Source organism: Vibrio proteolyticus NBRC 13287, from assembly GCF_000467125.1.
GTDB lineage: Bacteria > Pseudomonadota > Gammaproteobacteria > Enterobacterales > Vibrionaceae > Vibrio > Vibrio proteolyticus.
Map to the genome: position 1 here is coordinate 173,015 of NZ_BATJ01000003.1, position 56,849 is coordinate 229,863.

General features: G+C 51.3%; 60 protein-coding genes and 1 riboswitch (2 of these 61 running past the window's edge). Of the genes, 21 read left to right on the forward strand and 39 right to left on the reverse strand.

The window, feature by feature from the left end:
* The 6 genes in view from flgG to flgB are tightly spaced (at most 27 nt apart) and all read right to left on the reverse strand, a layout consistent with a single transcriptional unit that may run on beyond the window.
* Positions 1–682, reverse strand: the 5' portion of a protein-coding gene (flgG, locus tag VPR01S_RS05075) for a flagellar basal-body rod protein FlgG (RefSeq protein ID WP_021704238.1). Its footprint begins 104 nt before the window's first position; the window shows 682 of its 786 coding nt (coding positions 1–682); the start codon lies at positions 680–682; the stop codon falls past the left edge of the window.
* Between the two features lie 27 nt (positions 683–709).
* Positions 710–1,441: a flagellar basal body rod protein FlgF gene (locus tag VPR01S_RS05080; RefSeq protein WP_021704239.1), complete on the reverse strand. Its 732-nt coding sequence runs from the start codon at positions 1,439–1,441 to the stop codon at positions 710–712.
* 11 nt (positions 1,442–1,452) lie between these two features.
* On the reverse strand, positions 1,453–2,649 hold the full coding sequence (gene flgE, locus VPR01S_RS05085; protein ID WP_021704240.1) for a flagellar hook protein FlgE: 1,197 nt from the start codon (positions 2,647–2,649) through the stop codon (positions 1,453–1,455).
* Between the two features lie 27 nt (positions 2,650–2,676).
* Positions 2,677–3,357: a flagellar hook assembly protein FlgD gene (gene flgD / locus VPR01S_RS05090; protein ID WP_021704241.1), complete on the reverse strand. Its 681-nt coding sequence runs from the start codon at positions 3,355–3,357 to the stop codon at positions 2,677–2,679.
* On the reverse strand, positions 3,357–3,791 hold the full coding sequence (flgC, locus tag VPR01S_RS05095; RefSeq protein WP_021704242.1) for a flagellar basal body rod protein FlgC: 435 nt from the start codon (positions 3,789–3,791) through the stop codon (positions 3,357–3,359). Before flgC ends, flgD begins: the two co-directional genes overlap by 1 nt.
* 2 nt (positions 3,792–3,793) lie before the next feature.
* Entirely contained in the window at positions 3,794–4,156 is a 363-nt protein-coding gene (flgB, locus tag VPR01S_RS05100; RefSeq protein ID WP_021704243.1) for a flagellar basal body rod protein FlgB, read from the reverse strand.
* 78 nt (positions 4,157–4,234) lie between these two features.
* On the opposite strand from flgB, the gene flgA reads away from it, so the two are divergent.
* The 4 genes from flgA to VPR01S_RS05120 all read left to right on the forward strand — a co-directional run bounded on the left by flgA (position 4,235) and on the right by VPR01S_RS05120 (position 6,689).
* A complete protein-coding gene (gene flgA / locus VPR01S_RS05105) occupies positions 4,235–5,026 on the forward strand; it encodes a flagellar basal body P-ring formation chaperone FlgA (protein WP_081693122.1) in 792 nt (263 codons plus the stop codon).
* 171 nt (positions 5,027–5,197) lie between these two features.
* A complete protein-coding gene (flgM, locus tag VPR01S_RS05110) occupies positions 5,198–5,479 on the forward strand; it encodes a flagellar biosynthesis anti-sigma factor FlgM (protein WP_021704245.1) in 282 nt (93 codons plus the stop codon).
* A gap of 35 nt (positions 5,480–5,514) precedes the next feature.
* A complete protein-coding gene (flgN, locus tag VPR01S_RS05115; protein WP_021704246.1) occupies positions 5,515–5,961 on the forward strand; it encodes a flagellar protein FlgN in 447 nt (148 codons plus the stop codon).
* A gap of 77 nt (positions 5,962–6,038) precedes the next feature.
* A complete protein-coding gene (locus VPR01S_RS05120) occupies positions 6,039–6,689 on the forward strand; it encodes a lytic transglycosylase domain-containing protein (RefSeq protein ID WP_021704247.1) in 651 nt (216 codons plus the stop codon).
* Between the two features lie 40 nt (positions 6,690–6,729).
* Here VPR01S_RS05120 and VPR01S_RS05125 read toward each other — a convergent pair whose 3' ends face one another.
* The gene (locus VPR01S_RS05125; protein ID WP_021704248.1) at positions 6,730–7,050 is read right to left on the reverse strand and encodes a DUF1244 domain-containing protein; all 321 of its coding nucleotides are present in this window, start codon (positions 7,048–7,050) and stop codon (positions 6,730–6,732) included.
* A gap of 116 nt (positions 7,051–7,166) precedes the next feature.
* Entirely contained in the window at positions 7,167–8,039 is an 873-nt protein-coding gene (locus VPR01S_RS05130; protein ID WP_021704249.1) for a Tim44 domain-containing protein, read from the reverse strand.
* Between the two features lie 176 nt (positions 8,040–8,215).
* Between VPR01S_RS05130 and VPR01S_RS05135 the strand changes: the two genes are divergently transcribed.
* The 3 genes from VPR01S_RS05135 to VPR01S_RS05145 all read left to right on the forward strand — a co-directional run bounded on the left by VPR01S_RS05135 (position 8,216) and on the right by VPR01S_RS05145 (position 11,731).
* Positions 8,216–8,806 (forward strand): TetR/AcrR family transcriptional regulator, encoded by a 591-nt coding sequence (locus VPR01S_RS05135; protein WP_021704250.1) that lies wholly within the window; start codon positions 8,216–8,218, stop codon positions 8,804–8,806.
* Between the two features lie 15 nt (positions 8,807–8,821).
* Positions 8,822–10,696, forward strand: coding sequence for an MFS transporter (locus VPR01S_RS05140; RefSeq protein WP_021704251.1), 1,875 nt, complete (start codon positions 8,822–8,824; stop codon positions 10,694–10,696).
* A gap of 111 nt (positions 10,697–10,807) precedes the next feature.
* Positions 10,808–11,731 (forward strand): YeiH family protein, encoded by a 924-nt coding sequence (locus VPR01S_RS05145; protein WP_021704252.1) that lies wholly within the window; start codon positions 10,808–10,810, stop codon positions 11,729–11,731.
* Here VPR01S_RS05145 and VPR01S_RS22595 read toward each other — a convergent pair.
* From VPR01S_RS22595 to VPR01S_RS05175, 7 genes are all read right to left on the reverse strand, one after another.
* Entirely contained in the window at positions 11,728–11,886 is a 159-nt protein-coding gene (locus VPR01S_RS22595; protein WP_021704253.1) for a hypothetical protein, read from the reverse strand. The two genes, VPR01S_RS05145 and VPR01S_RS22595, sit on opposite strands and share 4 nt — an antisense overlap.
* Before the next feature lie 78 nt (positions 11,887–11,964).
* The gene (menE, locus tag VPR01S_RS05150) at positions 11,965–13,377 is read right to left on the reverse strand and encodes an o-succinylbenzoate--CoA ligase (RefSeq protein ID WP_021704254.1); all 1,413 of its coding nucleotides are present in this window, start codon (positions 13,375–13,377) and stop codon (positions 11,965–11,967) included.
* Complete coding sequence (menC, locus tag VPR01S_RS05155) at positions 13,374–14,360, reverse strand: o-succinylbenzoate synthase (protein WP_021704255.1); 987 nt, start codon at positions 14,358–14,360, stop codon at positions 13,374–13,376. Before menC ends, menE begins: the two co-directional genes overlap by 4 nt.
* A 103-nt stretch (positions 14,361–14,463) precedes the next feature.
* Complete coding sequence (menB, locus tag VPR01S_RS05160; protein ID WP_021704256.1) at positions 14,464–15,330, reverse strand: 1,4-dihydroxy-2-naphthoyl-CoA synthase; 867 nt, start codon at positions 15,328–15,330, stop codon at positions 14,464–14,466.
* A gap of 31 nt (positions 15,331–15,361) precedes the next feature.
* Complete coding sequence (gene menH / locus VPR01S_RS05165; protein ID WP_021704257.1) at positions 15,362–16,147, reverse strand: 2-succinyl-6-hydroxy-2,4-cyclohexadiene-1-carboxylate synthase; 786 nt, start codon at positions 16,145–16,147, stop codon at positions 15,362–15,364.
* The gene (menD, locus tag VPR01S_RS05170) at positions 16,137–17,849 is read right to left on the reverse strand and encodes a 2-succinyl-5-enolpyruvyl-6-hydroxy-3-cyclohexene-1-carboxylic-acid synthase (RefSeq protein ID WP_021704258.1); all 1,713 of its coding nucleotides are present in this window, start codon (positions 17,847–17,849) and stop codon (positions 16,137–16,139) included. Before menD ends, menH begins: the two co-directional genes overlap by 11 nt.
* Positions 17,846–19,153, reverse strand: a complete 1,308-nt coding sequence (locus VPR01S_RS05175; protein WP_021704259.1) for an isochorismate synthase — start codon at positions 19,151–19,153, stop codon at positions 17,846–17,848. The genes menD and VPR01S_RS05175 overlap by 4 nt, the downstream gene beginning before the upstream one ends.
* A 217-nt stretch (positions 19,154–19,370) precedes the next feature.
* Here VPR01S_RS05175 and VPR01S_RS05180 point away from each other — a divergent pair, with 217 nt between their 5' ends.
* From VPR01S_RS05180 to VPR01S_RS05195, 4 genes are all read left to right on the forward strand, one after another.
* Positions 19,371–20,585 carry a pyridoxal phosphate-dependent aminotransferase gene (locus tag VPR01S_RS05180; protein ID WP_021704260.1) on the forward strand — a complete coding sequence of 405 codons (1,215 nt, stop codon included), beginning with the start codon at positions 19,371–19,373 and terminating at the stop codon, positions 20,583–20,585.
* Positions 20,586–20,693: 108 nt separating this feature from the next.
* Entirely contained in the window at positions 20,694–21,293 is a 600-nt protein-coding gene (gene yfbR, locus VPR01S_RS05185; protein WP_021704261.1) for a 5'-deoxynucleotidase, read from the forward strand.
* A 67-nt stretch (positions 21,294–21,360) separates the two neighbouring features.
* Complete coding sequence (locus VPR01S_RS05190; protein WP_040902275.1) at positions 21,361–22,662, forward strand: anti-phage deoxyguanosine triphosphatase; 1,302 nt, start codon at positions 21,361–21,363, stop codon at positions 22,660–22,662.
* Between the two features lie 315 nt (positions 22,663–22,977).
* Positions 22,978–23,541, forward strand: a complete 564-nt coding sequence (locus VPR01S_RS05195) for a C40 family peptidase (protein WP_021704263.1) — start codon at positions 22,978–22,980, stop codon at positions 23,539–23,541.
* An 11-nt stretch (positions 23,542–23,552) separates the two neighbouring features.
* Here VPR01S_RS05195 and VPR01S_RS05200 read toward each other — a convergent pair whose 3' ends face one another.
* Positions 23,553–24,437, reverse strand: a complete 885-nt coding sequence (locus tag VPR01S_RS05200; protein WP_021704264.1) for an AraC family transcriptional regulator — start codon at positions 24,435–24,437, stop codon at positions 23,553–23,555.
* Positions 24,438–24,582: 145 nt separating this feature from the next.
* Here VPR01S_RS05200 and VPR01S_RS05205 point away from each other — a divergent pair, with 145 nt between their 5' ends.
* Positions 24,583–25,548 carry a phytanoyl-CoA dioxygenase family protein gene (locus VPR01S_RS05205; protein WP_021704265.1) on the forward strand — a complete coding sequence of 322 codons (966 nt, stop codon included), beginning with the start codon at positions 24,583–24,585 and terminating at the stop codon, positions 25,546–25,548.
* Between the two features lie 48 nt (positions 25,549–25,596).
* Here VPR01S_RS05205 and VPR01S_RS05210 read toward each other — a convergent pair whose 3' ends face one another.
* Together VPR01S_RS05210 and VPR01S_RS05215 are read right to left on the reverse strand one after the other, a co-directional pair.
* The gene (locus VPR01S_RS05210) at positions 25,597–26,613 is read right to left on the reverse strand and encodes an adenosine deaminase (RefSeq protein WP_021704266.1); all 1,017 of its coding nucleotides are present in this window, start codon (positions 26,611–26,613) and stop codon (positions 25,597–25,599) included.
* 76 nt (positions 26,614–26,689) lie between these two features.
* Positions 26,690–26,789: riboswitch (purine riboswitch) on the reverse strand.
* Between the two features lie 106 nt (positions 26,790–26,895).
* On the reverse strand, positions 26,896–27,501 hold the full coding sequence (locus tag VPR01S_RS05215) for a tRNA-uridine aminocarboxypropyltransferase (protein WP_040902276.1): 606 nt from the start codon (positions 27,499–27,501) through the stop codon (positions 26,896–26,898).
* 3 nt (positions 27,502–27,504) lie between these two features.
* Between VPR01S_RS05215 and rrtA the strand changes: the two genes are divergently transcribed.
* Positions 27,505–28,062 carry a rhombosortase gene (gene rrtA, locus VPR01S_RS05220; protein WP_021704268.1) on the forward strand — a complete coding sequence of 186 codons (558 nt, stop codon included), beginning with the start codon at positions 27,505–27,507 and terminating at the stop codon, positions 28,060–28,062.
* A gap of 28 nt (positions 28,063–28,090) precedes the next feature.
* Here rrtA and sohB read toward each other — a convergent pair whose 3' ends face one another.
* Positions 28,091–29,152 carry a protease SohB gene (sohB, locus tag VPR01S_RS05225; RefSeq protein ID WP_021704269.1) on the reverse strand — a complete coding sequence of 354 codons (1,062 nt, stop codon included), beginning with the start codon at positions 29,150–29,152 and terminating at the stop codon, positions 28,091–28,093.
* An 88-nt stretch (positions 29,153–29,240) separates the two neighbouring features.
* Here sohB and VPR01S_RS05230 point away from each other — a divergent pair, with 88 nt between their 5' ends.
* The 4 genes from VPR01S_RS05230 (at position 29,241) to VPR01S_RS05245 (ending at position 35,278) form a co-directional block, all read left to right on the forward strand.
* The gene (locus VPR01S_RS05230) at positions 29,241–29,984 is read left to right on the forward strand and encodes a YciK family oxidoreductase (RefSeq protein WP_021704270.1); all 744 of its coding nucleotides are present in this window, start codon (positions 29,241–29,243) and stop codon (positions 29,982–29,984) included.
* 129 nt (positions 29,985–30,113) lie between these two features.
* Complete coding sequence (gene imuA / locus VPR01S_RS05235) at positions 30,114–30,791, forward strand: translesion DNA synthesis-associated protein ImuA (protein WP_021704271.1); 678 nt, start codon at positions 30,114–30,116, stop codon at positions 30,789–30,791.
* Positions 30,792–30,800: 9 nt separating this feature from the next.
* Positions 30,801–32,198, forward strand: a complete 1,398-nt coding sequence (locus tag VPR01S_RS05240; RefSeq protein WP_021704272.1) for a Y-family DNA polymerase — start codon at positions 30,801–30,803, stop codon at positions 32,196–32,198.
* Between the two features lie 8 nt (positions 32,199–32,206).
* The gene (locus VPR01S_RS05245) at positions 32,207–35,278 is read left to right on the forward strand and encodes an error-prone DNA polymerase (protein ID WP_021704273.1); all 3,072 of its coding nucleotides are present in this window, start codon (positions 32,207–32,209) and stop codon (positions 35,276–35,278) included.
* 55 nt (positions 35,279–35,333) lie between these two features.
* On the opposite strand, the gene VPR01S_RS05250 is transcribed toward VPR01S_RS05245, so the two are convergent.
* Positions 35,334–36,275: a chemotaxis protein CheV gene (locus tag VPR01S_RS05250; protein ID WP_021704274.1), complete on the reverse strand. Its 942-nt coding sequence runs from the start codon at positions 36,273–36,275 to the stop codon at positions 35,334–35,336.
* Positions 36,276–36,374: 99 nt separating this feature from the next.
* On the reverse strand, positions 36,375–37,592 hold the full coding sequence (gene mlc, locus VPR01S_RS05255) for a sugar metabolism global transcriptional regulator Mlc (protein ID WP_021704275.1): 1,218 nt from the start codon (positions 37,590–37,592) through the stop codon (positions 36,375–36,377).
* Positions 37,593–37,864: 272 nt separating this feature from the next.
* On the opposite strand from mlc, the gene pyk reads away from it, so the two are divergent.
* Positions 37,865–39,307: a pyruvate kinase gene (gene pyk, locus VPR01S_RS05260; protein WP_021704276.1), complete on the forward strand. Its 1,443-nt coding sequence runs from the start codon at positions 37,865–37,867 to the stop codon at positions 39,305–39,307.
* 23 nt (positions 39,308–39,330) lie between these two features.
* Here pyk and VPR01S_RS05265 read toward each other — a convergent pair whose 3' ends face one another.
* Together VPR01S_RS05265 and cydH are read right to left on the reverse strand one after the other, a co-directional pair.
* A complete protein-coding gene (locus VPR01S_RS05265; RefSeq protein ID WP_021704277.1) occupies positions 39,331–40,479 on the reverse strand; it encodes a patatin-like phospholipase family protein in 1,149 nt (382 codons plus the stop codon).
* Between the two features lie 12 nt (positions 40,480–40,491).
* Entirely contained in the window at positions 40,492–40,581 is a 90-nt protein-coding gene (gene cydH, locus VPR01S_RS23145; RefSeq protein WP_040902277.1) for a cytochrome bd-I oxidase subunit CydH, read from the reverse strand.
* A gap of 175 nt (positions 40,582–40,756) precedes the next feature.
* Here cydH and VPR01S_RS05275 point away from each other — a divergent pair, with 175 nt between their 5' ends.
* From VPR01S_RS05275 to VPR01S_RS22605, 3 genes are all read left to right on the forward strand, one after another.
* On the forward strand, positions 40,757–41,350 hold the full coding sequence (locus VPR01S_RS05275) for an outer membrane protein (RefSeq protein WP_021704279.1): 594 nt from the start codon (positions 40,757–40,759) through the stop codon (positions 41,348–41,350).
* 503 nt (positions 41,351–41,853) lie between these two features.
* Positions 41,854–43,317, forward strand: a complete 1,464-nt coding sequence (locus VPR01S_RS05280) for a sodium-dependent transporter (protein WP_021704280.1) — start codon at positions 41,854–41,856, stop codon at positions 43,315–43,317.
* Positions 43,317–43,412 (forward strand): MetS family NSS transporter small subunit, encoded by a 96-nt coding sequence (locus tag VPR01S_RS22605; RefSeq protein ID WP_156008662.1) that lies wholly within the window; start codon positions 43,317–43,319, stop codon positions 43,410–43,412. Before VPR01S_RS05280 ends, VPR01S_RS22605 begins: the two co-directional genes overlap by 1 nt.
* A 55-nt stretch (positions 43,413–43,467) precedes the next feature.
* Here VPR01S_RS22605 and VPR01S_RS05285 read toward each other — a convergent pair whose 3' ends face one another.
* The 16 genes from VPR01S_RS05285 to yceD all read right to left on the reverse strand — a co-directional run.
* Positions 43,468–43,884: a hypothetical protein gene (locus VPR01S_RS05285; RefSeq protein ID WP_021704281.1), complete on the reverse strand. Its 417-nt coding sequence runs from the start codon at positions 43,882–43,884 to the stop codon at positions 43,468–43,470.
* 178 nt (positions 43,885–44,062) lie between these two features.
* Positions 44,063–44,518: an RDD family protein gene (locus VPR01S_RS05290; RefSeq protein WP_021704282.1), complete on the reverse strand. Its 456-nt coding sequence runs from the start codon at positions 44,516–44,518 to the stop codon at positions 44,063–44,065.
* The gene (locus VPR01S_RS05295) at positions 44,518–46,134 is read right to left on the reverse strand and encodes a PTS transporter subunit EIIC (RefSeq protein WP_021704283.1); all 1,617 of its coding nucleotides are present in this window, start codon (positions 46,132–46,134) and stop codon (positions 44,518–44,520) included. Before VPR01S_RS05295 ends, VPR01S_RS05290 begins: the two co-directional genes overlap by 1 nt.
* A 446-nt stretch (positions 46,135–46,580) precedes the next feature.
* The gene (locus VPR01S_RS05300) at positions 46,581–47,348 is read right to left on the reverse strand and encodes a TatD family hydrolase (protein ID WP_021704284.1); all 768 of its coding nucleotides are present in this window, start codon (positions 47,346–47,348) and stop codon (positions 46,581–46,583) included.
* Complete coding sequence (holB, locus tag VPR01S_RS05305) at positions 47,339–48,307, reverse strand: DNA polymerase III subunit delta' (RefSeq protein ID WP_021704285.1); 969 nt, start codon at positions 48,305–48,307, stop codon at positions 47,339–47,341. The genes VPR01S_RS05300 and holB overlap by 10 nt, the downstream gene beginning before the upstream one ends.
* Positions 48,304–48,939 carry a dTMP kinase gene (gene tmk, locus VPR01S_RS05310; protein WP_021704286.1) on the reverse strand — a complete coding sequence of 212 codons (636 nt, stop codon included), beginning with the start codon at positions 48,937–48,939 and terminating at the stop codon, positions 48,304–48,306. Before tmk ends, holB begins: the two co-directional genes overlap by 4 nt.
* Positions 48,939–49,952 carry an endolytic transglycosylase MltG gene (gene mltG / locus VPR01S_RS05315; RefSeq protein WP_021704287.1) on the reverse strand — a complete coding sequence of 338 codons (1,014 nt, stop codon included), beginning with the start codon at positions 49,950–49,952 and terminating at the stop codon, positions 48,939–48,941. Before mltG ends, tmk begins: the two co-directional genes overlap by 1 nt.
* Complete coding sequence (gene pabC, locus VPR01S_RS05320; RefSeq protein WP_021704288.1) at positions 49,946–50,752, reverse strand: aminodeoxychorismate lyase; 807 nt, start codon at positions 50,750–50,752, stop codon at positions 49,946–49,948. The genes mltG and pabC overlap by 7 nt, the downstream gene beginning before the upstream one ends.
* Before the next feature lie 76 nt (positions 50,753–50,828).
* Positions 50,829–52,070, reverse strand: a complete 1,242-nt coding sequence (fabF, locus tag VPR01S_RS05325) for a beta-ketoacyl-ACP synthase II (RefSeq protein WP_021704289.1) — start codon at positions 52,068–52,070, stop codon at positions 50,829–50,831.
* 91 nt (positions 52,071–52,161) lie between these two features.
* Positions 52,162–52,398 (reverse strand): acyl carrier protein, encoded by a 237-nt coding sequence (gene acpP / locus VPR01S_RS05330; RefSeq protein WP_021704290.1) that lies wholly within the window; start codon positions 52,396–52,398, stop codon positions 52,162–52,164.
* Between the two features lie 223 nt (positions 52,399–52,621).
* Positions 52,622–53,356, reverse strand: a complete 735-nt coding sequence (fabG, locus tag VPR01S_RS05335) for a 3-oxoacyl-ACP reductase FabG (RefSeq protein ID WP_040902298.1) — start codon at positions 53,354–53,356, stop codon at positions 52,622–52,624.
* Positions 53,357–53,384: 28 nt separating this feature from the next.
* The gene (gene fabD / locus VPR01S_RS05340) at positions 53,385–54,308 is read right to left on the reverse strand and encodes an ACP S-malonyltransferase (protein ID WP_021704292.1); all 924 of its coding nucleotides are present in this window, start codon (positions 54,306–54,308) and stop codon (positions 53,385–53,387) included.
* Between the two features lie 78 nt (positions 54,309–54,386).
* Positions 54,387–55,337 (reverse strand): beta-ketoacyl-ACP synthase III, encoded by a 951-nt coding sequence (locus VPR01S_RS05345; protein ID WP_021704293.1) that lies wholly within the window; start codon positions 55,335–55,337, stop codon positions 54,387–54,389.
* A 5-nt stretch (positions 55,338–55,342) separates the two neighbouring features.
* On the reverse strand, positions 55,343–56,368 hold the full coding sequence (plsX, locus tag VPR01S_RS05350) for a phosphate acyltransferase PlsX (protein ID WP_021704294.1): 1,026 nt from the start codon (positions 56,366–56,368) through the stop codon (positions 55,343–55,345).
* Positions 56,369–56,377: 9 nt separating this feature from the next.
* Positions 56,378–56,548 carry a 50S ribosomal protein L32 gene (rpmF, locus tag VPR01S_RS05355; RefSeq protein ID WP_014232495.1) on the reverse strand — a complete coding sequence of 57 codons (171 nt, stop codon included), beginning with the start codon at positions 56,546–56,548 and terminating at the stop codon, positions 56,378–56,380.
* A 32-nt stretch (positions 56,549–56,580) separates the two neighbouring features.
* On the reverse strand, positions 56,581–56,849 hold the 3' portion of the coding sequence (gene yceD / locus VPR01S_RS05360; RefSeq protein ID WP_021704295.1) for a 23S rRNA accumulation protein YceD. The gene runs 256 nt beyond the window's last position; 269 of the gene's 525 nt are visible here — the last part of the coding sequence; its start codon lies beyond the right edge, outside the window — the gene reads right to left on this strand; it ends in the stop codon at positions 56,581–56,583.

A 56,849-nucleotide genomic window follows, 5' to 3' on the forward strand; every position in this document is an offset into this window, starting at 1 on the left:
CTACGACCTGTACATTCGAACCTTCCAGAGCTCCCTGTTTAATGGCACCGACGCCATCTTCACCGGCGATCAGCTCATCCGCCTGACCACTGGCTTCTGTTTCACGGAACAGGTTGCCACCAAGTGCTTCCAATCCGGCCGGGTTAATGAATTTTGCCAGCGTGATCTGACCCAGTTCCTGTGGCGCCGGGTCGTCAGCAGTGGTCGCTGTGACCGTGCCATCTACCCCAACCGACACTGAAATCGCGTTGTCCGGGATCTGAATTTGCGGTTCCAGCGGCAGGCCCTGACTGTTCACCATCAGACCTTCCGAGTTCACGTGGAACTGGCCGTTACGGGTGTACATGATCTGACCGTCTGAGTTTTCGATCTGGAAAAAGCCCTGGCCCATGACGGCCAGATCCAGCTCTTGGCTGGTGTTTTGGGTATTGCCCTGCGTGAACACTTTCTGCGTGCCGACCACACGTACACCACTACCCAGTTGTACCCCTGTTGGCAGTTGGTTGATTTCATCGACCTGTGCACCAGGCTGACGCTGAATGCTGTAAAACAGATCTTCAAACACCACGCGGTCACGTTTGAAACCAACCGTGTTTACGTTCGCCAGGTTGTTGGAAATAGCGGTCATCTTCGTGTCCTGAGCCGCCATCCCGGTTTTGCTTACCCATAATGCTGAATGCATCGTTTGTTCTCCTTACGGACGCGCGAATTAACGCGCGCTCATCAATTTGTTTCCGGCCTGAGCCAGTGTTTCTGCGGTCTTCATCATGCGAATTTGCATTTCGAAGTTCCGTGTCAGTGACATCACGGTGAGCAGCTCATCAATGGCAGACACGTTACTGCCTTCAATGTGCTCCGGCGCCAGTTGCACCGTCTCATCGGCTTCAAACGGCACGCCCGCTACGTTGTGCAGTAAGCTGTCACTCTCTTTTTGCAGCTCTTCCATCGGCGGCTTGACCAATTTCAACCGGCCCACTTCCAATTCCGCACCACCGCCCGGTGGAATCACCGATACCTGGCCGCGCTCGCTGATTTCCACTTTCTGGTAATCCGGCAATATCAGCGGGCCGTTGTCGCCCATCAGCGGGAATCCATTGACATACAAGGCACCGAACGTATCCACTTCGATGTTACCGGCACGGGTATACGCTTCCTGCCCTTCCGGTGTCTGTACGGTGAGGTAACCGTCACCCATGATGGCGACGTCCAGCGGGCGACCTGTTTTCACGATGTCGCCAGCATCAAATCGGGTCATGGCCGAATTGGTCGCCACCATAGTGCGGCCATCAAAACCAGAACCGTGCAGTGGTACGCTGCGAACTCGCTCCATATCGGCACGGAAACCGGCCGTGTCCGCATTGGACAAGTTGTTGGAGCGAACATGCTGGGCTTTGAGAACCCGGCTGGCGCCCGAGGTGGCGGTAAATAACAAACTATCCATGTGAAGCCTCGTTAAACTGCGTTAAATAACGCCTGGGTCAGTTTGTCGTTGGTGGAGATGGTTTTCGCATTCGCCTGGTAGTTGCGTTGCGCGGTCATCAGACTGACCAGCTCACTGGTGAGATCAACGTTAGAACCTTCCAGCGCTCCCGGCGTCAAATCGCCTAACGTACCGCTGCCCGGAACGCCCATCACTGGCGCGCCTGAGCTGTAGCTCTGTGTCCATGCAGTGCCGCTGACCTTCGACAAGCCCTGAGGGTTGGCAAAGTTCGCCAGAATCACCTGGCCTTGCAGTTGTGACTGACCATTGGTGTACGTCGCATACACCATACCGTTGCCTTCAACACGCACGCCCGCCAGTTCTCCTGAGGTGTACCCGTTCGGGTTATTGGTGCTGACGCCAAATGCCGCGCCAAACTGAGTGCTGCCCGCTAGGCTGAGATCAACGCTGACCGGATTGGCACCCGCTGCCGGGAAGCTGACGTTAAAGGTACCCGTTGGTGAAGACAGAGTGCCGTCTGCATCAAAGGTCATCGCCTGAGTGGTCACTGGCGTCGCGCTGCCATCCACCTGTACATTCACTTCCCAGGTGTTGTCTGCGGTCTTGGTGAAGTACTGTGTCACCGTGTGCGAGTTACCCAGAGAGTCGTACACTTTTGAGGTGTAAGACGAGTTGAATGAGCTAGGATCATTCGGGCTGAACGGGTTGGCGGTTTGATCGACAACATCCGCGCTGGCATCAAAGTTGGCCACAAACTCGAGTTTGTCCGTCGCTTTGGCGTTCAGTGACGAAGTAGAAATTTTGATGTCACCGGTTGAACCGGTCAGCAGGTTGTTGTTGCCATCCACGCTGTAACCTTGCAGTTTTGCACCAGTGTTACCAACAACGTAGTTGTCTTTGTCCGTACCGAAGACGCCAGCACGGGTATACAGTATCTGACCCATGGTGTCTTTGGTGACAAAAAAGCCGCTGCCGTTGATCGCCAGGTCCATAGAACGACCCGTGCCAGACACAGAACCGTTCTTGTCGAAGTTCTGTGAGATGGCAGCAACTTCTACCCCGCCTGGCTGCATGCCGTTGTAAACCGCAGCAAACTCTGTACGCGCGCCTTTGAAGCCGTACGTTGATGCGTTGGCAATGTTGTGGCTGATGGTATTTAATTCTTTATTGGTAGCATCCAGGCCACTTAGTGCGATATTGAAACTCATGACTAACCTCTTGTTTCCTTTATTTGGTTATGCGCCAAACTGTGTAATTTGATAGAAAGGTACGCTGCCCACGCCGGCCACATTGACCATCGCTGCACCGCCTGTATTAGGAATACGAACTTGCTCGACCTGGCCGGCCAGCAACACATTCGGACGACTCTGACCGTCCTGGACATCAACCGAGACCGTGTATTTGCCCGGTTTCAGGCCCAGCTCTTGCGGGTTAACCGAGAAATCCACTTCACCGGCAGTGTGCGCGCCAAGCGGCACCTTAGTGGCTTGCCCGTACTCATCTTTGAGTACCAGCGTGACCTGGTTGGACGCATGCTCCAGTTGAACTTTGCCACTCTGAACACCGTCAGTGAGGTCAAACTCATTGGATGAGACGTACACAGTCTGGCCGACCAGACCCGCAGTCGACAGCACTTGCATGTTGTCGAGCAACACCATGCTGTTTTGCATCAAACCAGACATGTTCTCCATGCTCTGTACCTGAGAGAATTGCGCCAACTGGCTGACGTACTCGGTACCGTCTAACGGGTTAAGCGGATCCTGGTTTTGAATCTGCGCCACCATCAAAGAAATGAACTCGTTTTCCAGTGATGCCGCGCTGTTCATGTCCTGCGGGTTCGAGGCAATTGCCGTGTCCGCCGCATTATTCTTCGTTGGTGAGTCCGCGCTGAGCGCGGTGTATTGTGCGATGCTCATTAGCTGCCCTGCCCTAACTTGAGCAGACCCTGCTGCATGCTTCTGACGTTGGACAACACTTCCACGTTAGTTTCAAAGCTGCGGGTCGCCGACATCATGTCGGCCATTTCCGACACCACATCAATGTCCGGGTAGTAAACGTAACCTTCGCTGTTGGCCAACGGATTATTCGGTTCGAAACGTTTCTCCGCCTCAGCCGAACTTTTCACCACATCGACGATGCGTACTTCCGCGTTGGGATATACGCTCTCGTTAGCCGTGAGTTGAGTTTTGCCGTAAACGGTTGCAAAAACCGGCTTGAGTGCTTTATACGCATCATCCGGATTTGCAGACACGGCGTCTGCGTTAGCCAGGTTACTGGCCACGGTGTTCAGACGCACGGTTTGCGCTGTCATCGCCGATCCGGCGATGGAGTAGATATCAGTGAATGACATGATTATCGTCCCTCGATCGCTTTCGCCAGGCCATTAAACTTCATGTTGAGAAACGTCAGGCTGGTCTGAAAGTCCATGTTGTTTTGAGTGAACTTGGCTTGCTCCACACCCAGCTCAACAGTGTTGCCGTCTTTGCTGTTCTGATATGGAATCGAATACTGAGCCGACACCTGCAGTTTCGGCACCGGTTTATTCACGTTTCCGGGTGACATACTGCTCATCACAGTATTGAAACTGAGGTCTCTGGCCTGATACCCCGGGGTATCAACATTTGCTAGGTTACTGGCCAGGACTTTGGTACGCTGAACGCGAAAGTTCAGTGCTTCCGGGTGTACACCTAACGCATTTTCAAAACTTATCGCCATGCATCTTTCCTTACAGTCGGCTCGAATACCCATACACTGAAACAAGATGCGTGCCATAAAATAAAACAAGTAATATCAATGATTTATAAAAAAGGAAGGAAGTGCGACTTCCGCTTCACGGAAACAACTTTCGCAGGGAGGAAGCCTCAAACTTCCTCCATAGCGCTGCTGCTGACTCTCACAGGCGGACTCTGGTTGGCCCCGGCCCATGGCAAGACTATGAGTGAGCAAAGTCTGCGTGAGGAGGTAGCCCATACCTATGAACAAGAGCTGGCACAGTACGCCAGTATCAATGACTGGGGACCTTATCAAAGTGACTACAAAATCTGGGTTCCCGGATCAGCCAACCACCTACCGCAGTGCGCCAGTGAACTGGTGATCAGCGGCCGGGATCATCAATCTGTGCCCGTCGGCAATCTCAAACGCTCTGTCAGTTGTGAAGACACGGACAACAACTGGCGCCTCAATGTCACCATCAAAGCCAGCTTAACGCTGGATGTAGTGGTCACGGAAACCGCCATCGGCCGCGACCAAACCGTCACGGCCCAGAGCCTAAAACTGGAACAACGTACCTTAAGCCGCGATGATCGCTTCTTCACTGCCATCGCCGACGCAACAGGCTTGCAGACCCAACGCCGGATACGCTCTGGACAGATACTCAATCCGCGCCTGCTGAATGCGCCCCCACTGGTTGAAAAAGGGAATCAGGTGGTGATCATCGCCACCAAAGACGGATTTACCGCCAGCACTCGGGGCGTGGCACTGGAAGACGGAGGAAAAGGTGAGCAAATCGACGTGGAAAACAGCCGCTCAGGTAAGGTCGTACGGGCGGTGGTCAGCGGTTTGAATCAGGTCCATACCCAATTCTGAATTTGGACTCAGGTTATCACTTTTGAGCTTTGGCGCTCGTCAGTAGCGCCAAAAATCAGGTACATATCTTCGCGTCGCGCGTTTTTTTCAAAAAAACGTGCAAAACACTTAATGCCAGCCTACACATGGTCGCCACTAATGTGTAACTAGTGATGATTGAGGATAACCAGCATGAAAATCGACAAAGTCGCGGGCGGTCACGTCCCACAGACCGACTTCAGTCAGGCGAGTAAAAAACCACTGGAAGCGCCTGCGCCACGTTCACCCGAAGCCGCGCAGTTTAACGCCAATACCGCCGCGCTGGATAAAGCTCAGAGTGAACTGGCTGCTCTGCCAGACGTTGACATGGCCAAAGTTGAACAGGTTCGAAACGCCTTAGTGCGCGGTGAACTGAGCCTGGATACGCATGCTCTGTCACAGGCCGTCATGCGTTTCCATACAGGCCACGAATAACAGACTAACCTTCACCTTTTCGTCAGGAGCGAGAAATGGCGCAGACCAAGTCGCAACGCATTCAGACCTTTTTCCGTTCTGTCGGGGATGACATCAAACTGTATCATCAGTTGTTACCCCTGCTGAAAAAACAACAGACCCTATACCTGGCATTTAATGGCCCGGAGCTGAGTGAAAACATTCGCCAACAGGTGCCGATTCTCAACCAATTGAGCCAATCGGCGCAGCAACGCGCTCAATGCATGGAAAGCCTTGGCCTGCCAGCCAGTGAACAAGGGGTTCAATCTCTGCTCAAAGTGTTGCCGACAACCTTGCGTAACCAGGCAACTCGTCAGTGGCAGAGTTTGCATCAGTTGGTGGATGAATGTCAGCAGTGCAACCAGAACAATGGCAAAAGCTCGGCAGCATTTCATGAGATGTTGTCACAACTGGTGTCTCCGGGACAACACACATACCAAGAGCAGACATTTCCCTCCGCATGACCCGTTTCAGGTTGCAGCCGTTGTTCCTCTTGCTTTGGCCATTCAAAGTCAGGTGGCTGCATCCACTTTTCTTCCTTATGCTGGCGGCGCCTGTCGCCAGCCTTGCATCGCCCTCCAGTCAGTCGATTGAACAGCAACTGCGCATCCTGACGCCCTATCAGAGCCATATCCAACAGCGACTGGAGCAGTTCAGCCCGATGATTCAGCAGATTTTCCATCAACTGGAAGAACAAACCTTACCTGTATCACTGGCACTGGTGCCAATGCTGGAATCTTCCTACGATCCGAAAGCCGTATCTCACGCCAATGCAGCCGGATTGTGGCAACTCATGCCAGCAACGGCACAACGTTTTGGTCTGACGGTCACCGCTCAGCAGGATCAGCGCTTTGATACCGACGCCAGTACCCGCGCAGCCATTCGCTACCTGGCCTTTCTTTACCGGAAATTCGACGGTGATATGGCGCTCACCTTAGCGGCGTACAACGCAGGAGAAGGACGGGTAGCCAGAGCCATCAAAGCCGCCGGGAGCCGCAGCTTTCCAGAGCTTACCTTGCCTCAGGAGACACAAACTTATGTCAGTCGCTTTTACGCATTGAACCACCTGATTGACATCAATCAGCTGCGCCGCGAGACATTCAGCCCACTGTTTCTGTTTGGCGGTCAACAACCAAACACAACCCGGCCTTTAATAGATCTGACGCCGTTGCCACCGTTGATTTCGTTGTAATCTGCAAACGAAACGCCCCGGACGGATGCCGGGGCGAAGATTATTTTTTGTTCTGGCGCGCGTCAAAGGCTGCCAACTGTTCTGGTGTCGCAGGAGGTTGGTGGTTCTTTTTCCACTCGTCGTATGTCATGCCATACACGCGTTCACGCGCGTCATCGATATCCAAATCCATACCTTGGTTATCGGCTTCAGCTTTATACCACTTGCTAAAGCAGTTGCGACAGAATCCGGCCAGAATCATCAGATCGATATTCTGGACATCTTTGTTGTCATCCAGATGAGACAACAAACGACGAAATACCGCCGCGTCCAGTTTGTCCTGTTCTTGCTGTGACAAGTTTTTATATTTGAATTCAGCCACTTTACTTTCCTTTCTTCGATTAGTGCATGCCTTTAGTATGCGTCAAGCAGAGCAGAATTTCGATACAAAAACGCCCAGTACGAAGCTGGGCGTTTTACTGCAGGATAAAGAGAAAACTACCCCTGAATACCCACAATCAACCATGGCGCATTAGGGGCGGTCAAATCACGCTCTAAATGCCAGATATCTTCGATCTCTTCTTCGATGCCTTCCACTGCGTCACGGTAACGACCGCTGAACTGCAAGCTCAATTGTGCTTTGTTCGCGTCGTAGTCAGCGCGGACGATTTCTGCGTCTACGTACATCACATCAGTATGTTGTTCACCTGAAAGTTTGGCACGCTCTTCTTTGAGATCCTCAAACAGGCTCGGTGAGACGTATTCTTCAATCTTGTCCAGTTCATTATGGTTCCATGCACCTTGCAAAATTCGATAGTGCTCGCGCGAACCGTTCAGGAAGGCTGCCTGATCAAAACCTGGAGGGTAATTGTGCGGAATGTCCGTTTGGCCGCCAAAACCAAAGCCACCTGCGTTGGTGTTTGGCTGTTGCTCAAAATTGTGCACATTTGGTTGCTCGAACTGACTGGTGTTGCCACCAAACGCCGGCTGTTGACGATGCTGGTTCATGCTACCCTGTTTGGCGCCCACCATACCGCGCATCAGTTTGAATAACAGGAAAGCGACCAGACCAATAATCAGAATATCCATGAACTGGATACCTTCAAATGCGCCACCAAACATCGCGGCCAGAAGGCCACCCGCTAACAGACCACCCAGAAGACCACCCATCAGACCTTTTTTACTCGCGCTTTTGGTTGCGCTCTGATCTTTGCTCAGGGTGTTGGTGTTTTGCTGTTGTTGTTTTGGCGCTGGCGCCGTCTTGTAGCTTTTGCCAAAAGACTTACCGCCACCGAATTTTTTCGCTTCCGCAATTGGTGTTATCGCTACCGATACCATCAAGAATGCGACCAGGGTAAAAAGACGTTTCATGCTCTTCCTTTGAAGTTTATAGAGGCAAGTTAATAATAGCCGCAGAAACTATGCGAAGAAACCATGCCAGACAGAATACATGTATCAGAATATTGCAAAATACGACGGTATGAGTTGCAGATCGGTTTGTTGCTAACATAGAATTATTGAACAATGTTCTTTAAAGACTAACTGAAATGGCACGACGAAACGACCACACCAGAGAAGAGCTTGTTGCTCTGACACTTAACACCGTTAAGGTGTTCCTCAATGATCATTCACATCATGAACTCAGCCTGCGCAAAATCGCCAATATGATCGGTTATGTGCCAAGCACTCTGGTTAACGTTTTCGGTAACTACAACCTGCTGTTGTTACACGCGGTGGCACAAACACTGGATGAGCTGGCGGGCGAAGCCCGTACCGTGATGTCAGCCAGCCGGGATCCCCAAGCGGCTCTGTACGATCTGGCCTACTGTTATCACGATTTTGCCCAGCGCTACCCACATCGCTGGCAGCTTATTTTCGAACATAATATGAATGGCGACGATCTGCCACAGTGGCAGGCGGAACGAATCGATAACATGACTGGAATGCTGGAAGATTTACTGAAAGTGCTGGCACCACATCGCACTGACTCAGAAGTATTGCAGGCCAGCCGGGTTTTATGGGCCGGAGTACATGGAATTACTCTGCTGAGTGTCGACGATAAATTTTTTGCCGCAGAACCCATTGATGGAAAAGAGTTAATCGAGAATCTACTCTCCAATTATCTGGCCAACTGGTAAGCTCAGGGAAAGGCAATGCCACAATATCATCAGACGTCTCTACTCGGGCAGCGACGCTTTCTGCCCTACTTCGTCACTCAGTTTTTCGGCGCGTTTAACGACAACATTTTTAAAAACGTTCTGCTACTCTTCGTTGCGTTCGCCGGTGCTAACGTGCTGCCCGTATCCAGTAACCTGTTTATCAACCTGGCGGCGGGCCTGTTTATCCTGCCATTCTTTCTCTTCTCCGCCAGCGCCGGGGTGCTGGCCGATAAATACGAGAAGTCCGCATTTATCCGCAAAGTAAAACTCGCGGAAATTCTGATCATGTGTCTCGGTGCCATCGGTTTTATCACCGAAAGTTACGGTATTTTACTTCTGCTATTGTTCCTGATGGGCACTCAATCGGCATTTTTCGGCCCTGTGAAATATGCGCTGCTGCCACAGCAGCTAAAACAGCAGGAGCTAGTACCGGGTAATGCCCTGGTGGAGACAGGGACATTTCTGGCGATACTGCTTGGCACACTCGGAGCTGGCGTGATTGCCTCGGCTGATAATGCCAAATACGTCGCTGCAGGCGCCGTGGTATTGTTTGCCGTGCTCGGCTATCTGGCCAGTTGCTACATTCCTGACGCCCCCGCCGCGGATCCAAATCTCAAGTTTCGCTGGCAACCCATCAAACAAACCCGCCAGACCATCGCCATTGCTAGGTCAGATCGGGTGATTTTTCTTTCACTGATGGCAATCAGCTGGTTCTGGTTTCTCGGCGCAGCTTATCTGACTCAGTTTCCCAACTTCACCAAAATTCACCTTAACGGCAACGAAAGCGCGGTCTCTTTCCTGCTGGCGCTGTTTTCCATCGGCATCGCAGCCGGTTCAATGGCCTGCGACAAACTGTCTAATCACCGCATTGATGTCGGCATCGTACCGATTGGTAGCCTTGGTATCACCATCTTCGGGTACCTGATGGCCAGTGCGGTCCCTGAATACCTACCGCAATTTACCTCTTTTTCAGAATTTGTCAGTGAACGAAGTTTGTGGCCGGTGTTTGTTTATTTGTTGCTGATTGGCGTCTCTGGCGGGATATTCATTGTGCCTTTGTATGCTCTGATGCAGCAGCGCGCCAAACCCGAGCAGCGTGCTCAGGTCATCGCGGCGCTCAACATCTACAACTCATTACTTATGGTGGGCAGCGCAGTACTTGGCATCGTTTGTCTGACCGTGCTGGGCATGTCCATTCTGCAACTGTTTATCCTGTTGGCGGTGCTCAACTTCCTCGTTACTGCGTATCTGTTTTTACAGGTCCCCATTTTCGTGGTGCGCTTTGTAGTGTGGATGCTGACCCACACCATGTACCGGGTTCGACATAAGAATCTTCATCATCTTCCAGAGGAAGGCGGAGCCCTACTGGTATGCAATCACGTCAGCTATATGGATGCGCTGCTGCTAAGTGCCGTATGTCCGCGACTGATTCGTTTTGTCATGGAAGAAGACTACGCCAACTTCCGCCCTGCCCGACGGTTTCTCAAACGCGCGGGAGTGATTCCAATTTCGGCCAGCCGGCGAAATTCCATCCGCCGGGCGTTTAATGACGTGGAACAAGCACTGCGTGACGGGCACATTGTGTGCATTTTCCCAGAAGGTCGGTTGACCTCTGATGGTGAAATGAATGAATTCCTGCGCGGCATGGATCTGATCCTCAAACGCAGTCCGGTTCCCGTGATCCCTTTGGCGCTCAAAGGAATGTGGGGCAGCTACTTTAGCCGTTACAAAGGTCGAGCCTGCAAAGGAATACCGTGTCGTTTCCGGGCCAGGATTGAAATTGAAGCCGGCTCACCGGTTGAGCCCAAAGCCGCGACGACACAGCTGATGTTCGACAAGGTCGCCGCGCTGCGAGGCGACTGGAAGTAGCAATAGGCCATGAGCGTTCAGTTTTTCTGAACGCTCATTCAATTGATTAAGACAGATTGATCCGAACGCTTCCGCTAGACTAGAACGTTCAACTCCTTAACTTTACCGATCATGAACCGAGCCCTTCAGCAGTTACCTTTCTGGTTGCTTATTCTTGTATGCCTGACCCCTTATGTATCGTCACCGTCAGCTCTGGTGCTCGGTTTTCTGCTCTCCAGCCTCGGTCTGGTACCGAAAGAATTTGCGCTGGCCAAAGTGACCAAGAAATTGCTCGCCTACTCAATCGTTGGGCTGGGTTTCGGGATTCAGTTTCAACAAGCGCTGGCGGTCACTTCTGATGGCATTGGCCTGATCATAGCCACCATTGTCGGTACTCTGGTGGTCGGCTGGTTCGCTGCGCGCGCCATCGGCCTCAACCGCAAGACCGGTTATCTGATCGCCTCCGGAACGGCGATTTGTGGCGGCAGTGCCATTGCGGCTGTCGCACCGGCCATCAAAGCCAATGATGAACAAATTGGCCTGGCACTGGCGACCGTGTTTGTCCTCAATTCAGTAGCACTGTTTTTGTTTCCACTGATTGGTCATGCGCTGCATCTCGACCAACATACTTTCGGCACCTGGGCGGCCATCGCCATTCATGACACGTCTTCGGTGGTGGGGGCGGCGTCCGCGTATGGCGAGGAAGCGCTGACCACGGCTACGACTCTCAAGCTGGCGCGTGCGTTATGGATCATTCCGGTTGCGTTACTCAGTGCGTGGCTGTTTCGCAGCGACTCGAAGAAAGTCATTATTCCATACTTTATCGTGTTTTATTGTGTCGCGATTTTTGTCAGCGATATGTGGCCGCAATTTGATGTGTGGTATAGCGGCATTTTCGCGCTGGCTAAAAAGGCGTTGGTGGTGTGTCTGTTTTTTATCGGGTGTGGTATTTCCATCGACCGCCTGAAATCAGCCGGACCGAAACCGCTGCTGTTTGGGGTGAGCTTGTGGATCGCCATTTCAGTCAGTTCACTGAGCTGGCTGATGTGGGCTTAATGTCCGACTGGCGGTGACCGACGCTTGGCATTGAGCATTAGTACCACAACCAGTAAAAACGCCGACAGCTCGACCACCGAGCGGATCAAGCCTTGCGTCTGGGTCGCAACAAACAGCTGCATCAGTACCGCCAAAACCAGAATCATACGCACCATGTCTTATTCCCCTGAAGTCAATAAACTTCACTTATTATGAATCAGGGTTATATCGAGCTTAAATTCTGTTTTGGACTATCAAATAACCAGATAGCCACCCGGTTGACGAGACAGCCAGCTTTTGATCGCTTGACGCGAGATTTTGATGCCACCCATCGACAGCTGCGGCATCGCGACGAACGCATCGGGGATCTTGAATTTCTCAGTCTTACCCAACATCCAACTGGCGAGATCCAGTTCATTCACATTGGCGTCACTTTGCACAATCGCCACCGGGCGAGCACCAAACTTCTCATCCTCTACTGGCACGACGATCACCTGATTCACCTGCGGATGCCTGGCCAGAACCGCCTCAATCTCCTCACAATGGATGTTTTCTCCGCCGGAGATAAACAGATTATCGGCGCGGCCGATGATCCGCAATTCATCTCCCACCCACTCCCCAAGATCGCGGCTGTCAAACCACCCGGATTGCTCTCGAATTGGAGTCAGCGCGCCTTGATGATAGTAACCACTAGCTAACGTCTCTCCGGCAATGTAAATACGCTGCCCATCTAGCATCACTTGCCGGAGCTGTAACACCCGTCCTGCGCTCACAATATTATCAATACGTTTGGCCGTGACAGTCGAGGCGGCTTCCGTCATACCATAGCCAAGCCAGGTTTCGATGCCGATCGTCGCTGCGCGCTGGCTGAGGCTAAGCGGTACATGACTCCCCCCCAGTAACACATGAGTCAGCGTCAGTGTCTGCTCGCTGTCGAGTAAACCGCGCAGTTGCGTAGCGACCAAAGAGGCGTGCGTCGCGCCCTGAATATCCTCGCTCAGGTTACCCTGCCCGATTTTCAGACACGCTCCGCGATACAGCCAGCGATAAACAATGGCCAGGCCGGAGACGTGGTACATGGGTAAACTCAATAGCCAGCAATCATCGCGCTGAAATGAAAATGCCTCCAGCAGCCCGGCTGCCGAAGCCAGATGCTGCTGTGAGGTATGCGCGACCGCTTTCGGCATACCGGTTGACCCGGAAGTAAACACAATGGATGCCAGACGATCACGCCCAGCGCCCAGTACCACAGAACTGGCCTCACCACGCTGTAGGCTCACTCTTCGAGTACGCTGTTCCAGTTGGTTGAGCTCAAAAGATGTGTACTCCGCCACCACTTCCGGACTGAGCCACAACGCTGATGCGTCTTGATTGCGGTACAACACATCCAGCTTGGCCTTTAGCATGTCCACCGGCTGCGGCATGGTAAACGCTGTCACGGCGCCACGTTCAAGACAAGCCAGAAACAACAGCAGCATGGCGGCACTATTTTTGCCCACCAGCGTCACCACATCACCGCTCTTCACACCCTGCGCCGCCAAACCGGCGCCATAGCCCTGGACGGTGTCACTCAGTTGCTGCCAGGTGTAATTGCGCTCGGGCGTTTGCAATGCAATAGAAAGCGGGCTCTTTTGAGCCCACTGAGAGACCAGAGAGGACAGTGTCATGACTGCCACAACAAGGCTTGTTCGTGTAATGGCACCACCGGCAAATCGCACCCCGGCCAGCCTTGTTCCAACTGAGTCTGAAACAGACGAACAGTATCAAGCCCTGGTACTTCATCCGGGAGTTGCCACTTCGCCAGACGCGCAAGTTGGGTGAGACCAAGGCTCGACTCAATACTCGAGCTGATAACAGCCTGAATGCCCAATTCTCGCGCACGTTCAATCAAGCGGATACACCGCTGAACCGACCCAATCAAAGTCGGCTTGATCACCATCGCTTTCACACCGGTGAGATCTTCCAAACGGAAGTCACTTTGTTGCACCGCATGCTGGAGTGTTTCATCCCAGGCAATAGCAATCCCCGTATCGATAGCGAAAGAGAGACTGTCACCAGGTTGCAGGCAAGGCTCTTCCAGAAACGCAATCCGCTGACGCAACGACGGAGCGATATAGCTGGCAAACTGGTGTGCTTTTTCCGGTGTCCATGCCCGGTTGGCATCCAAACGTAGGGTGAGATCCGGAATGGATTCCAGAAACAGATTCACCAACATGCCGTCACGAATGGCTTCGTAAAGGCCCACTTTAATTTTGGCGACTTTCTTACCCGGCATTCGCTCTAGAACGGGCAGTAGCTCATCCGGGTCCCCGGTACACAACGGTGCCGCCAGATAATTACCCTCGCGAGGCAACACCCCGTTTAACTCCAGCTCTGCCATGGAAAAACCCAGTGCCGCTGACGGGCAATGCTGATCGCAGTCAAACGATTCACCGCGCACCCAAAGTTCGGCCATAGCCTGAACGTCTAAACCCGCCTGTTCAAGGGTTTCATGGCTAAAGCCTGGCAGTGGTGCCACCTCCCCTCGGCCGGTGACGCCATTTTCTGTCAACTCGACAATGTATCCGATGCGTTGCGTTAATTTGTTATCCCGCAGAATAACCCCGCTATCCATCGGCAGTTGATAACGATACAGTTTGGCTGATCTCATATCCCTTCCCAATCCTTACGCTGGCCCACCGGCTACAGCCGGAGGGGCATTTTCGTTATATGACCGTTTGTTCCAGCCATTTATTGCTACGTATGCAGCACGATTAAGGATTGCGAGGGTACTTATTGAAATCCGGACGACGTTTTTCGTTGAAGGCATTGCGCCCTTCCTGGCCTTCATCCGTCATGTAGAACATCATGGTCGCATTGCCCGCCAGCTCCTGCAGACCTGCCTGACCATCACAGTCAGCATTCAGGGCGGCTTTCAGACAGCGCAGCGCCATCGGGCTGTGTTGCAGTGTTTCACGGCACCAGCGTACGGTCTCCCGCTCCAGTTCCGCCAATGGCACCACGGTATTCACCAAGCCCATATCCAGCGCTTCCTGAGCATCGTAAAAACGACACAGGAACCAGATCTCACGCGCTTTCTTCTGCCCCACGATGCGCGCCATGTAGGAGGCCCCCCAACCGCCGTCGAACGAGCCGACCTTCGGACCGGTCTGACCAAACTGTGCGTTGTCGGCCGCAATCGTCAGGTCACACATCATATGCAGAACATGACCACCGCCCACAGCCCAGCCAGCAACGGCGGCAATCACAGGTTTCGGACACGTGCGGATCTGACGCTGGAAATCGAGTACATTGAGGTGATGAGTGCCCGACTCGTCTTTGTAGCCGCCGTAGTCACCACGGATCTTCTGATCGCCTCCCGAGCAAAACGCGTCTTCACCAAGGCCAGTCAGAATGATCACCCCAACGCCCGAATCATAGCGCGCGTCCGCCAAAGCATGAATCATCTCCTGCACTGTCTGAGGGCGAAAAGCATTGCGTACCTGAGGTCGGGCAATGGTGATTTTAGCGATGCCATCCTCAGATTTGTGATAATGAATGTCTTCATAATGACCGCTGCAATCATGCCAGTTAACCGGTGCGTAGAGTTCTTCTTCGGTGATGCCTACTGTTTTAGCCATGGTGATTCCCATTGTTCTGTGATGGCTCACATCAAGTGAGCACAATTGAATTCAGTTGCGCACTTATCGCCTGCGCAAAGGCGTGCGGAGCTTCCTGATGCACATTATGGCCGACTCCGGCAATCTGGCAGAAAGAGAGCTGACTGTTGAGCGCTAACGCGCTGAATTTCTCATCTTTCTCACCACAAATGTAATGGATGGGGAGTGTCAGTCGTCGTAATGCATCCAACAGGTATGGCTGCCTGGCCAGCGAAGTAGCACGTAACATTCCCGCTATCGCCCCACCAAGATTAGCACTACGTCGAGTGATCAAAATTTGTCTTTGCTCATAATTTAGTGAACTAAATACGGCTTGTTGGTACCAATCGGCCAATACCTGCGCAATCGGTTCTTGCTCAAATCGTCGTGCCCAGAGTTGATCGCTGTCCCAGCGCGCTCGCCGCTCATCGTCATTAAGGAGACCAAAATTTCCGCCTTCAATGAGCAGCCCTTTCAAATTAAGGGCGTGAAAAGCACCACTTGCAACGCCGTACATGGCGACGCGGCCACCAAGCGAATACCCAACCATCACGATGGGGTTACCTAGCGGTAAAGTGGCGGTGAGTGTCGCTACGATCTGCGCGCAGCAGTCATCAAACCCCTCGCAGATACGCGTACGGCTTTGACCATGGCCCGGTAAGTCAACCGTTAAACAAGAATAATGAAGATGTGGCAAACAGGCTGCCCAGTCCTCACCGCTGCCAAGCAAGCCATGCAGGAACACCAGAACGGGAACCTGGGACTGGCCGACGCGGTGATGAAACTGGCTATAGAGCATGGACTTGCTGGACAAACTGTTTTAGTTGAGCCGATGCTTGATCAGGCGGTGTCTGAACTTCAATAAGCAACGTGCCCTCGCCGCTGGCGAAGTGTTGTTCCACCGCCTGACGATAATCGGCCAGCGTTTGCGCCCGGTGATAGTTCAGGCCAAACTGCTTCGCGGCAAATTCAAACTGATACCCGTGTGGCATTTGATACAGCTCACGCTTTTGGGCCGCAGGGACAGGCAACAAGTCAAAGATAGCCCCTCCGTCATTGTTGGTCACCACCATCACTTGCGGGGTTGGGTTATGGGTCAGTAATGCCAGTGAATTCAGATCGTACAGCAGTGACGTATCACCAATAAACATCAGCTGTGGAGATCGGGTCGCACGTTGCACTCCGGCCGCCGTGGCCACCAGCCCATCGATACCGGATGCGCCACGATTGGTCCAGACCTGACGACCATCCAGCGTGGCAAACATATCCACTAAACGCACGAATAAACTGTTACCCAAAAACAGCTGTCGGAAACGACTGCGTTCAGCGATATCCAGTGCCAGTGCGATCTCACTCAAACTGTGTTCACCACTGAGGTGTAACTGAGCTAACGAGCTCAACGCCTCCGAAGCGCTGTGCAACTCATCTGCCCACCCTGCGTGAGCCGCGTTCAGCGGATGGCATTGCGCGAGTTGGGTGTCGATCCAGTCGTCAATCTGACAAACAAACTGTTGTTGTGGCAAATGGTCTTGATTATTGCGCTGCGCACTGGGAGAAACATACAGATAAGAGCACGTAGTGTTCGTCACCTGATGGCAAATCCAGTGATTCAGACGTTTTGATACAATTCTCGCCCCAAACTGGACAATCGTGTCACATTCACTGATTTTCGCTGCAAACTTCTCATTTTGTAACCACAAGTCATAATGCGCCCAAGCGCTGCTGATCCCCGACTGTGGGTCACACAGTATTGGCCACCCCAACTGATGGGCAAACTGTGCCGCTTTTTCTGCTTGCGCTGCCGTCAGCTTGCCCACCACCACCACACCTTTACGCTGTGGCAGATCAGACACCGCTACCGACTCTGGTAAATATCGATGTTGCTGCGTATAGGGTTGCTGACTGACGCGCCAACTAGAGACGGACGCGCAATACGCCTGATAGTCGCGTTTATCCCCTTGCGAATAGAGCGGCTCAGGAAACGGGCAGTTAATGTGAACCGCCCCTTCACTGCCAGCTTGCTGATGCATGACCTGATCCACGGAACTCAGCAGCCAGTTGAGCGAGGTATTGAGAGTTGGACTGGGTAAATTCAGGGCTGCCGTGACATGAGAAGAATAAATCCCCGGCTGCTCTATCGCCTGATTCGCCCCGCAACCGACCAGCTCCTGCGGGCGATCCGCCGTCAGCAGTACCAGCTTCTCACCGGTCAGTCCGGACTCAGCGATCGCCGGCAGCAGGTTTGCCACCGCCGTACCTGAGGTGACGATCACGGCCACTGGCTGGTCACTGGCTTTCGCCAGCCCGAGTGCAAGAAAACCCAGCCCGCGTTCGTCAAAGTGGGTATGCAAGCGCAGCTGTGGATGCGCTTGCGCTTCAAGAGTGAGAGGGGTTGAGCGTGAACCCGGCGCGACACAAACGTCCTGTACCCCAAAACGCACCAACTCTTCTAATAGCGTCTCACACCAAATGCGGTTGATGACCGCCTGATCGATACTCATGACGCGACTCCCAGCGGTGGGTTATCCGATAGCAGAGACAACAACGTCGACATTTTCTTATCCAGCTCCTGCCATTCATGCTCGGCCACCGAACCCGGGACAATCCCCGCACCAGCAAACAGCTGAATGTGATTTTTCAGCACCAGCGCACTGCGAATCGCCACGCAAAATTCCGCTTGCTGATGACTGATATAGCCCATAGATCCGGCATACCAACCACGGGCAAACGGCTCATGCTGCTGAATAAAATCCATAGCCTGCTTACGTGGTAACCCGGCGACGGCGGCCGTCGGTTGCAGCGCCGCCAGCAATTGCACGCCATTCACCCCAGGATTCAGGTGCGCGTGGATGCTGCGCTTAAGATGTTGCACCTTACGCAAACGCACCAGACGCGCTTCCTGCTCAACGTGGACGTCTTGCGAGTGAGGAGCCAGGCGCTCAATGATGTCATCCACCACGTACTGGTTTTCGTTGAGGTTTTTAGCGTCTTGAGTCAACCAGTTTGCCAGCTCCATATCCTGAGCCGCATTGATACCCCGGCCAATGGTGCCCGCTAATGCTTCGGTCTGTAACTCCTGTCCCGTACGGGCGTAAAGCCGCTCGGGCGTCGAGCCGATAAAGCAGTGCTGGGCATCCAGTGCCAGCATGAAGTGGAAACTGTGATGATTTTCGGCTTGGCTGGCTTTCAACAGTTGAGCTGCGTGTATCGGAGTATCGAGAGCCACGCACGTCTGGCGTGCCAACACGACTTTTTTGAACGCGTCTTCCTCAATCCCCTGTAACACTTTCTCCACCAGTGTGGTCCAGCCGGATTGATCAGGCGTGTGCGTGATCGAGTCGATATGAGTAGAAATAGGTGGCAAAGGCGCGACATCAAGCTGCAGTTTACGCAGGCTGGCCAAAGTACGGTGGGGTTCATGAGACAGATTGACCGCCAACGACCACTGTTCATCAAAACGAATCAACTCTATCTGAGGCAGAAAGAAAAACGATGACATGCAACGCCGGTTTTTGGGGGTCTGGCCGTCAAACGAACGTCCGCCCCAAACACGCTGATCTTGCCCCAGAATCGAATAAGCAGGTGCCGGATCAGAAAACGTGTGCAATTGCCCCAGCGCCACCACTTCTTCCCGGGTATCTCGGGAGTGCCAGAAAAATTTAGGAAAAATCGGCTGAGCGTCAAGCCAGTCAATAAACGCGAAGTTGGGTTTCTCCTGCAAAACTTGAACGAGACGGTTCTGGCCGTCTTTCGCATCCTTTACGCGTTCAATGAGTTCAGTTAAGGCTTGATGAAAATGTGACAAATCGACCTCGACGCCAGAAAGCTTGGGGATTACTAGAAAGCTACTCTATTGGCTGACCTTATAGAGATCAAGGGTATACCCTATCTTTTGCAGAATCCTGTGATAGGTCCCTCTGTAACGCTCTCTAAAACCACCACTTATTTCAGATTTATATTCTAAAAAAAATCATTTTGATGTAGTTTAATAAAGTAAATCAACAATTTTCAGGAATTAAACAATGCAAAATATCGGGATGTCGTCAAAACTCGATAATGTCTGCTACGACATTAGGGGTCCTGTACTCAAACATGCTAAGCGCATGGAAGAAGAGGGGCATAAAATACTGAAGCTGAATATCGGCAACCCTGCCCCATTTGGCTTTGATGCCCCTGACGAGATCCTGGTTGATGTCATCCGCAATCTGCCAACGTCACAAGGTTACTGTGATTCCAAAGGTATTTACTCAGCACGCAAGGCCGTGGTGCAGCATTATCAGAAAAAAGGCATCCGCAGCCTGGATGTCGAAGATGTTTACGTCGGCAACGGCGTGTCGGAGCTGATTGTCATGGCGATGCAAGCACTGCTGAATAACGGCGATGAAATGCTGGTCCCGGCACCGGATTATCCGTTGTGGACAGCGGCAGTGGCCCTGTCTGGCGGTAAAGCGGTTCACTATTTGTGTGATGAACAAGCCGACTGGTATCCAGATTTGGATGACATCAGGAAGAAAATAACGCCGAAAACGCGCGGTATTGTGTTGATCAACCCGAATAATCCGACCGGCGCTGTCTACAGTCGCGACTTTCTGCTGGAAGTGATCGAGATCGCCCGTCAGCACAAACTGATAATTTTTGCCGATGAGATTTACGACAAAGTACTCTACGACGGTGCCACGCACACCTCCATCGCCACGCTGACGGAGGATGTCCTGACCGTCACCTTTAACGGTTTGTCAAAAGCCTACCGGGTGTGCGGTTTCCGCGGTGGCTGGATGTTCCTGACCGGACCAAAGCATCTGGCGCAGGGCTACGTGGCCGGACTCGATATGCTGGCGTCGATGCGTTTGTGTGCCAACGTCCCGATGCAACACGCGATCCAGACCGCACTAGGTGGTTATCAGAGCATCAATGAGCTGATTCTGCCAGGCGGTCGTCTGTTGGAACAGCGTGACCGAGCCTGGGAACTCATCAACCAGATACCCGGTGTATCGTGCGTGAAACCCAAAGGCGCCATGTACCTCTTCCCGAAAATCGACACCAAGATGTACAACATCAAAGATGACCAGAGAATGGTGCTCGATTTCCTGATTCAAGAAAAAGTATTGCTGGTCCAAGGCACGGGCTTTAACTGGCCCAAACCGGATCACTTCCGCATTGTGACCCTGCCACACGTGGAAGATCTGGAGCTGGCCATTGGCCGTTTTGAGAAATTCCTGTCAACTTACAGCCAGTAAGTATCGATTGCCGATATTCATTGGTATGCTAGTCGGGCACACTTTTCTACACTGAAAAGTGTGCCCGTTGCTATTTCGGCCCCATTCTCAGCAAGGATGTTTGTTGCTATGACAGAAAGCCAAGCCAAAGAAAGTCATTTTTTTGCTCATCTTGCCCGGATGAAGCTCATCCAGCGCTGGCCCCTGATGCGCTCCGTGTCGAGCGAGAATATCTCCGAGCACAGCCTTCAGGTTGCGTTTGTCGCCCACATGCTGGCACTGATAAAAAATAAAAAATTCGGCGGTACACTCAACCCTGAGCGCATCGCACTGCTCGGTATGTACCACGACACCAGCGAAGTGCTTACCGGTGATCTGCCAACGCCAGTCAAATATTACAACCCGGATATCGCCAAAGAGTACAAGAAAATCGAAGCGGCGGCTGAACACCGTTTGCTTTCGATGTTACCGGACGAATTTCGTGATGATTTTGCCCCCTACCTGATCTCCACCGAAGCCAATCCGCAAGAAGCGGCGATCGTGAAACAAGCGGACACCATCTGTGCCTACCTCAAATGCCTAGAAGAACTCAGCGCGGGCAATCACGAGTATGCACTGGCGAAGAAGCGCCTTGATGTCACACTTCACCAGCGCCGCAGTGATGAAATGGACTATTTTCTCAACACCTTTGCCCCAAGTTTTGAATTATCTCTGGACGAAATCAGTTAACAGCTATTAATGTAAAAACAAATAGATAAGATCGGGAGACACAGGTGTGAAGGTAGACATCAGCCCTATGTGGCAGCAACGACACGATGACGAACATAAAATTCGCCGTGACGATCACCGCACGCCGTATCAACGTGACCGGGCGAGAATTCTTCACTCCGCCGCCTTTCGCCGTCTGCAGGCCAAAACTCAGGTGCACGGCGCCAGCATGAACGATTTTCACCGCACCCGTTTGACCCATTCGCTGGAAGCGGCGCAGCTTGGCACTGGCATCGTGGCACAATTGAAGAAGAAGCAGCCAGAATTTCGCGACTTACTCCCGTCGGACAGCTTGATCGACTCTCTCTGTCTGGCCCATGATATCGGCCATCCCCCTTATGGTCATGGCGGCGAAGTGGCGCTCAATTATATGATGCGCGATCATGGTGGCTTTGAGGGCAATGCCCAAACTTTCCGTATCGTGACTCAACTGGAACCGTACACGGAACATTTCGGCATGAACCTGTCACGTCGTACGCTGCTTGGGCTGATTAAGTACCCGGCACTGCTCAGCCAGACTCAAGCCACCTTGCGACCTCAGCCTGTGGCACATCAGCGCCAGTTGAAAGCCAAAGAGTGGGCACCAGCCAAAGGGCTCTACGATTGCGACCAAGCGCGTTTTGACTGGGTGTTGGCGCCTTTGTCTCCCCATGATAGGGCCCAGCTGAGCCTGATGCGCTCGGATGGTGACTCCGGGCTTAAACACAGCAAAACCCGCTTTAAATCAATAGACTGCTCCATCATGGAACTGGCCGACGACATCGCCTACGGGGTACACGATTTGGAAGACGCCATCGTACTCGGCATGGTTAGCCGCCACCAATGGCAGGAGGACGCCGCCACTCGTTTGCTCGAAACCGGAGCGCCCTGGTTCGAACAACACATCCAGTCTGTCAGCGATATGTTGTTTTCCGGCGAGCACCACCAACGCAAAGACGCCATCGGCGGCATCGTCAACGCGCTGCTGACCAGCATCCGCGTCAAACCTGTAGAAGCCGACTTTACCAGTGAACTGCTGGCCTTCAACGCGTATCTCGAACCGACCATGGCCAAAGCCTTGGATGTGTTTAAACACTTTGTCAGCGAACACGTCATCCAGATACCTCAGGTGCAGATTGTCGAGTACAAAGGCCAGCAGATTATTATGGACCTGTTTGAAGCTTTCAGTGCCAACCCTGACCGCCTGTTGCCGGAACACACGAAAAAAAGCTGGCTGTCGTCAGGCGACAACTCGGCAGGCATGCGGGTGATCGCGGACTACATCTCATCCCTGACGGACGGACATGCACAGCGTCTGCACCAACAACTGTTTTCTTCTCACGGTTACTAACATCCCCCAACCTTATCAAGGGATAACCGTATAAAAACCAAAAAAGCGCTCGTTGAGTGCTTTTTTGGTAACAACGACGAAAAAGTGGTCAATCTGTTTCTCTTTTGCCTAAGCTGTCAGTAACCATAAAGGTAGAAGGAATCTCGCTGATCACACTCCTTAACAATCATACGGGTTATTTTTTCGGCAGATTATGGTAAATTGTGCGGCGTTCTGGCAGCCATCCTTCGAACCAAGGTTCTGTTCAGCGTCAGGATTGGAGTCTGACATTGGCTTTTTTCAATGACATTTTCAACGACAAAGTACAATAAATTTATGAAGTTAAATCACCTGACTTTTATTCCACTGGCTTTACTGTTAAATGCCTGTGCAAACACACAACCTGAGCAATCCAGCCGGGAATCGTCCAACGCGACGCCTCCAGCCACCCTGTCGGTTAACAAAACACACACCACGTCACCATCTCTGGCCGAGATTCAAGCGCAAGATACCGAGCAGATGATCGACTATGCACGCGAGTTCCTTGGCACTAAATATGTGTGGGGTGGTTCATCACCCAAAGGGTTCGACTGTTCCGGCTACATCAAATACGTTTACAACAAGTTTGACATCACGATTCCGCGTACCACGGCGGCCTATCCGAGCCTGTATGGTAATAAAGTGTCTCTGAAAGACGCAAAACCAGGTGACCTGATCGTATTCACTGGCACCAATCCAAATATTCGTAAACCCGGTCATGCCGGCATCATCACCTCCGTCGATGACGGGAAGCTGACGTTTATTCACAGCTCATCATCGAAAAAGCACTTCGGGGTCACTGAAACCGATTACTACAAGAGCGGTTATCCGCGCCGGTTTCTTACCGTAGTACGGATGTAAACAAGGCGCGTTCAGCGCCTTTTTTCATAGCTACTGGCACGAAACTTACGCCGGAATCCGCCCGGCGTCATCTGTTTGTACTTTTTAAACAGACGATTAAAATTCGCCTGATTCACAAAGCCGGATTGCTGCGCAATCACGCTGACGGGCCAATCAGAGCGAATCAGTAACGAGCACGCCTTTCCTAAACGAACCTGAGTGATGTACTGATTAACGCCCATCCCCATCATCCGGCGAAAAAAGCGAGTCAGAGTGCTTTCACTCATGGCCACCACCTGAGCAAGATCCTCCAGCAATAACGATTCAGTATAGCCTTCGTGAATCTGCTCAAGTAACAGGCTCAATTGCCGCTGCTCGCGTTGATCCGACTCAACCATCGTGCCCTCCTGCCCGGAACAGAGAAGTTCATATTCACCACAGTGGCTAAGCGCATCGAGTATCTGCAATAACAAAGTCAGGCGTCTGGCTGAGGACGCCGACTCCAGCGCAATAAAGTGTGGCAACAACTCGTTGACCAGTTGCGGGGGGAAGTGCAGGCCTCGTGACGCATCCGTGGTTAAACGCTGCAGTGCACGGTACTCCGGAAACAGCTGGCACACGGCGTTGACCCACTGCTGATCAAACCACAAGACATACACGGTATGTGGGTGCTCAGCGTCAAGAACCCGGTTCGACTGCCAGGTATGTGGAATATTAGGCCCCAGTAAAGTCAAATCCGCATCACCATAAGCGGTGATCTGATCACCAATGTAACGTTCTCCACAGCTATTGAGTGTCAGAGTCAGCTCATACTCGGGATGGAAGTGCCACTCAAACGGTATCGCCTCCAACCGGCGAATCAACAGTCGCCAGGAACTGTCGTTGGCATACGCCACTTTTTCAAACTGAGCTTTCATAAGAAGTACATAGCCACTACAACAGACACAAATATTGACTGGATAGTACTAAATATTGCTGATTTTGCATCACTCCGAGAACGCCAAGGTTGCCAAAATGTGAACAAATAACAACAAACCTCTTAGTACCCACCGGGGAGAAAGTATGAAAAACCGTTATGGATTCGGAGACAATGCGCCAGGCAATAACAGCGTCTCAAACATTCACGATGTTCAACTGCGGGATATCCGTAAAACCTTACCGCTCAAAACACTGACCGAAGAACAGTTCGCCTTCTGGCAGCACAACGGTTACGTCGTGCTGCCACAAATCATCAGCCCAGAGGCGGTACAACGTAGTCAGGATTTCTTGTGGGAATTTCAGGAGATGTCGCCAGACGACACCACCACTTGGTATCAGGATCAGCGCCGTGATCATGCCATGGTGGAACTGAATAATTCCGGAATGGTGGAGTGTTACAACCATCAGGTTTTATGGGATAACCGTCAAAACCCGGATGTGTACCACGCATTTGTTGATATCTGGGATCGGGAAGATTTGTGGGTCACCATTGACCGCGCCAACTTAAACCCACCCAACCGTGCTAACCGCGCATTCAGTGGCTTCATCCATTGGGATGCGGATACCTCGCTCACTCCTCTGCCGGTCAACGTGCAGGGGGTACTGGCCCTGTCAGACACCGATGAGCAAACCGGCGGTTTCCAGTGCGTGCCGGAGCTTTACCGTCAATTAGAGCGCTGGCGTGAGACTCAGCCGGCCGATCGCGATCCGTATGTACCGGATCTGGCGGGTTTTGAGGCTGAATTTATAGCGATGAAAGCCGGCGACTTATTAATTTTCAACAGTTTGCTTCCTCACGGCATTCGTCCAAACCAGTCAGATCGGGTACGCATGGCACAGTACATTTCGATGGTGCCAGCCGAAGAAACTCACGCCACGATCCGCCAATGGCGGATTCAGTCCTGGCAGGATCGTCTCCCGCCAGAAGGCTTTGCCTTTCCGGGTGACCCACGCAACTGGGAACAGACTCGCTACCCAAGAGCAGAGCTGAGTGTGCTGGGAGAAAAATTACTCGGTAAGCGCGACTGGTCGCTGGTGCACAAAGTATAATGCAGATGAAAACGGGGCTGATTCAGCCCCGCTTGTATCGCATTTTTCTTAAGCGCTCGTCTGACGGACAAAATCATGCACCTGCTCAGCCAGCCTCTGTTTGTGTGCATCATCGATAAAACTGGCTTCAATGGCGTTCAGGGTAAATTGCGCCAGCTCTTGTGGCGTCATCGTATGGCTGTCGGCCACCGCCTGAAAATTATCCGTCATGTAACCACCAAAGTAAGCCGGGTCATCCGAGTTGATCGTCACGCACACATTCTGGCGCAACAGGTCGACAATGTTATGTTGATCCATAGTGTCAAACACCTTCAACTTAGTGTTTGAGAGTGGGCACACCGTCAGTGGCACCCGGCTTTTCGCCAGATCGCCCACCAGCGCCTGATCATCCACACAACGCACCCCGTGATCGATGCGCGAAATTTTCAGCAGATCGAGGCTGTTATGGATATTTTCAACCGGCCCTTCTTCTCCGGCATGGGCAACCGTCAGGAAACCATGACGAATCGCTTCCTGAAATACGCGCTCAAATTTCTCTGGCGGATGCCCCAATTCAGACGAATCGAGACCGATACCAACGATTTTGTCCTTGTGCGGTAAAGCCATCCGCAAAGTCTCAAACGCACTGTCTTCATCCAAATGACGCAAAAAACACATGATGATTTGACTGCTGATCCCCAATTGTTCGTGACCATCACGTAGCGCCCGCTCAATCCCATTGATCACGGTTTCAAACGCAATTCCACGTTCGGTATGCGTTTGCGGGTCAAAAAAGATTTCGGTATGAATGACGTTATCGGCCTGACAACGCAACAGGTACGCCCAGGTCAGATCGTAAAAGTCTTGTTCATGAACAAGGACATTCGCTCCCTGATAATAGATATCAAGAAACGATTGCAGATTGGTAAACTGGTACGCTGCCCGCACATCTTGTGGTGTTTTAAAAGGCAGGTCAATCTGGTTACGTTGCGCCAGGTTGAACATCATCTCGGGCTCTAACGTCCCTTCAATGTGCAAGTGCAGTTCAACCTTCGGCAGTTGCTGGATAAAATTGGTCTGGTTCACGCTTGTATCTCCATTCAATGAATTTCAACAAACGCCTTTCTCTCGCCTAAATATTCACGATATACAAAGAGAAAAGCGCTATGCACTTTCTCTTCGTAATCTGGAATTTACGGCTCCAGGTAGAGACCCTCACTCCTTATCAGTGAGGTTATACGAAGCATCGGCCTTGGCTCACCTGAGGTGGCTAACCGATTGCGCGCCATTATAGCCATACAAGAACCACAATGCCAACAGGCCCAAACCCATTGAGTAGCAGCTTACTCCTCAGTATAGGCCAAGTGTCTATTTCGCATAATTTTTCTCAAAGACTCCGGCAGGCATCTGAGCTATCTGGAATTCAACCATCTGTTCAAAAGCACTCACCAAAGGCAAGAAATCCCTATCCGGCTCCAGCAGAGTCAACAGATGATACCCGGCCTCAACCGTCGACAAGCTGTTATCACTCGGCGCTTTGCGGATACGGTAGTTGCCTTTAAGGCCAGTAGGCAGATGCAGCCCTGGCAACGCCTGCAAGTTAGCCGATAACTGATACATTTTGTACGCTTTTTTCCAGGTACCATCAAGCAGGATCACCCGCACTTTATCCACCACAGGATCGATCGGTATTTGGGTAACAAGTTGAGAGACATCGCTGGGATACAACACGAAGTTGCGGCTATCTGGCTCGCTGAGCAAGCGGTTTAATTCGGTATGCGCAGAAAAGTCTTCACCGATAAAATGGTGACTGCTTGGCAACGATAAACTTAAAATACGTGCCGTACCCATGGGTTTATGTTGCTCACTGGGGTGCTGAAGGATGACCAGTTCAACATTCGATGGTAGGCTCTCTATCCATTCGCATATGCACGCTTTACGCGATTTACCACACTCTGAACAATATCGGGACATAACGTGAATCTGTACCTGTTACTATCTGTTATCAGTTTACTCTGCCTTGGGTTGCAATTTGAACCTCTGCAGTCGGGCATGGCCTGGACCAGCGCCGGCATTCAACATGGCCAGTGGTGGCGCATCCTAACAGGAAACTTTACCCACACCAACTTTGCGCACCTGGCAATGAACCTCGCCGGATTATGGGTCATCAGCTACATTTTCCGCCCTGCAACACGCCAGCTTATGACCGCTCTGTTGTTTATCGGGATGGTCGTGGGCGTGTCCAACCTGTTTAGCGAGATGACCAGTTACGTTGGCCTGTCCGGTGTGCTGCATGGTGTGTTTGCCTGTTTCGCGCTGAGCGAGGCGCTTAACGGTCGACGCAGCAGTTGGCTACTGGTCTTGGGTGTAATGGCGAAAGTTGTCTGGGAACACACTGTCGGCCCATCCGAAGAAACCAGCGCCTTGATTGGTGCCAGGGTAGCAATTGAAGCCCATCTGGCCGGCATGCTGGGCGGCATCGCACTGGCACTGGCTACCTACATTCTTTCCCGTTCGCCACAAAAAAACGCCTGACTGAGTCAGGCGTTTTTTATCCATCGCGTCAGACTATCGGCCGCTGACCACGATTGATCAGTTTGAGTAGAACACTGTCCGCCGCTTCCCCGGCCACGCCCGCCAGTTTCTCGGTCAGCTTTTTCTTCTGCACATAACGAACCTGCAAAACGGTCTTATTCTGACAGGCATCAACCACCAGATCGTCGGAAGTCCGAATCTCATCCACCAGCCCCAGGGCTTTCGCCTGGGTACCGAACCAGTGTTCCCCGGTTGCCACACTGTCCAGATCCAGCTCAGGACGGTGCTCACGGATGAAGTCTTTGAACAGGCCGTGGGTTTCTTCCAGTTCCTGTTTAAACTTGTCTCGCGCCTTATCGGTATTCTCACCGAACATGGTCAGCGTTCGTTTGTATTCACCCGCGGTCAATTGTTCAAACTCAATGTTATGTTTTTTCAACAGCTTATTGAAGTTTGGCAACTGAGCGATGACCCCAATGGAGCCCACAATCGCAAACGGAGCGGACACGATCTTGTCGCCAATGCACGCCATCATATAACCACCGCTGGCGGCCACTTTATCGACAGAAATCGTCAGTGGCAAACCGGCCGCTTTAAGGCGATCCAGCTGTGAGGAAGCCAGGCCGTAACCGTGTACCATGCCCCCGCCAGACTCCAGTCTCAACAGCACTTCATCCCCGTCACGGGCAACAGCCAGAATCGCCGTAACTTCTTCACGCAGCGACGCCACTTCTTTGGCATCAATACTGCCGTGGAAATCCAGCACAAACAGATGTGGTTCACGCTTACTGTCCAGCGTCCCCTCTTTGGCTGCTTGTTTAATGGCTTTCTCCCGGGATTTGTTCTTCTCTTTTTCGCTTTTCTTTTCCGCTTTATCACGCGCTTTAATAAACGCATCATCGTGCAGGTGGTGTTCCAACTGCTCCACGGTGTCTTTGTGTTGCTCGGTCAGGTTCACAATCTCCAGTTCCCCTTTCGCCGCACCACTTTTACTGTTCACTGCTTTGGCTATGACTAAAATCGCAATGATCGCGACCACAACGGTGGCAATCTTGGCCAAAAACAGGCCGTAGTCCAACAAAAATTCCAATGCTAATATCCTCACATGTGCGAATTGGTGTATTGTAACCGTCTTGTCACGAAGACTTAAAGTAGAACATACAATAAGGATGCTCCCCGTGAATTATTCCGTTTCCTCAGATGCCCTGAAAGATAAAGTCATTCTGGTTACCGGCGCTGGTGCCGGGATCGGTAAACAAGCCGCTCTCAGTTACGCAGAGCACGGTGCGACCGTGATTCTGCTGGGTCGTACCGTCAAAAAACTCGAAGAGACGTACGACGAAATTGAAGCGGCGGGCTACCCTCAGCCTGCCATTATTCCTCTGGACATGAAAGGGGCAAGCAAGCAGCACTACCTCGACATGGCAGACACCATCGAGCAACAGTTCGGTCGTCTGGACGGCATACTGCATAATGCCAGTATTCTGGGTGTGATCAGCCCCTTTGACCAAATTGGTGAAGACACTTTCGACGATGTGATGCAGATCAATGTCAAAGCGCAGTTCATGATGACTCAGGCTCTGCTGCCGCAGCTGCATAAATCTCAAGATGCGCGCATCGTCTTTACCAGCTCCACCGTTGGTCATGTCGGCCGTGCATTCTGGGGAACTTACGCCATCTCGAAGTTTGCGACAGAAGGCATGATGCAAGTGCTGGCGGATGAACTGAGTGATACCGCAATTCGGGTCAATGCGATTAATCCGGGCGGAACCCGTACCGGCATGCGCGCGAAAGCCTTCCCGGCGGAAGACGCGCAGTTACTCAAAACGCCGAAGGACATCATGCCGCTGTATTTGTACCTGATGGCTCCGGAAGGCAAAGACGTCAACGGCCAGTGCATGGACGCTCAGCCAAAAAAATAATCCTCTGAATTTTTCGTACACTCAACGCCTTGCTGTTTTCAGCAAGGCGTTTTTCATTTTACCGAACCACATTTTGCTTGCAGGTCCAACGGGAACATTTATACTGTACATATATACAGGTAAATAATTATGTATGAACTAATTGAGCATCTAAAACATAAGCATTTGATCTGGCAAGGTTCTCAGGTAACCGCCACAAGCGATACGCTGCCAACTGGCTTCAGCGTACTGGATCAGAAACTGGATGGTGGTCTGCCGTCACACGGAGTGGTCGAAATCCAGTCACCGGGTGGCGTCGGGGAATTGCGCCTGTTGATGCCACACATTCAGCGCACCAGTTATCATCGCTTAACGGTGTTAGTCAATCCACCCGGTCTGTTGTGCGCAGAGCAATTGCAGTCTCAAGGCATCGACAACCAGAAAGTACTGCTCCTCTATCCATCCACTCCCAAGCAGGCGCTATGGGCGGCAGAACAATGTCTGAAAAGCGGCGCTTGCAGTAATGTATTGCTCTGGCATCAGGGCTTGGAAGTGCATCAGGCACGCCGGTTACAGGTTGCCAGCGAAACGGGTCATTGCCTGCAATTCCTGTTCAAGCCGCAACAGATGAATCTGTTGTCACTGCCTGTTAGCCTGAGTTTGACCCTGATGCCACACCGCCGCGGTTTGTCTGTCACCATCACCAAACGCAAAGGTGGCTGGCCTCATGGCAGTTTTACTCTCGACATGGGTCATTTATGGCCCAGTCTGACACTAAGCCAACCAGATCCGGTCATTATTCCCTTTCCGCTACAAAAACAGGGCTGAGGAGGCAGCATGCAACTTTGGCTTTATCTGCACTTTCCCCAACTGCAACTGGACCGTTTGTATGCATCTCAGGAACAACCACTGGTGATAGTGAACAGTCAGTCCCATCAGGTCATGCAATGCAATCCACTCGCGCTCCAGCAAGGGATTAAGCACGGTATGGGGCTGGGCAGCGCTGCGGCGCTATGCACCGATCTTCAGGTTCATCCGTATGATCCCAGTGTTGAAGAGCAGGCACTGAACGATATCGCCCAATGGTTATATCTGGTTACATCCGACATCGTGCTTTACCCGTCGCACGGTCTGTTACTTAAGGTCACGGATATGCTGGCTCTGTATCAGGGGCTAGACAATTACTGGCAAACCGTATCCCGCCACCTTGATCAGCAAGGTGTGTGCTATCAGTTTTCCACGGGGTTTTCACCTTATGCGGCCATCCTGTTGGCCAAATCCGGACAAAACCACATCGAAGCTGATAAAGAGGCCCTGCTCGCTCTGCTCCGCCGCCATCCGCTGACCACCACAGAACTCAGTATGGCCCAGGTTAGCAAACTGAGCCGGATCGGCATTCATACGCTGGACGAACTGCTGGCTCTGCCGACGCAAGAGCTGGCTCGGCGTTTTGATATCGACCTGGTCAACTATGTCGGACGTTTACTCGGGCAGTTCAAACACCCACAACCCTTTTATCATCCGCCGGAAGCGTTTCATCACTCTCTGGAGCTTCTCTTTGATATTGAGAATGTGCAATGGCTGGAAAAGCCGCTCTACACACAACTGCGTAAACTGGAGTTGTTCCTCACGCTGCGCAACCAGGTGGCCTTTGAGCTCAGTCTGACTCTGCATCAGCGGAATAAACCGGACACCACCTTAACTCTGACCTCTGCCAGTGGTGATTACCTCGCCGATAAATGGGCACAGCTGTGCAAGTTAAGTATGGAATCACTGAGTCTGACGGCTCCGGTTCAAGGGCTTAGTCTGGCTATCCAGCGCAGCGCTCCCCAACAAGCAGCCACTCAGGACATTTTCGGTGGCGAAAAAGGCCAGTTGAATGAACTGGAACTGCTCTCGCTGCTGCAAGCCAAATTGGGCAAAAAACAGGTCCACAAAGTGGCATTCTGTGACGATCCCCGCCCGGAAAAAGCGTCACGTCTGTGTGACCCAACCCGGCAAGTACCGGAAAGGGCGTCCCACCCCCGCCTTCGTCCCAGTCTGTTACTCCCTGAACCTGAGCCGCTGAATGAAAAAGTCACACTGCACGAAGGGCCAGAACGCATTGTCAGCGGTTGGTGGGATGGCGAAGAGGTCATTCGAGATTACTTTATCGCCCGCAGTCATGACGGGCGCTGGTTGTGGGTGTTTCGTACCCCGCAACAGCAGTGGTTCCTTCACGGACAGTTCAGTTAGGAGAGCACATGCCATACGCAGAACTGTTTTGTCAGAGCAATTTTTCATTTCTGACCGGGGCTTCACACCCCGAAGAGCTGGCGTTGCAGGCCGACTTCCTGCGTTACTCAGCACTGGCGATCACCGATGAATGCTCAGTCGCCGGTGTGGTACGCGCACACACCGCAATCAAAGAGCATGACCTGGCACTCAAGCTGATCGTCGGCAGCATGTTCTGGCTTAATCCGGAATGTCAGGTAGTGCTACTCTGCCCGAATCGGCTTGCTTACGCAGAGCTGTGCCGGATTATTACCAATGCCCGGCGCCGCTCCGATAAAGGCGAGTACCGTTTATCCGAATGGGACCTGATGTCAATACGACACTGCCTGATCATCTGGCTGCCCATCAATCAGGCCAGCGACCATTATTGGGGCCAATGGCTGGCACAACACCACCGTCATCGCTTATGGCTTGGCCTGCAACGTCATCTGCGTGCCAGCGATAAAACCGATCTGGCCCATTGCCAGCACCTGGCTCAGGAATTAGGGTTACCAATCACTGCCTGCGGTGGCGTCCTGATGCATACCGCCACCCGTTTGCCGCTCCAACAGGTACTGAGCGCCATCCAACACGGCAACACGGTCGAGAATCTCGGAAGCCACCGGCTGCACAATGCCGAGCGCTGCCTGCGCAGCACAGAAAAGCTGAGCCGGCTCTTCCAGTCGCAATGGCTGGAAGAGAGTCTGGCTATCGCCAAGCGCTGTGAATTCAAACTCAGCGATCTACGCTACGAATACCCCAGCGAGCTAGTGCCGGATGGTATGACACCGATGGGCTATCTGCGCCAGTTGGTTAAGCAGGGTGAACTGACCCGCTTTCCCGAAGGCGTCCCAGACGCAATTAGTCATACTATCGAGAAAGAACTGGCACTGATCGAAGAACTCAATTATCCGTTTTATTTCCTGACCATTCACGACATAGTGATGTTCGCCAAACAACAGCAGATCCTCTATCAGGGGCGCGGTTCGGCGGCCAACTCCGTGGTGTGTTACTGCCTGGAAATTACCTCGGTCGATCCTCGCCAAATCTCGGTGCTGTTTGAACGTTTTATCAGTAAAGAGCGCAATGAGCCGCCGGATATTGACGTCGATTTTGAACATGAACGACGAGAAGAAGTCATTCAGTATATCTACCGAAAATACGGCCGTGAGCGCGCTGCTCTGGCCGCGACCGTGATTTCTTACCGGTTTAAAAGTGCGGTGCGGGATGTTGGTAAAGCATTGGGCATCAACGAAACACAACTCGACTACTTCATAAAAAACGTCAATCGCCGCGATCGAGGCCTCGATTGGCAGGCACAGGTTATTGAGCTCGGCCTGAAGCCCGACTCACTCAGGGGTGAACAGTTTATCCAGTTAGTCAATGACATCATGGGGTTTCCGCGTCACCTATCTCAGCATGTGGGCGGCTTTGTTATTGCTTCCGGCCCTTTGTATGAACTGGTTCCGGTCGAAAACGCCTCCATGACTGAGCGCACCGTCATCCAGTGGGACAAGGACGACCTGGAAAGCCTGGGGCTACTCAAAGTCGATGTGCTGGCTTTGGGGATGCTGACCGCCATCCGCAAATGTTTTGCCATCATCGCCCAGCGTGAGCAGAAACAATACACACTGGCGGACATCACCCGGCGTCAGGACGATCCGAATGTCTATGGCATGATTCAGCGCGCCGACACCATCGGGGTATTTCAGATCGAATCCCGGGCCCAGATGAGTATGCTGCCACGCCTGCGACCGACCAATTATTACGACCTGGTGATCCAGATTGCCATTGTCCGGCCGGGTCCTATCCAGGGAGACATGGTGCATCCGTTCCTGAAGCGCCGCCATGGTGAAGAGAAAGAGAGCTACCCATCAGAAGAAGTGCGGGACGTGTTGTCACGCACCATGGGCGTCCCGATTTTTCAGGAACAGGTGATCAAACTGGCTATGGTGGCAGCGGGTTTCAGCGGCGGCGAAGCTGACCAGTTGCGCCGGGCCATGGCTTCGTGGAAAAAAACCGGCCAGTTGATGAAGTTTAAACACAAGCTGATTGATGGCATGACTCAGCGGGGCTATGAACAAGCGTTTGCCGAGCGGATTTTTGACCAGATCTGCGGCTTTGGTGAGTATGGTTTTCCGGAAAGCCACTCTGCCTCCTTTGCGGTTCTGGCTTATTGCTCGGCCTGGCTCAAGTATTACTATCCGGAAGCCTTTTATACCTCGTTACTCAACAGCTTACCGATGGGCTTTTACAGTGCCTCGCAACTGATCCAGGATGCACGTCGGCACGGCATTCGTGTCTTGCCGGTGTGTGTGAATGCCTCCGTGTTTGACCATCAAGTGGTGACCGAGCATGATCAGGCTGCCATTCGGCTGGGGTTACGCCTGATCAAAGGATTTAGCGCCGATGCCTGTAAGCAGCTATTGGCGGCTCGCCCGTATCAGGGCTATCAACACATAGATCAGCTAAAACACATCGGTCTGAGCCGACGTGATATTGAGTTGCTGGCTTCCGCCAACGCGCTGCAAGCTTTTACCGATAACCGCTATGCCGCTCGCTGGTCCATCATGGACTCCGCCTCAGATCTGCCCTTATTCCGACAGCTTAATGAAACCGATCCCGTGACCCTTTCGGCCCCCGATGCCCGACAAACTTTGCTGGAAGATTATGCCGCAACGGGGCTTGCTTTGGGCAAGCACCCGGTAACCCTGCTCGAAGAAGCCGGCCAGCTCGGTCGTTTTACCCGCATGCGTGATCTGGCGTGCTGCGATCATCAGTCGCTGGTGACCGTTGTGGGTGTGGTCACCGGAAAGCAGTCGCCGGGTACGGCCGCTGGTGTCACCTTTTTCACCCTTGAAGATGACAGCGGCAACATGAATGTGGTGGTCTGGAAAGCCACTGCCCGGGCGCAAAAACGTGCCTATCTGGGCGCAAAAATTCTGATGGTCAAAGGCATTTTGGAACGTGAGGGCGAGGTGATCCACATTATCGCAGGACGGTTGACTGATCTGACCGAACGCCTGACAGGGTTACAGACTCAATCACGCGACTTTCACTAAACCGGGTACACAAAAAAGGGAGCCAAGGCTCCCTTTATGGTCATTATGTGGAAGATTACAGTAACTCGCGCAGGCGATCCTGGGCCACTTCCACCAGCAGATCCGGCTGAAATTTCGAGATAAAGCGATCACAGCCGACCTTCTTCACCATGGCTTCATTAAAGCTGCCACTCAGCGACGTATTGAGCGTAATAAACAGATCTTTCATGCGCGGATCACTGCGCACTTCGTACGTCAGTTTGTAACCGTCCATTTCCGGCATTTCTGCGTCTGTGATCATCAGCAGCAGTTCTTTGGTCACCTCTTTGCCACTGTCACACCAGGATTTCAGCAGGGTCAGTGCTTCTAACCCATCACGACACTCGATGATGTTCAGGCCGAGCTGGGATAATGTCCCCTTAATCTGGGCCCGGGCAGTCGATGAATCATCCACAATCAGGACATTGCGGCCATCCAGCAACGGCGCAAGATTCGGATCCAGCACTTCTTCTGAAATCGAGACGTCGTAATCAATGATCTCTGCCAGCACTTTTTCAACATCGATGATTTCCACAATATGCGACCCGTTGCCTTCTTTGATTTGGGTAATCGCAGTCAGGTAGGTCGCCCGACCGGCCGTTTTAGGTGGCGGCTGAATTTCAGTCCAGGCCGTGTTGACGATATTTTTCACCTGCCCGACCAGAAACCCCTGCACTGAGCGGTTATATTCCGTGATGATCAGGTTTTCTTCGGTGTGCTCAAGACGAGATGGCGGGAAACCAATCGCACGTCGCAGGTCGATCACCGGAACCGACTCCCCACGCAGTGACGCCACACCAGTAATGTACGGATGAGAGCCCGGCATTTTGGTCAGGGCGGGCATCTTGATGACTTCTTTGACTTTAAATACGTTGATCGCAAAAGTCTGCCGACTATTGAGACTGAATAACAGCAATTCCAGTCGGTTTTCCCCCACCAGATTGGTGCGCTGATCAACTGTGTTTAGTACTCCGGACATACCGATACCTGTCTTAAAAATTGTTCAGTAAAAATCACCCCATATAGAGTGCAGGTATATGGGCTGAAATACAATACAGCAAATTTATCGGTAAAAACGTTAACCCTCAACCACTTTCATCAACAACAACCCGTCATATAAGGCCTGTTTGATCAAAGCGGCACCGGGCATCGTCGCCTGTTTGTAGAATCGCGATTCCACCAGCTCCAGTTCACGGGTGTAAACCGGCATGCTTTGTTCTTGAATACACTGGTTAATCGCCGGGTACAGAATGTCTTTCGCCTGATTGATCACACCGCCAATCAAGACTTTTTCCGGGTTGAACAGGTTAATCACAATCGCGATCGCCGACCCCAGATAGCGTCCGAGTTTTTCAATCACGTCCACACACAACGGATCGCCTTGCGCCGCCGCCGTGCAGATATCTTCGATGGAAAGCTCTTCTTTGTCTGTCAGAACCGACGCTTCGCCACGCGAAATCCTCTCTGCCACTTCTTCGCGAATCGCCTGAGAACTCGCCACGGTTTCCAGACAACCACGATTACCGCAATGGCATGGCTTGCCATTCGGATCAATCTGGATATGCCCCAGTTCACCAATGTTGCCATGACGCCCTTGCAGCACCCGGCCGTCCAGCACAATACCGGCTCCCAAGCCGTGATGAATGGAGATCAGAACCGAGTTTTCGTTGTCCTGCGAATGACCGAACAGTTTCTCCGCCAGCGCCCAGGCACGGGTATCGTTGGCGACAAACACTGGTAAACCAGTTGCTTTGTAAATTTCAGGGCCCAGCGCCAGATTCTCCACATTGTAATGGGGCATCTGCAGCACAATCCCCTGCTCGGAATTCACCAGCCCCGGCAAAGTGATCGCAATACTGGTCACCCGGTCCAATTGATCCGCGTAGGTTTGGAAAAACTCATCGATTTCATGCAGCAGACGCGCCAGTACGTCCTCTTGATCGATTTCGTGGATATCAATTTTGGTATCAATCAGGACATCGCCACCCAATTCATGCAGAGCAATGGTGAGATAACCGCGTCCAAGACGCATCGAGAGGAACTGCCAGCCTTCGTTGTTAACCTGTAGGCCAATGGCCGGACGACCACGACTGGTTGCCTCCTGCACTGTGGTTTCCTGTACCAGATGAGACTCAATCAGCTCTCGCGTAATCTTGGTAATACTTGCAGGCGCAAGTTCACTCTCTTTCGATAAATCGATGCGAGAAATAGGGCCTTTTTGATCAATCAATTTGTAGACCCGGCCGGCATTGACCTGCTTAATATGGTCAATATGGCCTGGTTGAGCCATGTACATGATGCACTCCAAAAAACAACAACGTGGCAATTTTTTTACTTTGCGAACTAATTGTGAAGCGCTTTGATATATCGCCGTGACAAGCATCACGGATAAACATAAATCTTTGTGGAAGCCATCAAATCAGCAAGGATTTTCGCTTTTTTTACAGTGTTTTTTCACGCCACCAAAAATCCGACCGGGCTCCGTGTCGCCGGTTGAGGTTTGTGCTAGGGTTAATCACATCGGCGAATTATCGCACCTCCAGTGCCTTTACATCATCAGGAGAGAACATGGCCTCTACACTAAGAAGAACGAAAATTGTCACCACACTGGGTCCCGCTACCGATAGGGATAACAATCTGGAAGAGATAATCCGCGCCGGCGCCAACGTAGTCCGCATGAACTTTTCGCACGGCAGTGCCGAAGATCATAAACTGCGTGCAGAGAAAGTTCGGGCGATTGCTGCTAAATTGGGCACCCACGTTGCCATTCTCGGCGATCTTCAGGGTCCGAAGATTCGAGTCTCCACTTTCAAAGACGGTAAAATTCAACTGACCGTCGGTGACAAATTCATCCTTGATGCCGACATGGCTCCAGGCGAAGGTGATCAGGACGCGGTCGGCATCGACTACAAAGCCTTGCCACAAGACGTGGTCCCAGGAGATATCCTGTTGCTGGACGACGGGCGGGTACAGCTGGAAGTCATCTCCGTCACCGACAGTAAAGTGCACACCCAGGTCACCATCGGCGGCGCTCTGTCGAACAACAAAGGGATCAACAAAAAAGGCGGCGGCCTGTCGGCCGATGCTCTGACGGAAAAAGACAAACGGGACATTCTGCTGGCAGCTGACATCAAAGTCGACTATCTGGCGGTGTCATTCCCGCGCAATGGCGAAGACATGAAATACGCCCGCCGACTCGCCCGCGACGCGGGTCTCGAAGCCAAGCTGGTCGCCAAAGTCGAACGGGCTGAAACCGTGGTCTCGGAAGAGTCCATTGACGACATCATCCTCGCTTCTGACGTGGTGATGGTCGCACGGGGAGACCTCGGGGTCGAGATTGGCGATCCGGAATTGGTGGGCGTTCAGAAACAGTTGATTCGCCGCACCCGCGCACTGAACCGCACCGTCATCACCGCCACCCAGATGATGGAATCGATGATCGAAAGCCCGATGCCGACTCGTGCCGAGGTCATGGACGTGGCTAACGCCGTCCTCGACGGCACAGACGCCGTGATGCTGTCTGGTGAAACCGCCGCAGGTAAATACCCGGTAGAGACGGTCAAATCGATGGCAGAAGTCTGTCTCGGGGCGGAAAAAATGGCGTCGATCAACCGCTCGAACTACCGCCTGGACAGAACCTTCGATAGCCCGGAAGAAACCATTGCTATGTCCACCATGTATGCGGCTAACCACCTCACTGGGGTGAAAGCGATGATTTCTCTGACCGAGTCCGGTCGCACCGCACTGATGATGTCGCGCCTGAGCTCCGGCTTACCCATTTTTGCCCTGTCCCGCAACGAAGGGACACTCAACAGCACCGCACTGTACCGTGGCGTATTCCCGGTCTATTTTGATACACGTGGCAGCAGCGGCCTGGAAGTGGCACAAACCGCAACCCAGGCCCTTAAAGAGAAAGGTTTGCTGCACGAAGGCGATCTGGTGATCATCACTCAGGGTGATGTGATGGATGTGATTGGCTCCACCAACTGCATGCGGGTGTTATCTGTATAAGGACCGGATTAAAAAAGGAGCCATCAGGCTCCTTTTTTCAGTTTGGTACTGAGATAATCTTCAATAAAGCGGTACCCGGCTTTCAGCCCAAGCTCATAATCGTGCTGCAGATCTTCCGGTTTGCTCATCAGTGACCCGGATTTCAGCGGTTCATCCGGCATGATCTGTACGACAAAACAATCGTCTGGTGGCGCACTGAGAAATTCTTGAGTCAGCGCATAAGTCTGGTAGTGCACCATCAGCATATCCGCCAGGCCTGTATCAAACTTATCACCCAGCAGATTGCTGAGGCGGTAGACATTGTCAGCACCAAACAACCAGCGACCACCATTTAACAGCTCCAGATGCTGTTGGTCCTTTTTCTGCTCTTTTGCCCGTGCCAGCCTCTGGTAGAAGAAATTACTCCAGTCGGCGCGAAAGCGGTCAACCTGTTGCTGCCACTTCTCTTGCAAACCATTGAATGATTCCCGAAACCATTCAACTTCACCCGGTGCGACCTCCACCTGAGCAGGCTCTAACTCTGGCTGCAAATCACTGCCTTCAGTCCGGATCACGATGATGCAGCGGCCGCCTTTACGCCAGGCTTCCTGAACCGGAATGGACGCCGAAACTCCACCATCGACATAGTGTCGGCCGTTGATCTCCACTTCTTCATGATACAGACGCGGAATCGCACAGGTGGCAATCAGCACTTTAAACCAATCTTCGCCGAGAAACGGCAGATAGTGATCCTGAAAAGTCCGGGCATCAGTAACCGCGGCCATCGCTTTTCGCTCGCCCAGTGCCATGCGACCCATATCAATATCCAGCTTGTAGGGAAAATCGCTGATTTTCTCTAAAGCCCAGTCGAGACGCAGGTATTGTTTACGTCTTATATAACTGAAAAGATTGAAAAATTCAGGATCGGTGGTTAAATCCGTAATAAACGTTTTCCCTAAGCCATGCTGACGACACAGAAAGGAACATAAATTCAGCGCCCCCGCAGACGTTCCGTAAAATTCATGAAACGGGTCAAAATTGGATAACAGAAAAGCGTCTAAGACACCGGCAGTAAAAATACCTCTTTGTCCGCCGCCCTGAGCGACCAATGCATTTTTACCGCCTGTGTACCTTGCAAGCCGGTCAATGTCGACCAGTGACTGTGAGTCAGTAATGATACCGCTGTTGTTCATCGATGAACGGACTTAGTGAGTAATGGCAACCAGTCCAAATCCTATCAGGATGGCAAAGATTGTCACAGTGATCACTAAGGCATATTTCAGATTCGATTCCATCTCTTACCTCCAACTCGCCATTAATAAGCTTGCGGAAACACCCGCAGCCTATGGTGTAAATGTAACAAAGTAATAACACCCATGTGATACATGTTCAATATTTGTCTTTTTTCTGTGCGGAATTATGCAGTTATCATCACACTTACTAAGGACTTCTGACTCACAAGGACAGCTTATGTGCAAACATTACCTGACGGTTTCAGTTCTCGGTTTGTTAAGCTTCGCTTCTCCCGGCCAGGCGCAGTCGTACATTACGCCCTGGATAGGGTACACATTTGGCGGCGAAGTCGAAAACCAAGACGGGCACCATTACGACATTAAGGGCTCAGAGAATGTTGCTTTTTCTGTCGAGACTGACATTCAAACCGGTAGAATTGGGGTGTTCTATGCGTACCAAAGCAGTGAGATTGAACACGTTAAACTCGATTCCAAAGTGCATTACCTGCAGTTTCAGAGCAGTCTCTACTATCCGATTCAACCCAACTTCTCCTCCTACCTTGGTTTAGGTGTCGGCGGGTCGTACATTGATGCGAAATGGGTGGATGATCAGTACGGGTTTTCAGCCAGTATTTTTGGCGGGGTACAGTATGACTTAACCCAAAACCTATCCTTGAACGGGCAATTCCGCTGGCTGGGAACGGTGGTTGACAATGACACCACGGCCGCCTGTACCTTGCCTACCAGCGAGAGCGATTCTTGTCTGATCCGTTTCGAAACAGACTGGATGAACCAGTTTTCAACCAACATAGGTTTGGTGATGCGATTTTAACTGACCAGGTATGACCAGTATTGTTACCCAGTATATTGAATTCATTTCAGGGTAATACATCGACAGAGTGTATGTTTTTCAGTCATACGCTCTTTTTATTTATCAAGTGTTTTTCTCCAAATCCACCCTCACCCAGCAGCAGTAACCGCTGACCAATCACACTCTTTCGATAAATTTGATTACATACAATCCAAATTAACAACTATCATACTAAATGAATACTGATAAATAACATTTACAATCTATTGCTTTAACTGGATTAAATCGCTAGTCTTTAAAGCATGCGCAGCTGAATATTTCAGACTCCGCAAACACACATCGAACAATTAAGAACAATATTCTGAGTTTTCTTAGGTTAAACAAAACAATAAACCAACCTTAAGCGATATCATGGATGATAAAGCGACCAGGATGCGGCAAGCCAGTCTTCCTTCCTTTCACTTCCTTATATCTGCGAAAACCTAAGAAAAGCTTCATTTCTCAGGAAGTTAAAGGAGTTATCTATGAAGCGAGAACAGTGGGGATCCCGAGCTGGATTTATTCTGGCCGCAGTGGGATCTGCAATTGGTTTGGGGAACATCTGGCGTTTCCCGTATATGGCCTACGAGAATGGTGGCGGTGCATTTTTTATTCCTTACCTTTTTGCCATGATTACCGCAGGTATCCCATTTATGATCCTGGAATTCTCCATGGGTCAGAAGTACCGGGGGTCGGCGCCTGCCACACTGGCACGAATCAACTCAAAATTTGAATGGCTTGGCTGGTTCCAGGTGGGGATCGCGGCAGTGATCGCGGTGTACTACGTAGCGGTGATTGGCTGGGCGATTTCGTACTTTGGCATGTCGTTTACCCAAAGCTGGGGCACCGACACAAACGCCTTCTTCTTCAGTGAGTACCTCGCTCTGGGCGACAACTCACCAACCAATCTAGGCAGTATTCAATGGAAGATCGCGATTGCGATGTTGATTGCCTGGGGAATCACTTACGCAGCCATCGCCGGCGGTGTCAAATCGGGTATTGAGCGAGCATCTAAGATCATGATGCCGATCCTGTTTGTGATGGTTCTGGTACTGATTGCTCGCATGATTTTCCTTCCAGGGGCGCTGGATGGCGTGAACTATATGTTCGAACCTGACTTCAGTAAAATCTGGGACGTAAAAGTATGGGCAGCGGCCTACGGCCAAATCTTCTTTACTCTGAGTATCGGTTTCGCAATCATGTTGGCGTACTCAAGCTACCTGCCTGAGAAGTCGGATATTACCAACAACGCGTTCATGACCGTACTGATCAACTGTGGCTTCTCTATCCTCGCCGGTATTATGATCTTCTCGGTTTTGGGATACATGGCTCAAGAGCAAGGTAAACCGCTCACTGAAGTCGTTTCCGCAGGTGTTGGCCTGGCATTTGTAACTCTGCCGGCCGCCATCAACCTGTTGCCCGCCCCCTACATTCTCGGCCCACTGTTCTTCCTGGCCTTGGTTGTTGCGGGTTTAAGTTCACATATTTCAATCATGGAAGCCGTGACCTCGGCGATCATCGACAAATTGAACTGGAGCCGTAAAAAAGCCGCCTCAGTGGTCGTCGGTGTTGGGGTGGTTATTTCGATGGCCTTCGCCACTAACGGCGGTCTGTTGCTGCTCGACCTGGTTGACCACTTTGCCAACAACGTCGGCATCATGGTTGGTGGATTCGTTGAAATTGCTCTGATGGCCTGGATCATGAATAAAGTGAGCGAAGTTCGGGAGTATGTTAATCAAATCTCTGATTTTGCCATCACTGGCTGGTTCGATATTTGTCTGCGTTTCATTACTCCGGTCATGCTGGCGATCATTCTGGCCACCAAATTGCAAACCCTACTGACAGAAGGGTATGGTGGTTACGACCTGACTCTAGGTTGGGTTATGATTGCCGTCCTGTTGGTTGTCGGTCTGGTGATTAACATTTCAAGCCGCAAGGAGGCACAATAATGACGACTGGTGCAATTATCATGATGGTTCTTGGCCTTGGTATCACCTGGGGCGGCGCGTTTATCTGCATTAAACGAGCGATGGACAAGCAATAAATAACTCCACACAAAGAAAATGCCGGCAAATGCCGGCATTTTTTATGAGTGGCGATCAGAACGTGTATTTCACACCAACGGCCCCGCCCAGCTGCAGTTCTGGTCCTGAGTATAAGTTTAATTCAGGGTGGATCTGACCATACACATCCCAGCCTTTACTCACCTGCCAGTTCAGGCCAAGTGGCACACGCGCCCCGAAGTCATCGTTATCGTCCCAGTCAACGTAACCACCGACACCAACATACCAGGTAAAAGGTACATTCGCATCGAAGCTGCCACGAGTCAGAATGTAATCAAACGCCCCGCCCTCATTACCGACGGTAAAACGATACTGGTTCCCCAGTTCTGCCACGGCGCTCAATCCTTTGTCCATAGCTAAACCTAAAGACAGCTTATCCGGCGTCTGCGCAGTTCCGGCAGCCATGGCCGAAAGCGGGCACAGAGCCACAGCGAGTAAACATGCTTTTTTCATACGAAGAAGCCCTTCTGTAGTGATAAATCGTCACTATTTATAGCTATCTCACTAGCAAGACGTGTCAAACAAACGTAAGAGCCTGGGCAGAATAATGAGTAGCAGGTCAATTTTACTGTGGACGGGATCTGGATAGACAATAACAAAAAGCCCGCTGAGGCAGCGGGCTTTGACAATATCACGCTCTTTTAAGCGCTCGGGTTTCATGCAAGGGCTCGGCATCATAAACATACAACTGAAGACCGGCGTACGCTGCATACATCCCGAGTGTTGCGCAGAAAAGAACGATCTTTTCTTTCTCACGGGACAAATAAGCAGACAAATCCTTTTGTTGTGTCGCCTGACCGCTATCCACTCTCAGCAGATACTTACCCAGCGACTTGCCTATCAGGTTGTAACAGATAGCGCAGTAACCAAGGTATATCGCGATAAAGACCAGCAGCATTCCCAACACCATCAGCAACAAAATCGGCAGTGCAATGTCATCGTTCAACGACAGGCCGGAGGTTTGTTCACTGAAAAGCCCGGAAACCAACAACATCAGAACCGACATCACAACCTGAGTGAACATCTTGGCGATCATCAGGTCGATGATAAAAGCGCCGGTTCGTCTGAATTTGTCACCAATACTCATTACTTGCCAAGTAGCGAGTTGATTTGAGCTTTGTAACCTGCAGCTTCAGCGCCGTAGATTGCCTGAATACCAGTGTCGCCCACTTTCACCAGACCACGAGCTCCCAGCTCTTGAGTCCAGTAATCGTTATCTTTCACTTGGTTAGCATCTTTAACAGAGATACGTAGACGCGTGATACACGCATCAACATCAACGATGTTATCAGCACCGCCCAGAGCTTCGATCATCAGTTTCGCTTTTTCGTTATCGCCCGCACCGCCTTTTGAAGCGTGGTAGTCTTTCTTCGATACTACCGCAACAGCGCTACCTTTACGGCCAGGTGTTTTCACATCAAACTTCAGGATGTACCAACGGAACACAAAGAAGTAAATGAATGCGTACGCGATACCAACCAGAGGAATGTAGAACCAGTTGTTGTCAACGCCCGTCAGGCCTGGAAGCATACCGAACAACGTAAAGTCAATGAAACCACCACTGAACGTCATACCCACTTTCACGTTCAGGATATCCATCAGCATGAACGACAGACCAGCCAGAGGTACGTGAATCGCGTAGTACAGTGCAGGTGACAGGAACAGGAAGGTAAATTCGATTGGCTCTGTGATACCAGTTAGGAATGCAGTCAGAGCAACAGAGAACAACAGACCACCTGCCGCTTTCTTGTTTTCATCATCCGCCAGTGTGTACATCGCGTAAGCCGCTGCAGGCAGACCGAACATCATGAACGGGAACTTACCAGTCATGAAGTTAGTTGACGTAAATTGTGAGAAGTCGCCATTTGCCAGAGAGGTAAAGAAGATGTTCTGGGTACCTTTGATCAGTTCGCCTGCGATTTCAGCTGTACCACCGATCTCTGTCTGCCACAATGGCAGGTAGAATACGTGGTGCAGACCAACAGGGATCAGCGAACGTTCAATGATACCGAAGATCAGCGAGGCAATGTAACCGTGACCAGCAGTTGTCATCTCACCCAGCGCTGCACCGATAGCACCGAATGCCGCACCGAAGAATGGCCAGATAAAGGTCAGAACGATACCGTAGAACAGAGCAGCAAACGCACTGATGATTGGCACAAAGCGTGCGCCACCGAAGAAGCCCAGGTAATCAGGCAGTTTCGCATCGTGGTATTTGTTGTGCAGAACAACAGTAATGGCACCAGCGATCAAACCACCAAATACACCCATACTCAGTGTGTTTGAGATACCCAGAATGTCAGCCAGTACGCCAGGGTATTCGCTGCCCATCAGTACCACAGTGTTAGTATCCAGGTTGATCATGTGCGCAACAACCAGCGTTTTCGCGATTGCAACGTTCATTACCAGGTAAGAGATCAGCGCTGCCAGTGCCGCTGCGCCTTTTTCAGCACGTGCGAAACCGACGGCAATCGCCAAAGCAAACATGACTGGCAAGTTCGCAAATACGATACCACCAGCGGCTGTCATTACTTGTAGGAAGCTGTTTAACAAGCTTCCGTCTTGAAGCACACCGATGTTGTACGCTTCAATCATAGTCGGGTTGGTAAAACTACCGCCGATACCCAGCATGATACCCGCCGCAGGCAGCAGTGCTATGGGTAACATAATGGCTTGTGAAAGTTTACTAAAGAAACCTTTCATACGTTTATGCTCCTGATTAAGTTATTAGAATTGTTGGGTTCTAACGGCACACCCCCGTAGCCTAAATGTTAGCACCCAATGAAAATGTAACCACGTATTGCATTATATTTTCCGGCTCTAAATATATCTTGATGGTCCTCAAACTTTCTAGCCAGTTACGAAAATAAGTTTCAAAGTAATAGACAGATCACAGTCCCTTTTTGCCTCTGTAATGGTTTTCAGACAATATAAACAGATGATTAATAAGAACTTTATTAACAAGACTATTAATTTTAGTGGGTAAATAAAATCGATCGCATTGTTATTTTATGTAACAAAATTACATTTTGAGCTATCTCACCTCTCAGCTTCAACATTTTTAGTAAACAAGCCAAAAGTTAACCAATTCAGTGAGCCCAACTACAAAAAAAGACGCCGAAGCGCCTTTTTTATCACTTTATTTTTTTCTATCGCAAAAAAAGATTTTTAAAGTTCTGGGTGGCTTTTTCACCGACTTCGTTCAATGATACGCCTTTTAATTGGGCAATATATGCAGCAACTTCCACAACATAAGCGGGCTGGTTCTGCTTGCCCCGATGTGGTACGGGAGCAAGATACGGCGAATCCGTTTCAATCAGTAAACGTTCCAGAGGCAATTGTTTGACCACCTCTTTCAGCTCTGTCGCCTGACGGAACGTTACGATACCGGAAATAGAGATATAGAACCCCAGTTCTATCGCAGCCTGCGCAAACGCCAAGTCTTCAGTAAAACAGTGAATCACGCCACCACAACGCTCAGCGCCGCCCTCACGCAAAATACGCAATGTATCTTCACGCGCATTGCGGGTATGAATAATCAAAGGTTTATTCAGTTCAACGGCCAGATCAACCTGCTGTTGAAACCGGATTTTCTGTAACTCGGCAGTCTCTGGCTGATAATGGTAATCCAGCCCGGTTTCCCCAATCGCCACCACTTTAGGATGACGCGCGTACTCCTGTAACCGTTCAAGAGAAAACTGACTTTCGACATCCAATGGATGGACACCACAAGAAGCGTGCACATAGTCATACGTTTCTATCATCTTGAGCATGGCCGGGAAGGAGTCCAAAGTCACCCCCACCGAAAGAAACTCTTTTACATTAGCTTGCTGTGCTTTCGCCAGCACATCAGCGACATTGTTATGCAGTTCCTGGTAATCCAGTTTGTCGAGATGACAATGCGAATCTACGAACATGCGTCCTCATTCAATTTAATTAACCAATTCATAATCAACAGCTCAGCATTCAGGCCCGAGTGCGTGTCCAGTTGTTCCAGCAACTGACTCAGCGATTGCGTATGCTGATACAACACATTATAACCGACCTGCTGTGCCAGCACCTCACTGCCTGGCGTCGCATGCGACTCCGTCAGGCCAAAGTGACGCTTTTGGGCATCTACAAGTAAAAACCACACCCAACGCAAACGAATCAACGGCGCCTCTGCTAGCAACTTAGCCAAGGCAAACACATCGAATCCCGGAGTACCAAGTGCCTGACAAAAATGCCGCTCAACCTCCTGGTAGGCCTCAACCCAGCCCTGTTCGACAAATGCCTGAGTAGCCAAAGGCGCGTTATCATTGATATACGCCACGTATTCCGGTACCGGCTGATTCAGGTTATGTTTTAACCACTCACTGACCTGCTCCGCAGAGGGTGCAGTAAGGTGCCACTGTTGGCAGCGGCTGACAATCGTCGGTAACAAACGGTTCGCTTTCGCGGCAACCAGTAGAAACACACATTGTCTGGCTGGGGATTCCAGTGTTTTAAGTAACGCATTGGCCGCTGCTTCGTTCATCGCGTCAGCCGGTTCTACCACAATCAAACGGTAACCGGACAACTGAGATGATTCCTGAGCAAAGCGATTGCACTGACGGATCTGATCCACGATGATATTTTTACCGGGCTGCTCAGGCTGGATCCGGTGATAATCCGGATGGCTTTCAGACGCCATCAACTGGCAACTGTGGCAAAACCCGCACGGCTCCGCCTCAAAATTGGAACACATCAGCGCTTTGCTAAAGTGCTCTGTCAACGCCTCAGCACCCAGCCCAGGCGGAGCCACCAACAGCCCCGCGTTACTCAGCCGGCCTGATGTCAGGTTGGCTTTCCACGTTTGCCACATCGGCTCGAGCCAAGGGTAACGCATTTCGCTCATGACTGTTCACCCAGCCATTTCAGCAAGGCTTGACGGATATCCTCCGCCACCTGCTCAATACTTTGTTCAGCATTAATAATGACCACACTGTCATCTGCCCGGGCCAGTTCCAGATAGCGTGCGCGTGTGCGATCAAAAAAGCCGATGTCCATTTTCTCTATCCGGTCAAGCTCTCCGCGACCACGCGCCCGCTCTAACCCTACTCGCGGGTCCAAATCGAGATACAAAGTAAAATCCGGTTTGAAGTCCCCCAGTGTGGTCTGCTTCAATGACAGCATCAACTCTGGTGAAATTTGACGTCCACCGCCCTGATACGCCTGGGAAGACATGTCGTGACGATCGCCAACTACCCACTGACCTGCGTCTAGTGCGGGTTTAATCACATTTTCGACCAGTTGAACACGAGCCGCATACAGCAACAGCAACTCGGTCATGTCCTGTAAGACTTCACCTTGATGCTCTTCTTTGATCAGCGCTCGCATTTTCTCGGCCAGACGTGTACCACCCGGTTCGCGAGTTTGAGTGATCTGCACGATACCTGCCTGATGCAAGGTGTCGATAACTGACTGGATGGCGGTGCTTTTTCCGGCACCTTCCAACCCTTCAATAACGATAAATTTTGGCTCTGTCATTATTTACTTCTTAATTGCTTCAAATACGCCCGAACAGCACGGTTGTGCTCGTTGAGAGTTTTGGAAAATACATGCCCACCGTTCCCGCTGGCCACAAAATAGAGATAGTGACTGTCTTCCGGATTAAGTGCCGCCTGAATCGATGCTTTCCCCGGCATCGCAATCGGTGTCGGCGGCAATCCGAAGATCACATAGGTATTGTAAGGTGTTGGCGTGCGGAGATCTTTTTTACGAATATTGCCGTCATACTTCTCACCCATTCCGTAGATAACGGTGGGATCCGTTTGCAGACGCATCCGCTTATTGAGGCGATTCACAAATACAGCGGCCACCCGCTCTCGTTCGGAGGCAACCGCCGTCTCTTTCTCAATAATTGACGCCAGAATCAATGCTTCATAAGGCGAGTTCAGAGGCAATTTGTCCTGACGTGCTTTCCAGGCGCTATCCAAAACGTTTTCCAGTTTGACGTGCGCGCGGCGCAAAATGTCCAGATCACTGGTACCCGCGGTATAGTGATAAGTTTCCGCCAGGAATAAACCTTCCAGCCTACTTTGCTCGATACCCAGCTTTTCAGCAATCTGGGCTTCACTCAGTTCGCCAGTCTGATAATTAAGCTGAGGTGCACTGGCCAGCGCACTGCGCCACTCTGAAAAACGGCTGCCTTCGACAAAAGTAATCGAAAACTGATATTCCCGGCCGTTGATCAGCGCCTCCAACGCCTGTTTTAACGTATCACCGGTTTGCAGTTCGAAGGTACCGGCTTTCACGTGCGTCAACTCCGGCTGAAGATGCCGTACCAGACGAGAGACTGGATGACTTTTTATCCAGCCTTTGTTGCTCATGCTGGCCAATACCGTATCCAAACGGCTGCCAGAATGAACCGTAATCAATTGATTGGATTCGATATTCAGTGGCTGGTTGAGAAACTGGTCCACTTGTTTAAACACAAAAAATACAGTACCGGCGGCCAGAACAGCCAATATCGCCAGCAATACAGTGATCTTCTTTAGCACGAGTTAAGACTCTCCTGAAAACGTCGTGTAATCGCGCCGATGGAATAATAATGATGCCCGATCTGTGTGACGGGCGCGACGCCGAGGATCGAGTTGGTCATAAACACTTCCTGTGCCTGTTCAAGGTGCTCTAGGTCAAACTCTCCCATCACCACGTTTAGCTGCAACGACGGCGTTTTCTCAATCACCAAACGACGAACAACCCCAGACACTCCCGCAAAGTCTAACGAGGGAGTATAAAGAGTGTTCCCCTTCACCCAAAACAGATTCGCCATGGTGGTTTCCACAACATGGCCGTTGATGTCCAGCGCGACGCCGTCCTGGTAGCCGGCCTGATCCATTTCTGCTTTCAACAGTATCTGCTCAAGCCGGTTGTTGTGCTTGTGCCCGGCCAGCATTGGGTTGACCCCCAAGCGGCGGTCACACACCCCAAGCTGCACGCCGGTATCGGTAAATGCCGCATAGTGTAAGGGGTAAGAGAAATGGCTAATGGTCACATTGGGTGATGTCATGCCTGCCGGGCTATACCCACGTCCGCCACTTCCCCGAGTCACATGCAGCTTCAGTCCAGCCCGTTCATCGTTCAATGCGGCTTCTTGCAACCAAAGGTGCACCTGCTCCCAGTCCGGCAGTGGAATATCCAGCAAGTTGAGGCAAGCTTCCATACGCTCAATGTGCAGTGACCAATGTTGGATTTCCCCCCCCACGGTCAGCATGGTGGTGAAACAACCGTCACCGTACTGAAAAGAACGGTCGGTGATAGTAATGACGTTACTCGGTCTTCCGTTTACCCAGAACATTTTGGTACCCCATAAAAACAAACGGCTTAATGCTAAGCATCAAGCCGTTTTAACACAAGTGTGCGGTACGATTCTGTTAAATCTTTTTAAAGATCAAAGAACCGTTGGTACCACCAAAGCCAAATGAGTTACAGATCGCGTACTCCATTTGCACTTCTTTCGCGGTGTGTGGCACTAAATCGATGTCCAGACCGTCTTCTGGATTGTCCAGGTTGATAGTCGGAGGAACGATTTGCTCAACCAGCGACAATACCGTGATGATCGCTTCAACAGATCCTGCAGCACCCAGCAAGTGGCCCGTCATAGACTTGGTTGAAGACACTTTAACCTGTTTTGAACCGGCTTCACCCAGTGCACGCTTAATGCCTTTGATTTCAGCCACATCGCCTGCTGGAGTAGACGTACCGTGAGCGTTCACATAACCGATCTGCTCACCGTTCACACCAGCATCACGCATCGCTGCTTCCATAGCCAGTGCACCACCCGAACCGTCTTCGCTTGGCGATGTCATGTGGTAAGCATCACCTGACATACCAAAACCAACCAGTTCAGCGTAGATTTTTGCACCGCGCGCTTTGGCATGTTCGTACTCTTCCAGTACCATCATGCCTGCGCCGTCACCCAGAACAAAACCATCACGGTCTTTATCCCAAGGACGAGACGCTTTTTGCGGCTCATCATTACGGGTCGACAGCGCTTTCGCAGCACCAAAACCTGCCATACCCAGCGGAGTTGACGCTTTTTCTGCGCCACCAGCGACCATGGCATCGGCATCACCGTAAGCAATCATGCGTGCCGCATGACCAATGTTATGTAGACCAGTCGTACAGGCAGTTGAGATCGCGATGTTCGGACCGCGCAGACCACGCATGATAGAAAGGTTACCCGCCACCATGTTTACGATGGTCGAAGGAACAAAGAATGGGCTAACTTTACGTGGGCCTTTTTCTACCAATGCAGAGTGACCGGTTTCGATCAGGTCCAGTCCACCGATACCAGAACCAATCGCAACACCTACGCGAGCTGCGTTTTCTTCGGTAACTTGTAAACCTGAATCGTCAAGAGCCTGTATACCAGCGGCGATGCCATACTGGATAAACAGATCCATTTTACGGGCATCTTTTTTGGACATGTACTCTTCGCAGTTAAAGTCTTTAACCAGACCTGCGAAACGAGTTGAGAAATTGGTTGCATCAAAGTGGTCGATATTTACGATGCCACTCTGACCTGCCAGCAGGGCTTTCCAAGATGATTCTACAGTGTTGCCTACCGGTGACAACATACCCATGCCTGTGACAACAACACGACGCTTGGACACGATATTCTTCTCCGGAAATGAAAATGGTTCTATGAGAGGTATAGAAGTGATTAAAAAACACAGGCGGCCAGAGGGCCGCCTGGGAGAGAGATTACTGAGCGTTGCTAGTTACGTAGTCGATAGCAGCTTGAACAGTAGTGATCTTCTCAGCTTCTTCGTCAGGAATTTCAGTGTCGAATTCCTCTTCCAGAGCCATAACCAGCTCTACGGTGTCTAGAGAATCTGCACCCAGATCGTCAACGAAAGAAGCTTCGTTTTTAACTTCTGCTTCGTCTACGCCCAGCTGTTCAACAATGATTTTCTTTACGCGTTCTTCGATGTTGCTCATTTTTCTTTTCCTTTACAGATGTCGCCTAATGCGATGATTCCGTAGTTTATTCGAACTATTGAAAGTTGCAAGGGGGTCCTTGCTGGTCAAACCACAAATTTAGCGAATTTAACCGAAATTCAGTACATTTTTGACTTAAATCATGCACAAATCTTGCGCATGCCTATATCGAACTTTACAGTTTTTTGACCGTTTAACCAGCCAAAAGTTGCGAGTTCGAGGATTAAACCATGTACATACCGCCGTTAACGTGCAGGGTTTCGCCCGTAATGTAAGCCGCTTCTGGAGAGGCAAGGAATGCCACTGCTGAAGCAATCTCACGCGGGTCACCCAAACGACCTGCTGGTACTTGTGCTAGTGTAGCAGCACGTTGCTCGTCATTCAGCGCTTTTGTCATGTCAGTTTCTATGAAACCTGGTGCAACTGTGTTCACTGTCACACCACGCGATGCAACTTCACGTGCCATTGACTTCGTAAAGCCAATTACGCCCGCTTTTGCTGCTGCGTAGTTTGTTTGACCAGCGTTACCCATGGTACCCACGACTGAGCCCACGTTGATGATGCGGCCATTGCGTTTTTTCATCATACCGCGCAGGACGGCTTTAGACAGACGGAAAATAGACGTCAGGTTCGTGTCCATGATGTCGGTCCATTCATCATCTTTCATCCGCATTAGCAAGTTATCACGTGTGATACCGGCATTGTTGATCAGAATGTCGATGCCACCAAACTCATCATTGATGCTTTTCAGTACCGATTCAATCGATTCAACATCAGTCACGTTCAGAGCAAAACCTTTGCCGTTTGCCCCCAGGTATTCACTGATCGCAGCCGCACCATTGTCAGACGTTGCTGTACCGATAACGGTCGCACCGCGCTCAACCAGCAATTCTGCAATAGCACGACCGATACCACGGCTTGCGCCAGTCACCAGAGCAATTTTGCCTTCTAGATTCATCATGTTCGTTTTTCCTATGATCTGTAAATTACTTAGCGGCTTCTAATGAGGCAATATCATTCACTGCCGCGCCGCTGAGTGTCTTCACGATACGTTTCGTCAGACCAGTCAGTACTTTGCCCGGACCAACTTCAAGTAATTTCTCTACGCCCTGTTCACTCATCAGCTGCACACTCTCTGTCCAGCGGACTGGGCTGTATAACTGGCGCACCAGCGCATCTTTGATTTTCGCCGGATCCGTTTCGGCAACAACGTCAACGTTGTTAATCACTGGCAATTGAGGGGCGTTAAATTCGATCGCTTCCAAAGCCACCGCCAGTTTCTCGGCTGCGGGCTTCATCAATGCACAGTGGGAAGGCACTGAAACCGGCAGAGGCAGCGCGCGTTTGGCGCCCGCTTCTTTGCACAGTACGCCGGCACGTTCAACTGCATCTTTGCTGCCCGCGATCACAACCTGACCTGGCGAGTTGAAGTTCACTGGTGAAACTACTTCACCTTGTGCCGCTTCCTCACACGCTTTTGCGATGGTTTCATCGTCCAGGCCGATGATGGCATACATTGCCCCGGTACCAGCTGGCACGGCTTCTTGCATCAGTTGACCACGCCGTTCAACCAGTTTGATGGCTTGTTTAAAGTCAATCACACCAGCACATACCAACGCAGAGTACTCACCCAGGCTATGACCAGCCAGGTTGGCAGGTTGGCCAAGTTCAAGCTCTTGCCATACACGCCAAATCGCCACCGATGAAGCAAGCAAGGCCGGCTGAGTGCGGAAAGTCTGGTTGAGATCTTCTGCAGGTCCATTTTGAACAAGCGCCCAGAGGTCGTAACCCAGTGCTTCAGATGCTTCTGCAAATGTTTGTTTTACTACGTCATATTGTTCGCCTAGCTCGGCAAGCATACCGACAGCTTGTGAGCCCTGGCCCGGAAATACGATAGCAAACTTGCTCATGTTATTGTCCTTTAAGCAAAGTAAGAAAGAATAAGATGCACCGATGTGCATCTTAAATTTTTTAATTCTTTTAAGGGGTTAGAACTTAACCAGTGCAGAACCCCAGGTAAAACCACCGCCGAACGCTTCCAGCAGCAGAGTCTGACCACGCTGAATCCGGCCGTCCCGGACAGCTTCGTCCAGTGCCGTTGGTACGGTCGCTGCAGACGTATTACCGTGGCGGTCCAAAGTGACCACCACCTGGTCCATCGACATAGCCAACTTCTTCGCGGTGGCGGAAATAATGCGGTAGTTCGCTTGATGGGGCACCAACCAGTCAAGTTCGGTTTTGTGCATCCCATTGGCATCCAGAGTGTCTTTCACCAATTTTGATAACTGAGTGACCGCCACTTTAAAGACTTCGTTGCCGGCCATGTGCAGCCACTTGTCGGCATCTTGACCACGCTCTGGCACTTCCAGACTCAGCAATTCACCGAATCGGCCATCAGCATACACGTGCGTCGACAAAATTCCCGGTTCTTCGCTCGCGCCCACGACAACCGCTCCGGCACCATCACCAAACAGAATGATAGTTGAACGATCGGTAGGATCACAGGTTTTTGATAGCGCATCGGAACCAATCACCAAAACATTCTTGCACATACCCGATTTAATGTGCTGATCCGCCACTGACAGAGCATAGATAAAACCAGAACACGCTGCTGCCAGATCAAATGCCGGGCAGCCTTTGATGCCCAGTTTGGCCTGAACCTGACACGCTGACGATGGGAACGTATGGCTGCCACTGGTGGTGGCAACGATAATCAGGTCAATTGCCTCTTTATCGATACCGGCCATATCAATCGCATTTTCGGCTGCGTAGTAAGCCATGTCTGCGACCGTTTCGTTTTCGGCTGCGATTCTGCGCTCTTTGATACCAGTACGTGTGACGATCCACTCATCGCTAGTATCTACCATTTTCTCTAGATCAGCGTTGGTACGCACCTGAGATGGCAGGTAGCTGCCAGTACCTAAAATTTTGCTATACATGAAGACTAATAATGCCTCTCGAGTAAAACCGCTTCCAAACGATCGCTAATACGGCTGGGTACTTGTCGTTTGACCTCGTGTACTGCCTCGCCAATTGCGTTGACGACAGCGGATACATCAGCACTTCCGTGACTTTTAATGACAATGCCGCGCAATCCTAGCAAACTTGCGCCGTTATACTGGTCGGGGTTCAATGTTTTTAGTTCAGTAAATAGCCCGGAAAACAATTTTCTTGCGATCCAGCCCTTTATAGAAGAGGCCATCATGCTGGCTTTTAACTTTTCTATAAAAAGCTGAGCAGTGCCTTCACACGTTTTCAGGCAGATATTGCCGATAAAACCGTCACATACGATAACATCCGCAACATCGCTAAGCAGTTGGTTACCTTCAATATAGCCAATAAAATTGACCGACTGCGTTTGCGACAGCATTTCGGAGCAGCGCTTAACCAAGTCGTTGCCTTTGATTTCTTCGGCACCAATATTAAGAATCGCTACTCGGGGAGGACGCTGGAGGTATTGCTCTGCCAGAGCACTACCCATCACCGCAAACTGAAACAACGAATCCGCGTCACTGGACACATTGGCGCCAAGATCGAGCATCCAGGTTTTGTTGCCCGCGGCCGTCGGCAATGCTGACACCAGCGCTGGTCGTTCAATCCCCGGCAGGAGCTTGAGACGAAAACGGGATAACGCCATCAACGCACCGGTATTGCCGGCACTGACGCAGGCCGCTGCCTGCCCGTCAGCCACCAGATCGATCGCCGAGCCCATCGAGGTACCGTGACTGTTACGTAACGCTAAAGAAGGTTTGTCTGAATTCGCAATCACTCGGTCACTGTGCACAATGCTGATTCGAGCATCGCCGTCGTAACCTAGGTGAGATAATTGAGATGTGATCGAGTTCCGATCACCTGTGAGGATCACTTTTAGCTCTGGGAAATGCGACAGTGCCTGCACGGCGGCAGGCACTGTGACGCGGGGACCGAAATCCCCGCCCATTGCATCAAGTGCAACGGTTATATTTTGCAAAGGTCAACCTTACTTGTTGATAACCTTTTTGCCACGGTAGTAACCTTCAGCAGTCACGTTGTGACGTAGGTGAGTTTCACCTGAAGTCGCGTCTACAGATAGTGCAGCTGTAGTTAGCGCATCGTGTGAACGACGCATGCCACGCTTAGAACGTGTCTTACGGTTTTTTTGTACGGCCATGGACCCTACTCCTATGTTAATTTCTTAAAGCGTTACTTCTTTAAGTTTTTTAAAACATCGAATGGATTCGGCTTTTCTTCCACAACTTCTTCTGGAAGTTCACCAAACACCAAGTTGTCTGAATCAACGCTACAGTCCGCTTCTTCGTGCATTGCAACCTGGGGTAAACTTAGAATGAACTCGTCTTCAACTAACTGTATAAGGTCGACTTCACCGTACTCGTTCAGATCTACCAAATCGTACTCTTCCGGTGCATCCTCTTCACTTTTCGCACTATAGTAAGGCGTATAAGTGAATTGAA

Excerpts from the sequence above, each read along its gene's own strand:
- VPR01S_RS05120 (WP_021704247.1), top strand. The coding sequence starts at position 6,039 with ATGCTGGCGGCGCCTGTCGCCAGCCTTGCATCGCCCTCCAGTCAGTCG.
- VPR01S_RS05080 (WP_021704239.1), bottom strand. The coding sequence starts at position 1,441 with ATGGATAGTTTGTTATTTACCGCCACCTCGGGCGCCAGCCGGGTTCTC.
- menD (WP_021704258.1), bottom strand. The coding sequence starts at position 17,849 with ATGAGTATCGATCAGGCGGTCATCAACCGCATTTGGTGTGAGACGCTA.
- VPR01S_RS05215 (WP_040902276.1), bottom strand. The coding sequence starts at position 27,501 with ATGTCCCGATATTGTTCAGAGTGTGGTAAATCGCGTAAAGCGTGCATA.
- flgM (WP_021704245.1), top strand. The coding sequence starts at position 5,198 with ATGAAAATCGACAAAGTCGCGGGCGGTCACGTCCCACAGACCGACTTC.
- VPR01S_RS05200 (WP_021704264.1), bottom strand. The coding sequence starts at position 24,437 with ATGAAAGCTCAGTTTGAAAAAGTGGCGTATGCCAACGACAGTTCCTGG.
- VPR01S_RS05130 (WP_021704249.1), bottom strand. The coding sequence starts at position 8,039 with ATGAAACGTCTTTTTACCCTGGTCGCATTCTTGATGGTATCGGTAGCG.
- VPR01S_RS05190 (WP_040902275.1), top strand. The coding sequence starts at position 21,361 with ATGTGGCAGCAACGACACGATGACGAACATAAAATTCGCCGTGACGAT.
- VPR01S_RS22595 (WP_021704253.1), bottom strand. The coding sequence starts at position 11,886 with ATGGTGCGTATGATTCTGGTTTTGGCGGTACTGATGCAGCTGTTTGTT.
- VPR01S_RS05275 (WP_021704279.1), top strand. The coding sequence starts at position 40,757 with ATGTGCAAACATTACCTGACGGTTTCAGTTCTCGGTTTGTTAAGCTTC.
- fabD (WP_021704292.1), bottom strand. The coding sequence starts at position 54,308 with ATGAGCAAGTTTGCTATCGTATTTCCGGGCCAGGGCTCACAAGCTGTC.
- VPR01S_RS05180 (WP_021704260.1), top strand. The coding sequence starts at position 19,371 with ATGCAAAATATCGGGATGTCGTCAAAACTCGATAATGTCTGCTACGAC.
- flgB (WP_021704243.1), bottom strand. The coding sequence starts at position 4,156 with ATGGCGATAAGTTTTGAAAATGCGTTAGGTGTACACCCGGAAGCACTG.
- pabC (WP_021704288.1), bottom strand. The coding sequence starts at position 50,752 with ATGTTCTGGGTAAACGGAAGACCGAGTAACGTCATTACTATCACCGAC.
- VPR01S_RS05345 (WP_021704293.1), bottom strand. The coding sequence starts at position 55,337 with ATGTATAGCAAAATTTTAGGTACTGGCAGCTACCTGCCATCTCAGGTG.
- VPR01S_RS05295 (WP_021704283.1), bottom strand. The coding sequence starts at position 46,134 with ATGAAAGGTTTCTTTAGTAAACTTTCACAAGCCATTATGTTACCCATA.
- acpP (WP_021704290.1), bottom strand. The coding sequence starts at position 52,398 with ATGAGCAACATCGAAGAACGCGTAAAGAAAATCATTGTTGAACAGCTG.
- menH (WP_021704257.1), bottom strand. The coding sequence starts at position 16,147 with ATGCTCTATAGCCAGTTTCATCACCGCGTCGGCCAGTCCCAGGTTCCC.
- VPR01S_RS05145 (WP_021704252.1), top strand. The coding sequence starts at position 10,808 with ATGAACCGAGCCCTTCAGCAGTTACCTTTCTGGTTGCTTATTCTTGTA.
- VPR01S_RS05240 (WP_021704272.1), top strand. The coding sequence starts at position 30,801 with ATGCAACTTTGGCTTTATCTGCACTTTCCCCAACTGCAACTGGACCGT.
- mlc (WP_021704275.1), bottom strand. The coding sequence starts at position 37,592 with ATGTACATGGCTCAACCAGGCCATATTGACCATATTAAGCAGGTCAAT.
- VPR01S_RS05265 (WP_021704277.1), bottom strand. The coding sequence starts at position 40,479 with ATGAACAACAGCGGTATCATTACTGACTCACAGTCACTGGTCGACATT.
- VPR01S_RS05135 (WP_021704250.1), top strand. The coding sequence starts at position 8,216 with ATGGCACGACGAAACGACCACACCAGAGAAGAGCTTGTTGCTCTGACA.
- imuA (WP_021704271.1), top strand. The coding sequence starts at position 30,114 with ATGTATGAACTAATTGAGCATCTAAAACATAAGCATTTGATCTGGCAA.
- VPR01S_RS05280 (WP_021704280.1), top strand. The coding sequence starts at position 41,854 with ATGAAGCGAGAACAGTGGGGATCCCGAGCTGGATTTATTCTGGCCGCA.
- menB (WP_021704256.1), bottom strand. The coding sequence starts at position 15,330 with ATGGCTAAAACAGTAGGCATCACCGAAGAAGAACTCTACGCACCGGTT.
- VPR01S_RS05205 (WP_021704265.1), top strand. The coding sequence starts at position 24,583 with ATGAAAAACCGTTATGGATTCGGAGACAATGCGCCAGGCAATAACAGC.
- tmk (WP_021704286.1), bottom strand. The coding sequence starts at position 48,939 with ATGACAGAGCCAAAATTTATCGTTATTGAAGGGTTGGAAGGTGCCGGA.
- VPR01S_RS05300 (WP_021704284.1), bottom strand. The coding sequence starts at position 47,348 with ATGTTCGTAGATTCGCATTGTCATCTCGACAAACTGGATTACCAGGAA.
- flgC (WP_021704242.1), bottom strand. The coding sequence starts at position 3,791 with ATGTCATTCACTGATATCTACTCCATCGCCGGATCGGCGATGACAGCG.
- VPR01S_RS05285 (WP_021704281.1), bottom strand. The coding sequence starts at position 43,884 with ATGAAAAAAGCATGTTTACTCGCTGTGGCTCTGTGCCCGCTTTCGGCC.
- VPR01S_RS05195 (WP_021704263.1), top strand. The coding sequence starts at position 22,978 with ATGAAGTTAAATCACCTGACTTTTATTCCACTGGCTTTACTGTTAAAT.
- VPR01S_RS05245 (WP_021704273.1), top strand. The coding sequence starts at position 32,207 with ATGCCATACGCAGAACTGTTTTGTCAGAGCAATTTTTCATTTCTGACC.
- holB (WP_021704285.1), bottom strand. The coding sequence starts at position 48,307 with ATGAGCGAAATGCGTTACCCTTGGCTCGAGCCGATGTGGCAAACGTGG.
- flgA (WP_081693122.1), top strand. The coding sequence starts at position 4,235 with ATGATTTATAAAAAAGGAAGGAAGTGCGACTTCCGCTTCACGGAAACA.
- cydH (WP_040902277.1), bottom strand. The coding sequence starts at position 40,581 with ATGGAATCGAATCTGAAATATGCCTTAGTGATCACTGTGACAATCTTT.
- menE (WP_021704254.1), bottom strand. The coding sequence starts at position 13,377 with ATGACACTGTCCTCTCTGGTCTCTCAGTGGGCTCAAAAGAGCCCGCTT.
- rpmF (WP_014232495.1), bottom strand. The coding sequence starts at position 56,548 with ATGGCCGTACAAAAAAACCGTAAGACACGTTCTAAGCGTGGCATGCGT.
- VPR01S_RS05290 (WP_021704282.1), bottom strand. The coding sequence starts at position 44,518 with ATGAGTATTGGTGACAAATTCAGACGAACCGGCGCTTTTATCATCGAC.
- VPR01S_RS05250 (WP_021704274.1), bottom strand. The coding sequence starts at position 36,275 with ATGTCCGGAGTACTAAACACAGTTGATCAGCGCACCAATCTGGTGGGG.
- flgE (WP_021704240.1), bottom strand. The coding sequence starts at position 2,649 with ATGAGTTTCAATATCGCACTAAGTGGCCTGGATGCTACCAATAAAGAA.
- fabG (WP_040902298.1), bottom strand. The coding sequence starts at position 53,356 with ATGAATCTAGAAGGCAAAATTGCTCTGGTGACTGGCGCAAGCCGTGGT.
- menC (WP_021704255.1), bottom strand. The coding sequence starts at position 14,360 with ATGAGATCAGCCAAACTGTATCGTTATCAACTGCCGATGGATAGCGGG.
- VPR01S_RS05140 (WP_021704251.1), top strand. The coding sequence starts at position 8,822 with ATGCCACAATATCATCAGACGTCTCTACTCGGGCAGCGACGCTTTCTG.
- yfbR (WP_021704261.1), top strand. The coding sequence starts at position 20,694 with ATGACAGAAAGCCAAGCCAAAGAAAGTCATTTTTTTGCTCATCTTGCC.
- flgD (WP_021704241.1), bottom strand. The coding sequence starts at position 3,357 with ATGAGCATCGCACAATACACCGCGCTCAGCGCGGACTCACCAACGAAG.
- pyk (WP_021704276.1), top strand. The coding sequence starts at position 37,865 with ATGGCCTCTACACTAAGAAGAACGAAAATTGTCACCACACTGGGTCCC.
- VPR01S_RS22605 (WP_156008662.1), top strand. The coding sequence starts at position 43,317 with ATGACGACTGGTGCAATTATCATGATGGTTCTTGGCCTTGGTATCACC.
- flgN (WP_021704246.1), top strand. The coding sequence starts at position 5,515 with ATGGCGCAGACCAAGTCGCAACGCATTCAGACCTTTTTCCGTTCTGTC.